Raw genomic sequence first — 56,636 nt, forward strand, 5'->3', positions numbered from 1 at the left:
AAGCCGCGCGGGGTGCCGCCCGGGGGCCGCGGCGAGTCCTCACCCCGAGACCGGTCTGGGCCCCCCACACCGTCCGGTGTGCGGGCCCCAGACCGTTCCAGGCCATGATCAACCCAGTCGGGCCACGCCGCCCCACTCGATCCACTCGTCGGTCTGCTGGACCGGCGCGAGATCGTTGTCGGGCCGCCAGGTGGACACCTCGACCAGCCCGGGCTCCAGGATCGTCAGACCGGTGAAGTACTCGGTGACCTCGCGCTCCTCGCGCACCCTGCCCCAGTGGCCGCCGGTGGCCTCGGCCATGAAGTCGGTGACGAACTTGCGGATCTCCGGCCGCTCGCTGACCAGCTGGCACACCACGAGGAAGCTGCCCGGGGCCAGCCGCCGCGCGACCCGCCTGATCAGTCCGGCGGGGTCGCTCTCGTCCGGGATGCAGTGCAGTACGGAGACGAAGAGGGCGGCGACGGGCTTGTCGAAGTCGATGAGCCGGACGGTCTCCTCATGGTCGAAGATCCCGTCGGTGTCGCGCATGTCGGCCTGGATGACGGCGGTGCGGTCGTTCTCGTCCAGCAGCGCGCGGCCGTACGCCAGCACGATGGGGTCGTTGTCGACGTAGACCACCCTGGAGGCGGGGTCGACGGCCTGGGCGACCTGGTGGACATTGTCCTGGGTGGGCAGGCCGGATCCGTGGTCGATGAACTGCCGTATGCCGTACTCGCTGGCCAGCAGCCGCACCACGCGCTGGAGGAAGCGGCGGTTGTTGACCGCCAGGACCTTGGTGCTGGGCACCTGTGTCAGCAGTTCCTCACAGGCCACACGGTCGGACTCGTAGTTGTCGCTGCCCCCCAGGTAGTAGTCGTACATCCGCGCCACGCTGGGCACCGTCGTGTCGATGGCGTCCGGGCGCCACGACTCGTTCTGCATCCCGCACTCACCCGTTGTCTGTCGAGTAGATCGATAAGAGGAGCTGTAAGACGCCCATGCTAGGGAGAGGGCGGGTCCCGGCATAGGCCGGGAAAGAGAGAACAACCCCAACCGGCCTTCTTTTGAGCCATGTTCGAATGATCGCCGGGACATACGGGATCCCGTCGGGCCGGGCGGATCCGGTCCGTGCCGCGCCCCTCCCCCGGGGGCGGTTGAACACAGGGACAGGAATAGCTTAGGCTTACCTAAGTCGATCAGTGCCGTAGCTATCTGCGTTCACACGGCCGATTTTGGGGATGATGCCCCTTTTGTCGGACTCGGGGTCGGCGACCTTGCACACCAATCTTGAGGAACGTCCATGCTCGGGTTCACTCGCGTGCGTCGCCGCGCGCTCGCCGTCGCGGCCACCGCCACCGCCGCCGTACTCACCGTCGGCGGCTGCTCGTCGTCCGACGAGGGCGACAAGAAGACGGACGGCGCGGCCGAGAAGAACGGCACCGCGGAGAAGAGCGGCGGAGCGTTCCCGGTCTCGATCAAGAGCGCGCTCGGCACCGCGAAGATCCCCGCGCAGCCCAAGCGGGTCGTCACCCTCGGCCAGGGCTCGGCCGAGACCGCGATCGCGCTCGGCCACACCCCGGTGGGCATCGAGAGCTACGCGTGGGGCGCCGACAAGACGGGCTACCTCCCGTGGATCCACGAGGCCGTGACCAAGAAGGGCGAGAAGCTCCCCAAGCAGTTCACCGGCGGGGAGGAGCTCGACGCCGAGGCCATCATGGAGCTGGACCCCGATCTGATCCTGGCCCCCTGGTCCGGCATCACGCAGAAGCAGTACGACCTGCTGGAGGACATCGCCCCGACGGTGGCGTACCCGGATCTGCCGTGGAGCACCAACTGGGACCAGCAGATCGAGATCGTCTCCAAGGCGCTCGGCAAGGCGGACCAGGCCCCGAAGCTGATCGCCGACATCGAGAAGCAGCTCAGCGAGGCCGGCGAGACCCGCCCCAAGTACAAGGACCTGAAGTTCTCGTACATCTACAACACCGGCCCCGGCACCCTCGGCGTGTTCAAGCCCGAGGAGCAGCGGGTCAAGATGGTCTCCTCCTTCGGTCTGACCGTCGACCCGGTGGTGAACGGCTTCAAGGAGACCGAGGGCACCGACTCGGCGCTCATCGGTCTGGAGAACGCCGGGAAGCTCAAGGACAGCGACCTGATCTTCACGTTCTACAGTGACGAGAAGAACCGCGAGGAGATCGAGAAGCAGCCGCTGTACGCGAGCATCCCCGCGGTCAAGAAGGGCGCCGTCGTCGTCGGCGACAGCCAGTCCTTCGTGACGGCCTCCTCGATCATCAACCCGCTCACCGTGCCGTGGACGATCGACCGGTACCTGCCGCTGATCGACAAGGCCGTCGCCGCCGCCGGCAAGTAACCGGGGAACGGGGCGCGACAGCCAGATGGCAACCGTCACACACGTACCGCCGGGCAGTGCCTCCCACCGGGGCACTGCCCGGCGGGTGTTCGCCATGATCGCCGGTCTCGCCGTGCTGGTGCTCGCGGTCGCCGCGAGCGTGGTGTTCGGCAGTTCGACCACCTCGGTCGGCGATGTGGCCGATGTGCTCTCCGGCACCGCCGACGCGGAGATCACCACCATTGTGGAGAGCCGGTACCCCCGGACCGCGCTCGGCGTGCTGGCCGGGCTCTGTCTCGCGGTCGCGGGCACGCTGATGCAGGGCGTGACCCGCAACCATCTGGCGGAACCCGGACTGCTGGGCATCAACGCGGGAGCCTCCGCGAGCATCGTCACCGCGACGGCCTTCTGGGGCGCGACCGGCAGTACGGCCGCCATGTGGTGGGCGCTGCCGGGGGCGCTGGTCGCCGGGGTCGCCGTCCAGATCATCGGGTCCTCGGGGTCGGGCAGGAGCCAGGTCAGACTGGTCCTCGCGGGCGCGGTGTTGTCCGCCGTGCTCATGGCGTACATCCAGGCGGTGACCCTCACCAAGCCGCAGGTCTTCGACAGCTACCGCTACTGGGTGGTCGGCGCGCTCGGCGGCCGGGACTTCGACGTCCTGCTGTCGATGCTGCCCTTCGCGGGCGCGGGGCTCCTTCTCGCGCTGCTGCTGGGGCACAGTCTCAACGCGCTCGCCCTCGGCGACGCGACGGCGGCCTCGCTCGGGGCGAACCCCTGGGCGGTGCGGACGGGCGGGCTCTTCGCCGCCACGCTGCTCAGCGCCGCCGCGACGGCGGCCGTCGGCCCGATCGCCTTCGTCGGTCTGGCCGTGCCGCACATCGTGCGGGCGGTCGTCGGAGCCGACTTCCGCTGGCAGATCGTGTTCTCGGCGGTGGCGGGGCCCTCGCTGATGCTCGCGGCGGATGTCGTGGGCCGGGTGGTGATGCGCCCGCAGGAGCTGATGGTCGGGATCGTGACCGCGTTCGTCGGGGCCCCCGCGCTGCTGATCGCCGTACGCAGGATGAGGGGAAACGCATGACCTCGACCCAGGCGGGCGGGCGGACCGGGCAGAGCGGGCCGAAGGGCTTCCTCGTCGTCAGGCGTGCCGTCGCCGTCCCGGTCCGGCGGGTCTCCGTGTTCACCGCGCTGGCGCTGCTGGCTCTGATCGTCGCCGGCTCCGTCGCCACGCTGTCGCTGGGGCGCCTGGGCATCCCCCTCGCCGAGCTGGGCGAGGCGCTGACCGGCGGGGCGGAGGGCAAGAACGCGTTCGTGCTGGAGCGGCTGCGCGGCCCCCGGCTGGTGGTGGCCATGGGCACCGGATGCGCGCTCGGGCTCTCGGGGGCGCTGTTCCAGTCCGCCACCCGCAATCCGCTGGGCAGCCCGGATGTGATCGGCCTCGGCGCGGGGGCGGGCGCGGGAGCCGCGTTCGCCGCGCTGATGCTCCCGGGCACGGTGAGCGTGCCACTCGGCGCGCTGATCGGCGGGGTGCTCGCGATGGCGCTCGTCTATGTCTCCACCGGCACCGGGTTTCGCAACCCGGCCCGGCTGGTGGTCGCCGGAATCGGTGTGGCGGCGATCTGCGCCGCGGTGACGCAGTACGTGGTGTACGCGATGAAGCGGGACAGCGCCGCCGAGCTGACCGCCTATGTCAACGGCAGTCTGGACTCGCGGTCCTGGGAGGACGCGACCACCATCGGGCTGGTGCTGCTGGCCGTCGTGCCGTTCACCGCGCTGGTCGCCCGGCGGCTGAGCGTCGGCGAGATGGGGGACGACATCTCCCAGGGGCTCGGCGCGGACCCGAGGAGCACCAAGACGTACGCCGTCGTCCTCGCCATCGTGCTGTCGGCGGGGGCCGTGAGCGTGGCGGGGCCGATCGCGTTCATCGCGCTCACCGCGCCGCAGATCGCCAAGCGGATCACCCGGGCGTCCGGGCCGCATCTGCTGCTGGCCTCGCTGACCGGCGCGCTGCTCATGGTGGCGGCCGATCTCTGTGCGCAGCAGCTGCCGCTCTTCGAGGATCTGCCCGTCGGCATCTACACGATGGCGATCGGCGGCGCCTATCTCGGCTATCTGCTGACCCGGGAGCGGCGCAAGGGAGCGCTCTGAGCCGTGGGGCCGTTCAGCGGAGGATGTCATGTCCTTCGTTGAACGGCCCCTCGGTGCTTCCCGGCGCGTCCGGCGAGAAAATCGTGTGGACAGCGTCGAACGGGCCCGGTTAGCCTGCGCCCATGTCCAGCCCCGAAGCCTCCAGACTGGGGCCACCGGCCGTCCGGTGGCTTCCCGCGCTGTCGCGCTGACCTCCCACGCCCGCTGATGTCTCCGGGCGTGCTGACGAGTGCCGCCGACTCCACGACGGGTGCCGCCCCACGGCTCACCGCTGCCCCGTCCTTCTTCGTAGTGGCTGTGGAGTCTCGCTGTGCCTTTTGTTCTGTATCTCCTCGGACTGGCGGTATTCGCCCAGGGGATGTCCGAGTTCATGCTGTCCGGTCTGGTCCCGGACATCGCCCGTGATCTGGGGGTGTCCATCCCCGCCGCGGCCTCGCTGACCTCGGCGTTCGCCGTGGGGATGATCGTCGGCGCGCCTTTGATGGCGGTGGCCGGCCTGCGTTGGCCCCGGCGGCGCTCGCTGCTCGTCTTCCTCGTCACCTTTCTGCTCGCCCATGTGGCCGGGGCGCTGACCTCTCATTACGGGGTGCTGCTGGCCACCCGGGTGGTGGCCGCGCTCGCCAACGCCGGGTTCCTGGCGGTGGCGCTGACCACCGCGACGGCGCTGGTCCCCGCGAACGCGAAGGGCCGGGCCACCTCGATCCTGCTCGGCGGCATCACCGTGGCGTGTGTCGCGGGAGTGCCCGCAGGGGCGCTGCTCGGGCAGTTGTGGGGGTGGCGTTCGGCGTTCTGGGCGGTGGCGCTGCTCTCCGCGCCCGCCGTCCTCGCGATCCTGAAGTGGGTTCCGGAGGGTACGGACCCGAGCACAGCCCCCGGGGTACGCGGGCAGGCGCGGGCGCTGCTCGCCCCGCGCCCGGCGGTGTTCCTGCTGCTGTGCGCGCTGGTGAACGGGGCGACCTTCTGTGCCTTCACCTATCTCGCTCCGCTGCTCACCGAGGTCACCGGGGCCGGCCGGGCGCTGGTCCCGGCCGTGCTGGCGCTCTTCGGTCTGGGCTCGTTCATCGGGGTGACGGTGAGCGGCAGGTTCGCCGACACCCGGCCGGTGCCGCTGCTGGTGACCGGCGGGGCGGCGCTGCTCGTCGGCTGGTCGGTGTTCGCCCTGTCGGCGGGGAGCCCGGTGGCGACGGCCGTGCTGGTGCTGATGCTGGGCGCGCTGTCGTTCGCGGTCGGCTCCACGCTGGTGTCGCAGGTTTTCTACTCGGCGGCCGGGGCTCCGACGCTGGCCGGGGCGGCCGCCACCGCCGCGTTCAACGTCGGTGCGGCGCTGGGGCCGTGGCTCGGCGGGGTGGCGGCCGGGGCGGGGCCGGGGTATCGGGGGCCGCTGTGGGTGAGCGCGCTGCTGATCGCCCTCGCGGTGGCGGTGGCTTCGGTCGCGGCCCTGGGGCGTGTCTTCGGCGCGCCGCCGCCGGTGCGCCGGGTTCGAGGGTGATGGCTCATCTCCCTTTGTCCGCAGGCGAGTTCGGTTCGGGCGCCGGATCGCGGGACGGGTGCGGAGGGTGCGCGCTAGCCTGGCTGGTATGTCCGAATCCGAGGTGTACGAGCTTCTCGACCACAGCCGGAGAGGCTGGGAATCGGACGGTCCTCGTCCGGTTCGTACCTATGTATGGGAGCCGGCCGGGCGGCCCCCGAAACCTCCGGTGGCGCTGCTGTCGCACGGCACCGGGGGCAGCGCGCTCGATCTCGGCTGGCTCGCCGAGGCGCTGGCCGGGGCGGGCTTCCTGGTGGCGGCCGTGGATCACCACGGCAATACGTCCATGGGCCGTTCGCTGCCCGAGGGGTTCGCCTTCGTCTGGGAGCGCCCGCGCGATCTCTCCTTCGTACTGGGGTGGCTGGAGCGGGAGCGCCCGGTCGGCGCGGCGGGGGTGGCGGGCTTCTCCCTCGGCGGGTACAGCGCCGCCGCCCTGGTGGGCGCGCGGCTGTCGCCGGAGAAGGTACGCGCCGTGCTCGACGGGGTGGTACCGGCTCCGCCGCTGCCGGAGTTCCCCGGGCTCATCGACGCCCTGCACTCCCGGGTGCCGGGTGACGAGCTCCGGCGGCGGATCGAGGAGGCCGGTGCCACGGTCGCCGACCCCCGGATCCTCGCGGCGTTCCTCATCTCCCCCGCGATCGGGCTGCTGGTGGACGAGAGCAGTCTCACGGCGGTCGACCGTCCGGTCGCCATCCGCTGGGGCGGCGCCGACGACAACTCCCCGGGCTCGGAGAACGCCCTGCGGTACGGGAGGGGGATACCGGGGGCCGAGGTCAGCTGCCTCGGCGAGACCGTCGGACACTACGAGTTCGCCGACGACATCGCCGGGGCCGGGCCCGTGCGGGCCCAGGTGGCCGCCGACGCGGTCGCCTTCCTCAACCGCAATCTGAAGCTCTGAACACGGAGGGCTCCCGGGCCGGTTCAGCCCGGGAGCCCGGGCGCGAGGAGTGCGCCCAGCGCCGCCCGCGGGTCCGCCGCCTCGCGGAACAGCGCCCCGGTCATGCCGAGGCGTACGGCCGCCTTGATGTTCTCCGGCAGATCGTCCACGACCGGACAGCGTTCCGCGCGGGCACCGGCCCGGTCCGCCGCGATCTCGTAGAGCCTGTCGATGTCGCAGAGCACGGCGCCGAAGGGACGGTCCTGGCCGCCGGCGCGGTTCGTGGTCACCCCTCATGAGTACCATCGCGCCTTCGGCGCTGTGCGGCGGCCTTCTCAAGCGCGGGTCCGGGACGGGCGGCGGCCCGGTGTCAGCGGTCGAGCATCGGGATCAAGTGCTCCTCCTCGTGGGAGAGATGGCGTTCCAGCTCGTCGCAGAGGCGTTCCACCTCGGCGAGCACGGTCGGCGCGTCGCTCTCCGGACCGGCGGAGAGGGTCTGCCGCAACTCCTCGACCAGGGCGGCGATGGCCAGGTGTTCTTCCGTCAGCCGGTCGATGACCGGGGTGAGTTCGGGGTGGCGCTCGGCCACCGCCGGGAAGAGCATCCGGTCCTCGCCGGTGTGGTGGTTGTGCAGTCCCTGGCAGACGGTGAGGCAGTTGACGCGCAACTGGGCGCCCAGGGCGCCTGGGCCGGAGGCGGCGATCTCCGTGCGGATCAGGGCGAGTTCGCGGCGGAATCCGTCGTGGATCAGTTTGATCGCCTCGCCGACCGAGGGTGTGCCTGCCACCTGGGGCGGTCCGGGGATCTCCCGGAGGGCGACCACGGGGATGACGCGTGAGGTCTTCTCCTGGTACTCGGCCCAGCCGGGCTCGGCCTCGGCCGCGCGGGCGAAGGCGCGGTCGCGTTCCTCGCCGCGCAGGACGAGGGCCTCAGCCTGGTAGGTGAAGACGCCGCTCTCGACGGTGACCCGGGGGTTGGCCACCAGATTGTGGTACCAGGCGGGGTTTCGCGGTGAGCCCCCGGCGGAGGCGATGACGAGGACGCGTTCGCCGCCGTCGGGGAGATAGCCGACGGGGGTGGTGTGCGGGGCGCCCGTCCGCGCCCCGGTGGTGGTCAGCAGCAGCAGGCGGGCTCCTTCGAAGGGGCCGCCGACCTGTCCTGCGTTGGCGCGGAATTCTTCGATGACCGACTGGTTGAAATCGTTGGGCATTCTCTTCTTTCGGTTACGGTCGGCGGGCATGCCGAGGAGCCGCGTGTCGGGGGCGTGGCACGGCCCGGCGGGGGCGCGCACCGGCCTCGATGCGGTACGGGTGGTACGGAAGGGGGTTACGGGAAAGCGCCTGGGGTCGACGGAGCGACACCCCGGCCCGATGGGGCCGTGGCGGGGCGCGACGGGAGCGAAGCACGTCGCGAAAGGTGAGGAGATACAGAGGGGGCGGGGCTCTCACCCGCCTCGGATTCACTCCGAGGCCGGGAACCCAACTCGATTCTGGCCCAAGGCCGACCCGGCAGTCACAGTGCGGAATCCTATCCACGCGAACAGCCGTACGGCAATCCCCATTTTCGGGCGGTGCGCTCGGGTCAGGGGGCTTCGAGGACGAGGGCGAGCCCCTGGCCGACGCCGATGCACAGGGCCGCGACTCCCGTGCCGGAGCCCGCGGCGGCGAGCTGGTGGGCGACGGCTCCGGTGATCCGGGCCCCGGACGCGCCGAGGGGGTGGCCGAGGGCGATCGCGCCGCCCCGGGGGTTGACGAGGGCGGGATCGAGGTCCGGCCACTCGCCCAGGCAGGCGAGCGCCTGGGCCGCGAACGCCTCGTTCAGTTCGAGGGTGCGCACCTCACGGAAGCCGCGCCCGGCCTTCTTCAGGGCCCGCCGGACCGCTTCCACCGGGCCCGCGCCGAAGAGCTGGGGCTCGATGCCGGTGACGGCGGTCGCCCTGACGCGGGCGAGCGGCGGGCGGCCGGTGGCGCGGAGTCCGTCCTCGTCGGTGAGGAGGAGTGCGGCCGCGCCGTCGCTGAGCGGTGAGGAGTTGCCCGCGGTGACGGTGCCGTCGGTGCGGAAGGCGGGCTTGAGGGCGGCGAGCGCCTCGGCGGAGGTGGTGTCGCGGATGGATTCGTCGCGGTCGAGCGCGATGCCGTCGAGGGGGGCCACCTCGGGGTCGTACTGTCCGTCCGCCCAGGCGCGGGCGGCCTTGCGGTGGCTGTCGAGGGCGAAGGCGTCCTGGGCCTCGCGGCCGATGCCGTACCGGTCGGCGACCAGTTCCGCCCCTTCGCCGAGCGCGACCGTCCACTCCTTCGGCATCCGGGGGTTGGTCATCCGCCAGCCGAGGGTGGTGGAGTACATCTGCTGGTGGCCCGCGGGGAGGGCGCGTTCGGGCTTGGGCACCACCCAGGGCGCGCGGCTCATGGACTCGACGCCGCCCGCGACGGCGACGGAGGCGTCGCCGACGGCGATGGCCCGGGCGGCCTGGACGACCGCCTCCATCCCGGAGCCGCAGAGGCGGTTGACGGTCGCGCCGGGGACGCTCACCGGGATCCCGGCGAGCAGCAGGGCCATGCGGGCCACATTGCGGTTCTCCTCCCCCGCGCCGTTGGCGTTGCCGAGCAGGACGTCGTCGATACGGGCCGGATCGAGTTCCGGCGTACGGCGGAGGAGGGCGGTGAGGACATGGGCCGCGAGGTCGTCGGGGCGTACGCCGGAGAGCGCACCGCCGTATCTGCCGACCGGGGTGCGCACGGCGTCCACGACATAGACGTCTCGGAGGCGGTCGGGCATGTCTCTCAGCTCCTCGCTGGGGCGGCGGCGCGGACTGCCGTCCGGTCGCGGGTCCGTGCCGTCGGGTCCAGGTCCCCGCCCGTGGGGACAGTCGTTCACACGGGGGGGTCGAGGGGGCGGTTTGGGGGGCCGGCGGGGCGACCGGGGAGCCCCGTCGGGGGGGGGGGCGCCCGGGGCTGCGGGAGCTTCGGAGATGTGCAGAGGCGACACAATCACGCAACATTTAATCTAACCAGAGATGATTGACCGACAGACATCTTTTCCGTACCGTCGTGCCCCATGTTGCACTTCGATTCACCGCCACGGGGGCGGAGTGCGATCCGTGTACTGGCCCCCGGCCGCCCTTCGTTGCTCATCGCCGGCCTGACGGCGCTACTTCAGGAGGACCCGGAGTTCACCATCGTCAACGGCCTTCCGACCAGCGGCGCCCCGGACGGCCCCGGCCCTCCTGATGTGGTCCTGATCGAGGATCTGCCCGGCGTCACCGTCGCCGAGGCGGTCGCCCCCGCCCTGCGGTTCCCCGGGGAGACCCGTGCCGCCCGGGCCGTCGTCGTCCTGAAGGCCAGCGGCACCGACCGGGTCTTCGGCTATCTCCGCTCCGGCGTCCGCTCCTTCGTCCGCGTCGACGCGGCGCCCGAGGTCCTGCCGGCCGCGGTCCGGGCCACCGCGCGGGGCGAGGCGTTCCTGAGCGACGACACGGCCCGCCGGATCATCGATGTCGCGCTGCCCCACGGACCCGAGGACGTGTCCCCGCGCACAGCCGCCGCAGTCACCGCCACCACCACAGCCCTGGCGATCGCGCTCACCGCTGCGGCGGAGCCGAGGACCGGGGCGGCACTCCGGCGACCCCGGTGCGCGGGGGGACCTTCACCTACGCCGCCGCCGTCGGCACCTCCTGCCTGGATCCGCACACCAGCCCGGGGGACATCACCGCCGTCGTCCAGCGCAATGTGTTCGACTCACTGGTCCACCTCGACGACCGGGGCCGCTTCCACCCCTGGCTCGCCACCTCCTGGAAGATCTCCGACGACGCCCGCAGCTACACCTTCGAACTCCGCGACGACGTCACCTTCCACGACGGCACCCCGTTCGACGCCGCGGCCGTCAAAGCCAATCTGGAGCACATCAGGGCCCCGGCCACCAAGTCGCTGTACGCCGCCGCCCTGCTCGGCCCGTACCGGGACAGCGAGATCCTCGGCGAGCACCGCATCCGGATCGACTTCGCCGAGCCCAGCGTCCCCTTCCTCCAGGCGGCGAGCACCCCGTATCTGGGCATCGCCTCGCCCGTCTCCCTCAGCCGCGACAAGGACCGGCTCTGCGCCGGGGGGAAGTACTCCGTGGGCAGCGGCCCGTTCCGCTCGGAGCGGTACGTCAAGAACGACCGGGCGGAGTTCGTCCGCAACGCCGACTACCGGTGGTCCCCCAAGGGCGCGGCCCACCAGGGGCCGCCGCTGGTGGACCGGCTCGTCGTCCGCTTCCTGCCCGAGGACTCCGTCCGCGCGGGCGCGCTGACCAGCGGTCAGGTGGACGCGGCGGCCGTGCCGATCACCTCCGCTCGGGCGGTGCGGCGCGACTCCTCGCTGAAGCTGACCAAGCGGCAGGCCCCGGGGGCCGCGTACGCCCTGTATCTCAACACCGGCCGGGGTCCGCTGCGCGACGAGCGGGTACGCCGGGCGCTCCAGCGGTCCGTCGACGTCGACGCCCTGATCCGCGGCGTCTACCGGGGTGAGTACGAGCGTGCCTGGAGCCCGCTCAGCCCGGCCACCCCCGGCGGGTACGACGACTCCATCGAGGGCGCGATACGCCACGACCCGCAGGGGGCGGCCGCCCTTCTGGACCGGGCCGGCTGGACCGGGCGGGACGGCGAGGGCTACCGCACCAAGGACGGGCGGCGGCTCAGCCTGCGCTGGCCCTACATCGGGGCCCTGATCCGCGACCAGCGCGACGTCCTCGCCGAGGCCGTCCAGGCCGAACTGAGGAAGAACGGCATCGATCTGGTGCGTGAGGCGGTCGAGACCGGCGCGTACTTCGAGCGGTACGGCAAGGGCGACTACGACGTGTGGGACAACGCCTGGGTCCGCGCCGACCCGGCGATCCTCGCCGGCTTCTACCTCTCCGCCCAGCGGCCCGCCGAGGGCGGCCAGAACGTCTCCGGCGCGAACGACCCCCAGGTCGACGCCTGGCTGCGGGCGGGCGCGGCCGAGAAGCGCCCGCAGGCCCGGGAGACCTCGTACGCCAAGGTGGAGCGCTGGGCCGTCGACCACGGCACCGTGCTGCCGCTGTACGTTCCCGTCACCGCGATCGGCACCGGCGAGAAGGCCCGCGGACTGACCTTCGACGCCAACGCCTGGCCGCAGTTCGCGGGCGTGTGGAAGACCGAGCGGTGAGCCGCCCGCTGCCGCCCGCGGCCCGCTGGCTGCTGCACCGCGCCGCCGGGGCCGTACTGGTCCTGTGGGGCGCGGCGAGCCTCGCCTTCCTGGTGCTCCATCTCGTCCCCGGCGACCCGGTGACCACCCTGCTCGGCGCGTCGGCGACGGACTCCACCGCGCTGCGCGCGGAGATCCGGCGGGAGTACCGTCTCGACGACCCGGCGGCCGCCCAGTACGCCGCCTTCCTGGCCCGGCTCGCCACCGGCGAGCTGGGCGACTCCTACCAGCAGCGGCAGCCCGTCTCGGTGATCATCGGCGAACAGCTCGGCCACACCGCCGAACTGGCGCTCGGCGCGCTGGTGCTGCTGGTGGCCGGGGCGCTGCTGACCGCCACCCTCACCGCCGGGCGGGGCCGCCGGGTACGCGGCCTCGCCTCGGGGGCCGAGCTGATCGCCGTCTCCACGCCCGCCTTCTGGCTCGGCATCGTGCTGCTGACCGTCTTCTCCTTCCGGCTGAATGTGTTCCCGGTGGCCGGAGCGGGCGACTGGCGGTCGCTGGCGCTGCCCGTCGTGACCCTCGCGGTGCCGTTCGGCTCACTGCTCGCGCAGGTGCTCCGGGAAGGGATGGAGAGCGCGCTGCACCAGCCGTTCGCACTGACCGCCCGCTCCCGGGGACTGCGCCCGGCCGCCCTGCGGCTGCGCCACGCGCTGCGGCACGCCGCCGTGCCCGCCGTCACCCTCAGCGGCTGGCTGGCCGGCGGACTGCTGAGCGGGACAGTGCTGGTGGAGACCGTCTTCGCCAGGCCGGGCCTCGGCCGGGTGGCGCTGGACGCCGTGTCCGGCCGGGACATCCCGGTGGTCGTCGGCCTGGTGCTGCTCTCCGCCGCCGTCTATCTCGTCGTCAACGCGCTGGCCGATCTGATCTGCCTGTGGGCCGATCCCCGGCTGAGGAGCCCCGTATGAGCGCCCTTCCGGCCGGCGGGACCCGTACGGTACGCGGACGGACGGCGGACGGACCGGGGACCGGACTGCCGCTGGCGGTGGCCGTCCTGCTCGCCTGCGCCGCCCCCGGGCTGCTGGCGCACGCCTCCCCCACGGCGGCCGATCCGCTCGCCGCGCTGCTGCCGCCGGGCCCCGACCACTGGTTCGGCACCGACCAGCTGGGCCGCGACGTCTACGCGCGGGTGGTGCACGGCGCGCGCCACTCGCTGCTGCTGGGGCTCGTCGCGACCGCGCTCGGCGTCCTCGCGGGGCTGTTGGTCGGGCTCCCGTCGGCGCTGCTGGGACGGGTCGCCGACCAGGTGGCCATGCGCGGCACGGACATCGCGCTGGCCCTGCCCGAGCTGCTGCTCGCGCTGCTGGTGATGCACGAGGGCCGGGCCGTCGAATCGGGCCCGGTCGCCGAGGTGCTGGGCGCGCCCCGGCACCCGTACACCCGCCGGCTGCTGGCCTCGGTGCCGCGGCTGCCGGTACCACCACCGTCGACGGCGGCGGGGAGAGGCCCCGCCGCCCCGGGAAGAGGAGATCCATGCCCCCGCTCGACCTGAGCGCCGACGAGGTGCTCACCACCACCGTGCCGTGCGCAAACGACTCGATCTGACCCGCCCGGTGGAGCGCGGGCTGCTGGAGGAGTGTCTGGAGCTGGCCACCCAGGCTCCCACCGGGCGCAACCGGCAGCGCTGGGACTTCGTGCTGGTGACCGATCCGGGCAAGCGCGCCGCGCTCGCCGAGCTGTACCGGCTCGGGCTGGCGCGGCCCCGCCAGCGCGTGGTGCGCGACGGGATCGACCAGGGTGATCCGGTGGGCGGGGCGCGGATCGCGGACAGCGCGCGGTATCTCTTCGACCATCTGCACGAGGTGCCGGTGCTGCTGATCCCCTGCATCGGGGTCCAGGGCCGGCACGAGAACGACTCGCACGTCGGACAGGCCAACACCTGGGGCTCGGTGCTGCCCGCCGTGTGGCAGTTCATGCTCGCCGCCCGGTCCCGGGGGCTCGGCACCGCGTGGACCACTCCCCATCTGCACTATGAGCGCGAGGCGGCGGAGCTGCTGGGGATCCCCTACGAGACGGTCCTCCAGACGGCGCTGATCCCGGTGGCCCACACGATCGGCACGGACTTCCGGCCCGGTCCCCGGGTGGCGGCGGAGCGGATCGCCCACTGGGACTCCTGGTAGCGGCGTCCGCCCGGGGTGGGGAGGGGCGGGGAGCTTGCCCGTACTTCGATGATGTGCAAATCTACGAACCAGCTGAGAGGAGAGCCGGTCGTATGCGCACGCTCACCCACCCCGGACGGTCCGACATCGAACTCACCGCCGTCTTCCACGCGCTGAGCGATCCGACCCGGCTCGCGATCGTCCGCGGACTGGTGGGGATCGAGGAGCGGTCCTGCGGAGCCCTCGGCATCCCCCTCTCCAAGTCGACGCTCTCCCACCATCTGAAGGTGCTCCGGGACGCGGGCGTCACCCACACCCGGATCGAGGGGACCCACCGCTACATGTCGCTGCGCCGCGAGGATCTCGACGCCCGTTTCCCCGGGCTGCTCGATGTGGCGCTGGCCGACGATCCCGCCCGTACCGGCGGCTGAACAGCGGCGGGCCGGCGGCGGTTCACAGCACCACCCGGACTCCGTACTCGGTCAGCCAGTCGTTGAGCTGGAGGGCGCGCGGCAGGATCGGCGGCGGGGTGAAGTCGCCGTTGACCCACTGCCCGCCCCGCACCATGGCGCGCAGGGCGTCCGCGTCGAGGAGTTCCATCGCGGGCGCGCCGGGGTCGCTGATCATGTCGGAGACCGCGTCGCGCACGGACCGCAGATACTCGGGGCTCTGGCCGACGGGGAAGCCGCTCTTCGGGCGGTGGACGACCGCCGCGGGCAGTACATCCTCGACCGCGGCGCGGAGCAGCCCCTTCTCCCGGCCGCCGAGGCTCTTGAGCCGCCAGGGGACGTTCCACACATACTCGATCAGCCGGTGGTCGCAGCAGGGGACGCGGACCTCCAGCCCGTGGACCATGCTCATCCGGTCCTTGCGGTCGAGGAGGAAGGGGAGGAAGCGGGTGTGCTGGAGGTAGTAGACCTCGCGCATCCTGCGGTCGGTCCCGCTCTCGCCGTCGAGGCGGGGCACCTCGCGGAGTGCCTCCCGGTAGCGCCGTTCGAGCCGCTCATGGAGGTCGAGACGGCCGCGCAGCCCGGGCGAGAGCACGGCATTGCGGTCGCGTACCCCCGCCGACCAGGGGAATCCCCCGGAGGGCCGGTCCGCCTCCCGGGCGAACCACGGATAGCCGCCGAAGGCGTCGTCGGCGCCCTCCCCGGAGAGCGCCACGGTCAGATGCCTGCGTACCTCCCGGAAGAGCAGCTGGAGCGATACGTCCAGGTCGCCCACGCCCGGATAGTCCCTGGCCCGCAGGGCGACGCCGGACTCGGCGAGCAGGGCGGCGGGCTCGACCAGCACCTCCTGGTGCTTGGTGCCGACGTGGTCGACGACGGCGCGTACATAGGGAGCGTCGCGGGAGACGTGCAGGGCGTCGGCGGCGAAGTCGTCCTCGCCGCCCGCGAAGTCGACGGAGTAGGTGGCGAGCGGGCCGCGTCCCCCGGCGGTCAGGACGGCCGCCCCGAGCGCGGTGATGACGCTGGAGTCGATGCCCCCGGAGAGCAGGGCACCCAGCGGCACATCGGCGAGGGTCTGTTCGGCGACGATCCGCTCCAGCAGGGAGCGGACGGTGGCGACGGTGGTGTCGGGATCGTCCTGATGGGGTGCGCTGACCAGCCGCCAGTAGCGGTACGAGGTGCTCTTGCCGCGGCCGAAGCTGAGCAGATGGCCCGGGCGGACCTCGCGGAGGGTGCGGTAGACGGCGTCGCCGGGGCGTTTGGCGGCGACGGTGAAGACGTCGGTGAGTCCCTCGGCGTCGACCTCGGGCTCGACCAGGCCGCTGGCGAAGAGCGCCTTGGGTTCGGAGCCGAAGACGACTCCGCTGTCGTGTTCGGCGTAGTAGAGGGGTTTGACGCCGAGCGGGTCGCGGCCGAGGTGGAGGGTCTGCCGCTCGATGTCCCACAGGGCGTACGCGAACATCCCGGCGAAGCGCGTGACGGCCTCGGGGCCCCACTGGCGGTGGGCGGCGAGGAGGACCTCGGTGTCGGACGCGGTACGGAAGCGGTGCCCTCTGGAACGGAGTTCGGCGCGCAGCTCCCGGTGGTTGTGGATCTCCCCGCTGAAGGAGACGACCAGGAGCGGGCGTCCGTCGTCCTCGCCGAGCGCGGTCATCGGCTGGGCTCCGCCCCCGGGGTCGGTGACGGCGAGCCTGCGGTGTCCGAGGCCGATACGGGGCGCGGTCCACACACCCTCGTCGTCCGGGCCCCGGCGGGCGAGGGTCCGGGCCATCGCGGTGACGGTGGCGGTGGCGGTCTCGTGGGTCAGATCGCGTTCCCAGTCGAGCCACCCTGCTATGCCGCACATTCGGGCGTTCTCCTCAGCTGTCGGTGGTGGAGGGGGCGTAGGCGGCGAGGGTCTCCTCGACGACGCCCCGGATGGGGGCGGGCAGCCGGTCCCAGTTGCGTTCGTCGCCGAGGTCGAGCACCCGGGAGAGTTTCCAGCCGAGGTACTGGCCGAGCGAGGCGAGCGGCGGGAGCTTCTCCACCGGGCGCAGCGCCAGTTCACGGCCGGGGAAGAGGGCGGCGAGGCGGGCGGTGGTCGTCTCGGTCCAGTGCCGGTCGGCCGGGCCCGTGGTGGTGACCAGGCAGAGGATCGTACGGTCGCGGATGACGAGCATGTAGTTGAGGACTAGAGGGGCGTTGAGGACTGGAGGGGCGTCGGGTGCCCGGGGAGCGTCGGGTGTCCGAGGAGCGTCGAGGTCCCCAGCGTCGGCCGGGCCGTCGGCCCAGAGCGCGGACTCCACGTCGTTCTGCCGGATGCCGCTGCCTTCCAGGGTGATGAGGTCCTGGGAGCGGCCGAGGGTCCGCAGCAGAGGGGTGGCGACTCCGCAGGGGCAGTCGACTCCGGCGATCTCGACGAGGTCGCCGGTGCGGTAGCGGAGGAGGGGACGGGCGAGGATGTCGAGGGTGGTGACGATGAGTTCGCCCCGGTCGGGGCGGCCGTCGACGGGGCGTGCTCCGGTGTCGTCGGCGATCTCCAGGGCGTAGCTCTGGGTCTGGAGGTGGAGGCCCCGGTGTTCGCAGGTGACGGCGGTGGTGCCGGTCTCGGAGGAGCCGTAGGCGGCGACATAGGCCCTGGCCCCGGTGAGGCGTTCGAGGTGGCGGACGAAGGCGGGGCCGGTCTGTTCGGCCATCAGAAGGAGGGTGTCGAAGGCGGGGGCCGGTTCGTCGTCGCGATGGGCGAACTGGATCATTTCCAGCAGCCGGGAGGGCGGGCCGACGAAGACGTTGACCTTCAGTTCGCGGATGAGTCTGAGTACACGGGTGTAGTCGCCGGTGATGTTGTCGACCCAGGGCCGGAGCGACATGACCTGAAGGTATTCGAGGACTTTCTCGAATTGGTAGGCGGCGGGGGCGAAGGGCGCGTTGATGAGGATGAGGGCGCGGTCGGCCGGGGAGAGGATACGGGCCCACAGTTCGCCTATGTTGATGGTGTTGGCGACGAGATCGTCCAGGGCCTTGGGGGCGGCGAGGACGCGTTTGCCGACTTCGGCCTCGCCCTCGCCGATGAGGGCGGCGGCGATGTAGCACAGCGGTACGAGGTCTCCGCTCGCGCCGAGGGATCCGCGTTCGGGGACGAGGGGGAGGATGTCGGCGTCCAGATGGTCCAGCAGTCGTTCGACGACCTGGGGGCGGATGCCGGAGTTGCCCCGGGCGAGGCAGTTGGCGCGGATGAGCAGGGTGGCGCGGACCACGTCGGCGGGGGCGTTGGGGCCGACGCCGTTGAGGTGGTAGCGGATCAGATGGTGCTGGAGCCGCGCGGCGCGTTCGGGGCTGATCTGCTGGGTGACGCTGTCGCCGAAGCCGGTGGTGACTCCGTAGATCGGCTTCCGTTCGGCGGTGAGGCGCTCACGCAGTCGCGCGCTGTTCCGGGCGGCGGTGGCCGCGGCGGGGTGGAGTACGGCCCGGGCCGTGGGCTCGTGCGGGGTGGGACGGGCCAGGCGCACCACGTCGCGCAGGGTCAGCGATTCCCCGTCGATTTCGACGCGGGCAGGAGCGGTCCATGTGTTCACCTTCGGGACTCCAAAGGAATGAGGACATTGCCTGTGCGCCTCAATCCTTTTCCATCGGAAGCCGATTTTCTTCTGCCGGTGGACCTGGTTGTTCCAGGTCTTGGGGCCTGGGGCGACCAGGTCCACCGGAGTGGCGGCATCCTGTCCATATTCCCGTGACGATCCCGAAACACGATATTCTCGAACGGGAGTGTTGATGGCGGGAGTTGTTCGGACGTACGCTCGCCCCGACCGGAATTGACCCGGGAAGGAAAAGCAGGTCGCTCGCGTCCGAATCCGATGAGATCCGTGATGTCCACAAGGCCCTCGACGCTTTTCTCGACGCCCTCAACAGCCGGTCCGTGACCGGCTGGGCGCGGCCGCTGCACTATCCGCATCTGCGGGTCAGTGACGGCGAGGTCACCGTCTGGGAGACCGAGGAGGAGTACGCCGAGCGCTCGGAGCCCGAGGTGGCGCGGCTGCTCGCGAGCGGCTGGGACCGCAGCGGCTGGGAGAGTGTGGAGCTGATCCAGCGTTCCGCCGATCAGGTCCACGCACAAGTGCGGTTCGCCCGTTACGACCGGGAGGGGGTGTCGCTGGGGTCGTTCGAGTCGCTGTATGTGCTGACCCGGCGGGAGGGGCGCTGGGGGGGTGCTGGCCAGGATCGCCTTCGCGGTCTGAACGCCCCCGTTTCGGCGGCCCCGGCGGTGAGGCTCACCGGCGGGGCCGCCGGCCGGTCAGCCCCCGCGGGGCGGCGGGGATGGGTCCGGCGGCCCGCCCGTGTGGTTCGCGGGGACGTACTCCCCGGGCGGCCAGGGGGGGGGGGCCGCGGCGGAGGGCGCGGGGGCCTCGGCGACCGGGGCGAGTTGGAGCCCGTCCACCAGGTGCAGATCGCGGTCGCCCAGCCGCTGGAGCACGCGCACCGCCTCCGCCGTGATGTCGCGGGTGTCCCGCAGGGTCAGCCCGGCGCTGTTGACGCTCCGCTCGCGGTCGGGCGAGGAGAGCGGGGTGATGACGGCGACGGGAGTGCCCGGGTGGCCCTCGCGGACGGTGTCGAGGAAGCCGCAGACCGCCGGGCCCCAGCTCCGGGCGGTGAACGCGCCCCGGATGTAGACGTTGATGCCCAGTTCGAGGCTGATCAGCTCCGCCGGGGCGTCCCTGATCGCCCGGGCGAGGGCCGGATCGAGATACGCCTCCCCCGCGAGGCCCAGGTTCCGCAGCCGCCAGCCCCGCTCCGCCGCGACCAGCGCGGGCCAGGTCTCGGAGGGGCCGGAGGCGAATATGCAGTGGGTGAGGGAGCTGCCGTACGCCACCCAGCGGGGGCCGGTGCGGTCCGCCGCCGTCAGCGAGCGGTGGCCGCCGAAGGAGACCGCGCCCAGCCGGGTGACGCCCAGGTGCGGAAGCCACACCTCGACCTCGGCGGGCCGGCCGGCCGCCGCCGGGGGCAGCGGGAAGGAGACCCGGTGTCCGCCGGGGCCGCCGGCCCAGCGGTGGACGAGGGCGCCGTCGGCCCTGATGTCCAGCGGCGCGCCACCGGGGTCGGTCTCCACCTCCAGGGTGATCTCGGTGGCGTCGGTGCGGACGGCGAACCGGATCCCGGCGGTGGTCCGGGCGACCCGGGTCAGGGCCGGTGACATCGCGGTGGCCAGGCGCTCCGGGGGGACGCGCAGCGGCAGCGGGCCGCCGGGGCCAGCGCTCCAGCCGCTGACGCCGTCCCAGGAGAGCCGCGGATCGTCGGGGGCGAGGCGCTCCGGAGCCGGTCCGGTCCGGGCGCCGGTGGCAGTGCCGGTGCCGGTGGCCGTGCCCGCCCTCTCGTGCGGCGGCCGGGCGCGGGTGGGACCGGTCATGCGCGCCCGCTCTCCAGCGGTGTGTCACGGTCCACCGTGCCCGGCTCGCCGTCGGCGTCCCGGGCCGGGGACTCGGCGTCCTGGTCCCGGGATTTCGCCGGACCGAGGCCCAGCGCGGCGGCCAGCGCTCCGACGAGGGAGAAGAGGCCGACGGCGAGGAAGGCGTAGTGGTACGAGTCGAGTTCACCGGCGGTGCCCGCGGAGGCCAGCACCGCGGCGGCGACCGCGACACCGAGGCCGCCGCCGAGCTGGAGCGCCGACTGGATCAGGGAGGTCGCCAGGCCCTGCTGGGCGTCGGCGACCCCGCCGACCCCCGCGATGTTGAAGCTGGGGAAGCTCAGACCGTTGCCGACGCCGTGGATGACGAGCGCGGGCAGCAGCACCGCCGCGTAGCCGCTGTTCTCCCCGGCGCGCAGGAAGAGCAGGATGCCGAGCCCCTGGAGCAGCAGCCCGAGGACGGCGGGCAGGCGCAGCCCCCAGCGGTTGATGACGCGCGGGGTGATGTTCACGGTGAGGAGGATCGCGGCGGCCATCGGCACGATCGCGAGCCCGGCCCCGAGCGCGTTGTAGCCCAGTACCTGCTGGAGGTAGAGCAGGGCGACGAACTGCCAGCCGATGGTGGCGCAGGCCCAGGTCAGCCCGACGACATTGGCCGTGGACAGGGTCCGGGAGCGGAAGATGGAGAGCTGGACCAGCGGTTCGCGGCGACGGCTCTCGATGACGACGAAGCCGATGAGCAGCAGCACGGCGGCGACCAGGGAGAGCACGGTCGCGGGCGAGCCCCAGCCCACCTCGGGGGCCCGGGTGAGCGCGAAGACCAGCAGCAGCGCGCCGCCGGTCGCGGTGAGCGCCCCGAAGGCGTCGAAGCCGGGGCGCTCACCGGTGCGGGGCCGGTCGGGGGCGACCGCGTACCGGACGGTGGCGAAGACCAGGGCGGCGATGACGAACGGGACGAGGAAGGTGAGCCGCCAGCTCAGCTCGGTGAGCACACCGGAGAGGACGAGGCCCGCCGCGTAACCGCTCGCGCCGGTCAGCGAGAAGATGCCGACCGCGCGGTTGCGCTCGGGGCCCTCCTTGAAGGTGGTGGTGATGATCGACAGGGCGGCGGGGGCGATGAACGCCGCCGCGATGCCCTTGACGACCCGGCTGACGATCAGCAGGGTCCCGTCCGAGACGAATCCGCCGGCCAGGCTGGCCGCAGCGAAGACCGCGGTGGCCCAGAAGAACATCCGGCGTCTGCCGAAGAGGTCGGCGGCCCGGCCGCCGAGGAGCAGAAAGCCTCCGTACGCCACCGCGTAGCCGGATATGAGCCACTGGAGCTCCTCGCCGCTCAGCCCCAGATCGTCCTTCAGCTCGGGCAGGGCCACGCCCATCAGCGAGACGTCCATGGAGTCCAGGAACAGCTGCGCGCAGAGCACCAGAAGGGCGAGTCCCTTACGGACGCCCGGAGTCCGCCCCGAGCGCGGGGCCGATTGTGGATCTGACATCGTTCGCCGCCATTCGATCCGTCAGACATCCGTCTGCTCACCAGTGATGTGCCCTGAAAGTAGCAGCGAAATCATCTTGCAGCAAACAATCTTGCCGTAAACATAAGACCCTCGGCCTTGCGGAGCGATCGCCCCCGACCTACGCTTCGATTGTTTTCGAACAATGAAAGTTGACCGGTTCCCACGCCCGGAGCACACCCATGCCTCTGTCCGAGAACCGGCCGCGCCTGCCCTCCCTCACCGGGCTGCGCTTCGTCGCCGTCCTCTGCGTCTTCGCCTTCCATGCCTCCCTCGAATCGCCGTTCGCCGATCGCGGCCTCGACGCGGCGTACACGGGACTGGTGGCGAACGCGGGGTGGCTGGGCGTCAGCTTCTTCTTCGTCCTGAGCGGATTCGTCCTCACCTGGTCCGCCCGCCCCGGGGACACGGCGGTCCGCTTCTGGCATCGCCGGGCGGCGAAGGTCTACCCCCTGCACCTGCTCACCTGGGCCGCCGCACTGGCCCTCCTCGCCCGGGCGGGCACTCCGGCGACCGCCCGCCAGGCCGTCCCCAATCTGCTGCTCGTCCACACCTGGGCGCCCGACCGGGCCGTCTTCTCCAGCCTCAACGACGTCAGCTGGTCGCTCTCCTGCGAGGTGTTCTTCTATCTCTCCTTCCCCCTCCTCATCGGCGCGGTGCGACGGATCCGGCCGGAGCGGCTCCGGCTCTGGACGGCCGGCACGGCCCTCGCCGTACCCGCACTGCCCCTCCTCTCCGAGCTGCTGCCGGCCGGCGAGGCGCTGCCCTTCGGCTCCGGATCCGTCGCACAGTTCTGGCTGGTCTACGTCCTCCCGGTGGGCCGGGCCCTGGAGTTCGGCCTCGGCATCCTGCTGGCCCGGACGGTCCTCACCGGCCGCGCCGCCCTCCCCGGCGGCGTCCCCGCGGCGCTCGTCCTGCTCTCCGCCGGGTACGCGCTCTCGCTGCGGCTGCCCTTCCTGTACGGGCTGACCAGCGCCACCGTCGTACCGATCGGACTGCTCGTGGCGGCGGTCGCCCGCCGGGACTCCGAGGGCCGGGGCTCCTTCCTCGCCCGCCCGGCCCTGGTCCGCCTGGGCGAGTGGTCATTCGCCTTCTATCTCGTCCACCGGCTGCTGCTCCAGCACGGCCACCGGCTGCTCGGCGAGGGCCGGACCTGGTCCGCCCCCGCCGCCGCCGGGCTGCTGGCGGCGGCCCTCGCCCTGGCCCTGCTCATCTCCTGGGCGCTGCACACCCTCGTCGAGCGGCCCGCGATGCGGCTGCTGGCGGGGTCCCGCGCCGCCGGAGCGGCCGACCGGCACCACCCCCGCCCGAGACCCCGCGGCCGGCCAGGCCGCCCCCGACACCGGAGAGGCAGCCACCCGATGACAGACCCGACCAAGACCCCACCCCCTGCCCCGGCCGAGCCCCCGGCCCAGACCCCGGCCCCGGCCCAGACCCCGGTCCTGCCCCAGTACCCCTTCCCCGTGGGCCCGTTCGCCGAGCCCCCCGAGGAGTACGCCGCGCTGCGCGCCCAGTGCCCCATAAGCCGTGTCCAGCTGCCCAGCGGGGACAGCGCGCTGATGGTCACCGGGTACGACGAGGTGGTGGCCGCGATGGCGGACCGCAGACTCTCCCGGGCCGCGCTGCGCGAGCCGGGCGCGGTGCGCACCGTGAAGGGCGAGGACTTCTCCGACAACCCGTACAACCTCCTCAACCAGGAGGGCGCGCAGCACGCCCGGCTGCGCCGGCTGATCGCCCCCGCCTTCACCCCGCGCAAGGCGGAGAAGTGGCGGGCCAGGGTGGAGGAGATCGCCCATGAGCTGATCGACCGGCTGGAGGCCGGACCGCGCCCCGCCGACCTCCACCACGACTTCGCCGCCGTACTGCCCGTCTGGGTGATCTGCGAGATGGTCGGGGCCCCCGTCGGGGACCGGGAGCGGCTGCACCGCTGGACCGAGGCCCTGGTCAGCATCACCGCCCACTCCCCCGGGGAACGGCTGACCGCCCGCGAGGAGTCGGCCGCCTATGTCGCCGGGCTCATCGCCGAGCGGCGGAAGAACCCCGGCGACGATCTGCTCAGCACCCTGATCGCCGCCCGCGACGAGGACAACGACCGGCTCGGCGAGCGCGAGCTGGTCTGGCTCGGCATCAATCTGCTGGTGGCCGGGCACGACACCACCGTCGGAGCCGTGGTGCGCTCGCTCTACCAGCTGCTGCGCCACCCCGGGCAGTGGCGGCTGCTGACCGAGGACCCGGGGCTGGTGACCGCCGCCACCGAGGAACTGCTGCGCTACGCGCCGCCGTCGGAGATCGGCTTCCTGCGGATCGCGACCGAGGAGCTGGAGATCGCAGGCACCCGGATCGCCCCCGGCGAGGGCGTGATCCCGGTGATGCACGCCGCCGGCCGTGACACCCGCCATGTCGCCCGGCCCGAGGAGCTGGACATCACCCGCTCCGACGCGGTGCATGTGGCGTTCGGCCACGGCACCCACTACTGCCCCGGCGCGGGGGTGGCCCGGATGGAGCTCCAGGTGGCGTTCGGCGTACTGGCGCGGCGGCTGCCCACGCTGCGGCTCGCCGTGCCGCCCGAGGAGGTGCGCTGGCTCGGCGGACTGCTCACCCTGCGGCCCGAGAGGCTGCCCGTCACCTGGTGACCCGGCCCTCCTCCCCCGTACCGCCCGTACCCCCCGCACCGCCCGTGCGCCGCCGCTGAGCGCGCGAAGGAGCGCCGTACCGGCCCCGACCGGGCGGTACGGCGCTCTTCCGCGTGCTCAGGCCGAGCCGTCCTTGACGCCCCAGGCCGTGAACACGGCCAGCGACAGATCGTGGAAGGCCGGGTCGGTCAGCTCCGCGTAGGCCGCCTCGAAGTCCTCGTCCGAGGCGAGGCCCGCGGCCACCACCGCCGCCCTGGACTGCTCCAGGGTCAGCCGCCACCACAGGGCCTCGTCGTCGCCGCCCGTGATCCGCTGGAGGCGGGCGTCATGGCCGATGCCGGTCAGCCCCTTGCCCTCGAACGGCACCGGGAGGGCGCGCGCCCACTCCGTGTCCGTGCCCACCGCGCTCTCCAGATTCTCCCGGAAGGCCCGCATCACCTTGCGGTACGCGGGGTGCGGGGAGTCCTTGACCGGGAAGAACGAGGGCTCCTCCACGACCAGCACCCCGCCGGGGGCGAGCCACTGGGCCATCCGGGCCAGCGCCTTCTCCGGATCGGGCAGATGGATCACCACATACCGGGCGTGGATGAAGTCGAAGGAACCCGGCGGGAAGTCCTCGGTGTAGACGTCGTGGCGCAGCACCCGCACCCCGTCGTCGGCGAGTTCGTCGAGAAAGGACGTGTCCAGATCGGTGACGGTGACCCGGGCCCCGCGCCCGGCGAGCCAGCGGGCGACCGAGCCGCCGCCCCCGCCGACCTCCAGCACCCGGTGCCCCTCCCGCAGCCCGAGGCTCTCGAAGCGGGCCCGGGTGTGGTGGTCGAGTACGGACTCCAGCAGCCTCAGCCGCTCCCGCTCGGTGGAGACGGCGTGGCTGAAGACGCCGTCCCGGTAGCGCTCCCGCTTCCACTCCCCGCGGTCGTCGGTCGCGGCGGCGTCCGCGGTGGGGGATGTGCTCATGAACCGGCCTCCCTGGCTTGGACGGTACGGACGAACGGGCGGGTGTACGGGCAGGCGGTACGGTCGCTGGCGGTCACAGGAACGCCAGCACCCGGGCGGGTCCGCCGGTGCCACCGGTGTGGCGGGGGGCTCCGACGACGACGACGGCCCCGGCGTCGGGAACGGTGTCCAGCCCCGCCAGGCACTCGATGCCGTACTTCCCCGCGGGCAGCAGAACCCGGTGCGTATAGGGGTCGGCGGGGCGCGAACCGGGGTCCAGGCTCGGCGAGTCGATGCCCACGCCCACCACCGAGCGCTCCTCGACGAGGAAGGCGGCGGCCTCCACCGAGATCCCGGGGAAGCGGTAGAGGCCGTCCTTCTCGTCGAAGTTGAGGAAGGATCCCGGGGTGTTGATACGGGCGGCCCAGCCGCTGTCCACGGCGAGCACGGCCCGGTCGGGTATCCGGCCGTTGCGGCTCTCCCAGCGGAGCAGGTCGTCCACGGTCAGCTCGGTGACATGGTCACGGGCGGCGCGCTCGCCGACCCGGACGACCGCGAGCGGCGCGATCAGCGATTCCGCCGGGATCCACTCGACGGAGAGGCCGTCGTCGTCGAAGTGGCGGGGGGCGTCGATATGAGTGCCGATGTGCTCGTTGTAGGTGAGTTCCAGGGCGTTGTACTCGTGTTCGGCGAGGTTCGCCAGCGGCTTGATCTCCATCGGGCGGACATAGAGGTCGAACACGGGCCAGTCGGGGCCGAGGACATGGGTGAGGTCACGGACCGTGCCGCCGGGGATCCGCACCGGCGCGGCACCGTGCGGCGCTGTCCCCGCCGTCTCCGCTCCCTGGGCCGGGACATCCGGACGACGCTCCGGCCGCGGCGGGCCCGAAGCGGCGATGGTCTGTGGGTTGCACATGGAGAACCTTCCGTTCCGCCGGCTTCGGGGAGCCGACGTTAGACTGAGGGAAAACGTTCTGGAGAGAGACGATCTGGACAAGCCGGGTGATCCGCCGTCCATGACCCACACGAGGAGCAGCCATGACCGTCACCCAGCCTTCCCGCCGTACCTCGCCCAGCAGGCAGCAGACGGGGTCCGGGCGGGAGCAGTATTTCTCCAAACTGGCCCAGGAACGACCGGATATCGCGCTGTGCCGGGCGACGACGCTGGTGGCGCGGGCGATCGACGAGGAGCTGTCCGGCCATCGGCTCACGGTGGCGCAGCATCTGGTGTTGAAGATGCTGAAGGATGTGGGCCCCAGCTCCCAGCAGGAGCTGAGCGAGCAGCTGCGCATCGACCGCAGTGTGATGGTGGGCTGTATCGACGGCCTGGAGGATTCGGGTCTGGTCCGGCGGGAGCGCCACCCCCGAGACCGCCGGGCGTACGCGGTGACGCTGACCGCCGAGGCGGGTCCGGCGCTGGACGAGGCGGAGAGCGGGGTACCGGCCCTGCTGGACCGGGCGTTCGAGGCGCTGACGCCCGCCGAGCGCAGGACTCTGACCCGGCTGGTGGGCAAGATCCTCGACGTGGGCTAGGGAGTGTCTTCAAAGTGGCGTCGTCCGCCCGTAGGGCGGGGCTGGCGGGGTCTGGTGCTCCCCCTGGGCCTTCGGCCCGGGAGGTGCCCCCAGATCGCAAGGCGGAGGATGGGGGCACCTCCCGGGCGAAGCCCAGGGGGAGAGTCGACGCGGTGGGGGTACTCCCCCTGGCTCCGCCGGGGGCACCCCCACCCGGGCCGCCAGGCCCAGGGGGAGTGCGTGCCTGGGGGTCCCCCCAGCGGTAGCTGGGGGAGGCACGGCAGGCAGACGGGACTTTGAAGACACGACCTAGGGAGCCGGCCACCGGCCGGCACTCAGTTCAGCGGCGCGAGGGCCCGCAGCGCGGCGAGCATCGCGTCCGGGCCCGCGCCGAATTCCGGTGCGGGCACCACCGCCAGCAGGGGTGTGGTCACTCCGGCCCCACATAGCGGGCCACGTGCTCGCGGCACCGCTCGGGGCTGCCGTGGACGAGGAGTTCGTCGACCAGCGCGTCGGGCAGCGCCTCGCACGCCGCCCAGTGGTCGCCCGCCGCCCAGGCGCGGTGGGAGGCGGCCAGCTCCTCGCCGCGCCCCAGCCAGGCGTGGAAGGCCGAGTAGGTACGGGCGTTGAGGATCGGGCCGAGGAGCGCGCGGCCCCGGGCGCGGGCGTGGCCGATGTCCCGGGTGGGGCAGACGAAGATCCTGGCGACCACCTCCTTGCCCGCGCCCTCGGGGCCCATCGCCGCCAGCACCGGGCGCAGATCCCGCACCGCGAGGAAGTTGGCGACCAGCCCGTCGGCCTCGCGCGCGGCGAGCCGGAGCATCTGGGGGCGGAGCGCGCCGACGAGGACGGGCGGCGCGGGGTCGGGGCGGACGGCGGGCCGGTACTCCTCGATCGTGAAGGAGTCGAAGACCCCCCGTACCGGCTTTCCGGCCAGCGCCCGCTTCAGGAAGCGAACGGTGTCGCGGACATGGTGGTAGGGGTGCTCGAAGGGGATGCCGTTGATCCGGGTGACGAAGGGCGGCCCCGAGGAGCCGACGCCCACGGCGACCCGTCCGGGAGCGGCCTCCGCCAGGGTCGCCACCGTCATCGCCAGCAGCGCCGGGCCCCGGGTCTGGACGGGCACCACGGCGGTCCCCAGCCGCAGGGAGGGGGACCAGGCGGCGGCGAGCGCGAGCGGGGTGAATCCGTCGCGGCCGGCCGCCTCGCCGGTCCAGACATCGGTGTAGCCGAGGTCGGGGAGCTCCTCGATGACGCGCCGGTGTTCGGACAGCGGCACGGTGCTGAGCGGGATCGTCACTCCATGGCGCCTCACGCGTCCTCCAGGAATTCGATTGTTCTATGTTCTTCGAATCAACCTCGAATCATCAAGCTAGGGCCGGGCCCGGCCGCTGTCAACGCCCCGCCCGCATCGCATGTCACGGCCATATGGGGGACATGCCGGAACATTTCGTGACTGCGGGCCGTTGACCGTAGTGCGGCTACGGAGGGGACAGTGTCCCCGGGCCCTGCCCTTGGCCCCTGAGACCTCAGGGAGCCCTCGCCGAGAGGCGACCGCCCTCCGTGTCCGCGCTTGCCGCCCCCGGCTGGTCATCCCCCCGTCCAGCCGGGGGCTTCCCTCTGTCCGAAACGCGCTCCGAAAAAGCTCTGGAGTCGGCGCGATCGCGTCTCCTGCCGGGGCACAGGGCTGGGCTACCTTGCGGCAGGCGTGTGATGTCCGCCGTGTCTGTGGCCCAAGGCCCAAGGGGGGCGGGATGAACACCTGGGCGGTTCCCGGGTACACGGAGTCCGGGGAGCTGGGGTCCGGGGCGAGCGGGCGGGTGGTGCTCGCCGTGCACGACGGGACGGGCGTCCCGGTGGCGATCAAGTATCTGAGCGAACGGCTGCGGACGAACCCCGTCTTCGTCCAGGGCTTCCGGAGCGAGGCCCGGCTGCTCGGAGAGCTGGCCTCCCCCCATGTGGTGGGTCTGTACGAGTATGTCGAGGGGCCGCGCGGCGCGGCCATCGTGATGGAGCTGATCGAGGGCATCGCCCTGCGCGCACTGCTGCGGCAGGAGGGCGCGACCGGGCCCGAGGCGGCCCTCGCCGTGCTCAAGGGCTCCCTGCTGGGGCTGGCCGACGCCCATCGGGCCGGGGTGGTGCACCGCGACTACAAGCCGGAGAACGTGCTGATCGCGGCGGACGGCTCGTCCAGACTGGCCGATTTCGGCATCGCCGCCGGACTGGGCTCCGCCCCCGAGGTCGCGGGCACCCCCTCGTACATGGCCCCGGAGCAGTGGCAGGGGGAGCCCGCCTCCCCCTCGGCCGATGTGTACGCGGCGACGGTGACCTTCTACGAGTGCCTCACCGGCCGCAAACCCTTCACCGGGGAGAACATCGCCGAGCTGGCCCTTGAGCACCTGAACGCGCCCGTGCCCGTCGAGGGCGTCCCGGAGCCGGTGCGCGCCCTGGTCCTGCGGGGACTGGCGAAGTCGCCCCGGGAGCGGGTGCGGAGCGCCGCGGTGTTCGTGGCGGAGCTGGAGCGGATCGCCCTGGCCGCCTACGGGCCGGAGTGGGAGGAGCGGGGCAGACGCCGGCTCGCCGCGCTCGCCGCCCTGCTGCCGCTGCTGTTCCCGTCGGCCGGGGGCGAGCCCGCTTCCGCCACCGACCGGGCGGGCACCGTCTTCGGCCGTACGGCGGTGGCCGTCGGGGCGTGGCGGGCGCTGGGCGGCTGGTTACGCCCCGGCGCCTGGACCGCTCTGCCGAGGAGGCTGCGGCTCGCGCTCTCCGCCTCGGGGCCCCCGCTGGCCGCGCTGATCGTCGCGGTGCTGCTGTTCAGCCTGGTGGTGGCGGCCGAGCCGGACGGCGGACTCTCCCGTACCGACGCGCGGGCCCTCACCACCACCGGCGCCCGGCCGGACGACGGGCCCGGGCCGGAGCCCACGGCGTCGCCCCCGGCATCGGCATCGGCGGGGACCGGCTCCGCGGACCCGGCCCCGTCGCGGAGCGCGGAGCGCTCCTCCGGATCCCGCACTCCCGTAACGCGCCCCTCCGCCTCCCGGACGCCAAGGCCCGGGCCCGCCGTCCCCCCGGCGGAGAGCGGCTCGCCCAAGCCCTCCTCAGCCGCCCCGTCCCCGTCCCTGTCCCCGTCCGCTCCAGGGCCCGGGCCCGGGCCCGGCACGAGTCCCACGGAGAGGCCCACCGCGAGCGCCTCGGACTCGCCCTCTCCGACACCGTCGGCCACTCCCCCGGTACGGGTGAAGTCGGTGACTGTCTCCGATCTCCGGCGGACGCGACGGGGCCCAGGGGCGACCGTCACGATCGAGGTGGTGACGGACGGGACGGGGCCGGTCAGCGTGCTCGTCAGCTGGTACACCGGTCGTATCGCGGGCGAACCGGGCACGCTGGACGGCACGGAGATCTTCGACCGGGGCGGCTCCCGGCGCTATGTCCTCACCCCCTCGCACATCTTCGAGGGCGAGGGCTGCTATCTCGCGGTGCGGGCGGCCACCGACCCGCGCGCGGCCAACGGCAGCCCCTGGCAGCAGATCCCCTGGGGGTGCTCGGACCAGTGAGGGATCCACTCGACCACGCCGCCGGACACCCGGCACCGGCCCCCGCCGCCGACGACGACGGCTACCGCGCCACCGCGCTGGGCAGCCACTGGTTCGCCGGGCCGGACTCCGGACCCGCGGCTCCGGAGAGTCCCCCCGGCCCCGCCCCCGGCCCCGCCCCCGGCCCGGTCCCCCGCCCCGGGGAGGAGGGCGAGCTGCGCCGCTTCGGCCCCGGGGTGACCGCGTCCGCCCGAAGCCGGATCGTCGCCGACCCCGCGACGGCGGCCGCCGTCGCCGCCGGCGTGTGGCACGGCCCGCCCCGCCCCGGCCGGCTCCGCCGACTGGTACGCCGGTACGCCCCGGCCGCCGTGGTGCTGGTGGTCGTGCTCGCGCTCCTGCTGTGGCAGCGCTACGGCCGGCCGATCGCCGTGGAGGCCGTGTCCGTCCGTGCCGTCGCGGCCTCGCTCGGCTGCGGCGACACGGCGGAGGTGGTGGCGGTGGTGGACACCAATGGGCGGTCCGGCACCCTGGTGTACCGCTGGGTGCGCAGCGACGGCACCTCGTCGGAGCGGCTGCGGCAGAAGCTGGCCCACGGCCAGGAACAGGCGCGGCTGCGGCTGTTGTGGTCGTTCCAGGGCCCCGGGCGGTACCGGGCCGGGGCGGAGCTGCGGGTCGTCTCCCCCTCGGAGCACCGGTCCGCCGCGCGTTTCGACTACCGCTGCGGCTGAGCCCGGAGCCCTGTCCCTTCAGCCTTCAGCCGTCCGGCCCGCCGCCTTCCGGTGGCCGGGCGGCGGCCGGGTTCAGCACCCGGTCGAGGAAGTCCCTCGTACGCTCGTGCCTCGGATCGCCCACGACCCGGGCGGCCGGCCCCTGCTCGACGACGACTCCGCCGTCCAGGAAGACCACGCGGTCGGCGACCTCGCGGGCGAAGCTCATCTCATGGGTGACCACGACCATGGTCATGCCGTCGTCGGCGAGCATGCGCAGCACGGCGAGCACCTCGCCGACGAGTTCGGGGTCGAGCGCGGAGGTCGGCTCGTCGAAGAGCATCACCTCGGGGCCCATCGCCAGCGCCCTGGCGATCGCCACCCGCTGCTGCTGTCCGCCGGAGAGCCGCGCCGGTTCGGCGTCGGCCTTGTCGAGCAGTCCGACCCGGGCGAGATTCTCGTGGGCGACGGCGAGCGCGTGCGCCTTGTTCCGGCGCAGCACCCGGCGCTGGGGCAGGGTGAGGTTCTCGGTGACGGTCAGATGGGGGAAGAGGTGGAACTGCTGGAAGACCATGCCGATGCGGCGGCGTACCGCGTCGATGTCGACATCGGGGTCGGTGACCTCGGTGCCGCCGACGAAGATCCGTCCCGCGGTGGGCGTCTCCAGCAGATTGACGCAGCGCAGCAGGGTCGACTTGCCCGAGCCCGAGGGGCCGATCACACAGACGACCTCCCCCTTGGCGATGTCCAGGTCGATGCCCGCGAGGACGTGTTCGTCGCCGAAGGACTTCCGCAGCCCCCGGATCCCGATCTCGCTCCCGCTCCCGCTCCCGGTCCCGGTCGCGGTCCCTGTCTCGGCGTGGCTTGTGGTGTCCTTCATGTTCTCGCTCCTCCACGGGCTTCGAGGCGGCGGACCAGCAGGCTCAGCGGCACGGTGACCAGGAGGTAGCAGACGCCCGCGACGAGGATCGGCGTGGAGTTGGCGGTCTGGCTGGCGAGATCCCGGCCGAATTTGGTCAGTTCCCTCTCCTCCAGGGTGACGCCGAGGAACAGCACCAGCGAGGAGTCCTTGAAGAGCAGGACGAGTTCGTTGGTCAGCGGCGGTATCACGATCCGGAAGGCCTGCGGGACGATCACCGAGATCATGGCCCTGGTGTGCGAGAAGCCGAGCGAGCGGGCGGCCTCCAGCTGTCCCTTGGGCACCGCCTGGATGCCGGCTCTGATCGTCTCCGCCATATAGGCGGCGGCGACCAGTCCGAGCCCGAGCGCGACCTTGCCGTAGGTGCCGCCGGGTATCTCCGTGCCGGGGAAGGCCAGCGGGACCGCGACCCCGACGAAGATGAAGATCAGCAGCGCGGGCAGCCCCCGGAAGAACTCGATGTAGACGGTGGCGGCCCAGCGGTAGGGGGCCACCGACGACAGTCGCATCAGGGCGACGACCGTGCCGAGGACCAGTCCGAGGAGGAATCCGGAGAGGGTGTACACGACCGTGTTGCGCAGGGCGGTGGTGATGATCTCCGGGAAGAGCCGGGCGGCGAGATCCGGCCGGGCGAACTGGTTCGCCAGCCGCTCCCAGTCGGCGAGGGCGCCGACCAGGAGCAGGGCGGCGGCGAGGACCGCGTACTGGACGCCCCGGAAGACCTTGCGGCGCTGCCGCGCGGTCGGCCGGGAGATCACGACGAGCCCTTGGGCGGCGGTCCGATCCACCGCCGGTAGAGCTTGTCGTACGTGCCGTCCGCACGGGCCTCCTCGATGGCCCGGTCGACGGCCGCGAGGAGTTTCGCGTTGCCCTTCTTGACCGAGATCCCGTACCGCTCGCCGGTGTCGATGTGCCGGCCGAGGGAGAATTCGGCGGCGTTCCGGCTGTCCTTGAGCCAGCCCTGCACGACGGGGTGGTCGAGGACGACCCCGTCGACCTGTCCGGTGCGCAGTCCGTTCAGCACGGCGTCGGCGCTCTCGAAGGCGACGGGGTCGAAGCCCTGCGCCTTGGTGTAGCTCTCGCCGGTGGTCTCGGACTGGACGCCGAGCCTGGCCTTTCGGCTCTTGGCCTCGTCGAGCGAGGCGAGTCCGCTCTTCTTGGCGGTCAGCAGGGCCTGGGTGGCGTCGAAGTAGGGGACGGAGAAGTCGACGTTCTTCTTCCGCTCCTCGGTGATGGTCATTCCGGCGGCCGCGAGGTCGCACTCGCCGGAGTTGAGGAACGCGCCGGTCTTGAAGTTCTCGAACGGGGTGTCGACGATCTTCTGCTCGACCTTGAGTCTCTTCGCCACCAGATCGACGAGGGCGACGTCGAAGCCCACGATCTCGCCGTCCCGTTCGAACTGGAACGGCGGATAGGGCAGATGGGTACAGGTGGTCAGTTTTCCCTTCTCGACGACGGGTACGCCGCCCGCCGCCTGTGCCGGGCCGCCGCCCGAGGAGCAGCCCGCCGCGAGGATCACCCCCGCCGCCGCTACGGCCGCCGCGCGGACGCGGGGCCCGCTGGTACGTCCGCTCTGTGCCATGGCCTTCCCTAACACGTGCAACCTCCTTGAAAGGGGGAATTGCGCTGGGCAGGCGGTCAGTCGAACGAGACCGTCCGTCGGAGATCGTAGGCATCGCGCCGCAGGGTGAACGGGCCTGTTCACGAGGCATTCACAAGAGGTACGGGGGACCGCTCCCGGTGCCGGGGACGTCCCGCCCGCCACCGGGCCCCGCCCGCCGTCGCATAGGGTGGGGCGGAAGGGCGTGATCGGACACAGGGGGCGGGCGGATGCGACAGCGCGTGCGTCCGCTGATCTCGGCCTCCTTGCCGCCGCTGTTGCTGGGCGTGTGGGCGGTCTTCCTGGTGCTCGCGGGGTCCGCCCCCGCCGCCGCCACCGGAGCAGTCGCTTCCGCCTCTTCCGTGGCACCGGTCGTACCCAACCGCACGGACGCTCCGTCGCGGGCCGCTTCGCTGCGGGCCGAGGTGCGGCGGGCCCCCTCCGCCACCGTCCAGGAAGTGCTCCCGGCCGACCCGGGCAGCCGTCCGCCCCTGGTGTCCGAGACACCCGGGGCCCCGGCCCCCTTCGCGTACCGGCCGCCGCCGGGCGGCCGGGAGTCGGCGGGTCCCCGGCAGGAGCGCGCGCCGCCCCGGCCCGTCCACAGCCCGAGGCACACCCGGGCACCGCCCTCCCCCACGAGCAGCTGAGGTCTCTTCGGCGTCCGCCGCCCGTCCCTGTGGCATGTCCACGGGCGCGCCGGCGCGCGATCGCCGCGTCCCTTACGTATCCGCGGCCGCCCCGACGGCGGTCCGCGTGCTGCCCGTGGAGTTGTCATGTCCTCTCGTGCCACGCTCTGGCGTGCGCTGTTCGCGCTCGTCGTCGTCGCGACATCCCTCTGGGTCACGCTGACCCAGCCGCCCCGGCTGGGGCTCGATCTGCGGGGTGGCACCCGCATCGTCCTGGAGACCCGGGACTCGCCCACCGTCCGCGCCGACTCGGCGGCCACCGACCGGACGATGGAGGTGCTGCGGCAGCGGGTCGACGCGCTCGGGGTCTCCGAACCCTCGCTGGCCCGCTCCGGTGAGCGCCGTATCGTCGTCGAACTGCCCGGGGTGCAGGATCCGCGCGAGGCCGCCGAGGCCATCGGGCGCACCGCGCAGCTCACCTTCCACGAGGTGCGGGAGGCGACGGCGGGGCCGGAGAAGGCCCCCGCGAAGGACGGCTCCCGAGTGCTGCCCGACCCCGATGTGCCGGGGAGTTTTCTGAATCTCGCGCCGCCCGCGCTGACGGGCGAGGGCGTCAAGGACGCCGAGGCGGTGCTCGACAGCCAGAGCGGCCGGGGCTGGCTCGTCGATCTGTCCTTCCGGGGCGGCGGCGAGGAGTGGGCGCGGCTCACCGGCGAGGCGGCCTGCGCCCCGGCCGGGGACCCGGCGCGACGGGTGGCGATCGTGCTGGACGACGCGATCGTCTCCGCGCCGGGCATGGAGTCCTCGGTGGCCTGCGGATCGGGTATCACCGGGGGATCGACCCAGATCACCGGCAGTTTCAGCGCGGCCGAGGCCCGCGACCTGGCCGCACTGGTCAAGGGCGGCGCGCTGCCCGTGCCGGTGACCGCCGTCGAGCAGAGCGTGGTCGGTCCGACGCTGGGCGCGGACGCGATCCGGGCCAGCGCGATGGCCGCCGTGATCGGGCTGATCTGCACCGGGCTGTTCATCATCGCCGTCTACCGGCTGGTCGGAGCGCTCGCCACCGTCGCGCTGGCGCTGTACGGGCTGATCTCGTACGCCGCGATCGTGGCGATGGGCGCGACGCTGACCCTGCCGGGGCTCGCCGGTTTCGTGCTCGCGATCGGCATCGCGGTGGACGCCAATGTCCTCGTCTTCGAACGCGCCAGGGAGGAGTATCTCCTCGGCCCGTCCCGGACCGCGCTGCGGAAGAGCGAGCGCTCCGGCGATCTGCGGCGGCCGCTGCGGATCGGCTTCGAGAAGGCGTGGAGCGCGATCACCGACTCCCATGTGACGACGCTGATCGCGGCGGGGCTGCTCTTCGTCTTCGCGATCGGTCCGGTCAAGGGCTTCGGGGTGACCCTCGCCGTCGGTGTGCTGGCCTCGCTGATCTCGGCGATGGTGATCACCCGGCTGCTCGCCGACTGGGCGGTGGCGCGCACCGCGGTCCGCCGGCGGCCGGCGCTGACCGGACTGACCGAGAAGGGGCGCGTACGGAAGTGGCTGGAGCGCCGGCCGCCCCGGCTGATGCGGCACCGGCGGCGGTGGCTCGGAGTCTGTCTGGGGCTGCTGATGCTGGCGCTCGGCGGGATCGGGGTGCGCGGTCTGGAGTTCGGTGTGGAGTTCACCGGCGGACGGCAGGTGCTGTACGCGGCCGAGCGGCCGGTGGACGCCGACGCCGCCCGGGCGGCCGTCTCGGAGGCCGGGTTCCCGCGCGCCGTGGTCCAGACGACGGGCGAGCGGGGCATCACCGTACGCACCGGTGAGCTGAGCAATCAGCAGCAGGAGGAGATCCGGTCCTCGCTCGGCGAGGTCGCCGGGAAGGTGACCGTGGAGCGGGACGAGAAGATCGGCCCGAGCCTCGGCGACGAGCTGCGCACCCATGCGCTGATCGCGCTGGCGGTGGCGGTCGCCGCGCAGCTCGTCTATCTCACCGTGCGGTTCCGCTGGACCTTCGCCGCCGCGGCGGTCGCCGCGATGGTGCAGGACGTGCTGCTGGTGGTGGGCCTCTTCGCCTGGCTCGGCAAGCCGGTCGACAGTGTGTTCCTCGCGGCGCTGCTGACGGTGGTCGGCTACTCGGTCAACGACACCGTCGTCGTCCTCGACCGGCTGCGTGAGCTGCGGCGGGTGTCCCCGCGCGGCCAGTGGCCGGAGCTGGCGGACCGGGCGATCGCCCAGACCCTGCCCCGTACGGTGAACACGGGCATGGGCGCGCTCTTCGTGCTGATCGCGCTCGCGTTCCTCGGCGGGGACTCGCTGGCGGACTTCTCCGTCGCGCTCCTGGCGGGGGTGGTGGCGGGCATCGCCTCCACCGTCTTCACCGCGATGCCCCTGGCCGTGGGCCTCCAGCACCGCTGGCCCGACCGCCCCCGCACCCGGGCGGACCGTCCGCGCGACCGCAGCGGCACGGGCGCGGTGGTCTAGGCGACGGCGGAACGGTGCCACGACGCGGCCCGGGGATGTACGCCCCGGGCCGCGTCGGGTTCCGCGTCGGGTTCCGCGTCGGGTTCCGCGTCGGGTTCCGCGTCGGGTTCCGCGTCGGCCGGTCATACCTGAACTGGTCGGCCCGAGCCCGGATCCCGATTCAGGCCAGTTCGCCCCAGGGAGCCGGCGGTCCCGAGGCGAAAAAGCGCAGAAGCCCCAGGAGCCGTCCGGCCGGAGGCGCGGTCCAGTGACGCTCCCCGGGCTTCGGCACGGGATCCGGCAGACGGCCGAGGGCCCAGACGAGGTGGAACCAGAGCACCCGCGCCTCCCAGGAGTGGGCGCTGTCCGGGGTCTCTTCGCCGGCTTCCCGCCGATAGCCGTCGAGCAGCGCCGGGACGAGGGACAGCGGGGTCTTGGCGAACTCGGTCGCGGGGTCCGCCCATTGGGCGTCGCCCCAGTCGACGATGCCGGTGAGTTCGCCCTCGCCCGGGGAGACGAGCAGATTCTGCGGGGCGATGTCGCCGTGCACCAGAACCTGCCGCGAATCGGCGGGAAGGCGCTCCGCCAGCCGGTCGAACCACCCATTGAGCCAGCGCGCGGCCCCGGCGTCGAGCCACCCTTCCGCCAGCAGTCGGCCCACCAGCGCCCAGGGGTCTCCCCCGCCGCCGTCGTCCGCGGGCAAGGTCTCCAGGCCCGCCGGCGTCTCCGGGGAGACCCGGTGCAGCTTGGCCAGTTCCCGCCCCACTTGGCGGTGGACGCGTTCCGCCTGTGCCGCGGGGAGTTCGACCTGCGCGAGATCCACCCCGGGGGCCCGGGTCATCACCATGTAGGGCACCTCGACCACCGAGCAGGTGTCGTCGAAGGCGACGATGTCCGGGGCGCGTACACCGGCGCTCCGCGCGACGGGAATGACCATGGCCTCTTTGACCAGGTCGGGCAGGAACTCCTTCGTCCGGGGAATCCTCAGCACCAGTTCGTCGCCCAGCGGATACACCCGGTTGGCGACCCCCGACGGCATCGGCCGCACCCCCTCGGCGGTGCTCCCGTGCCGGGCGGCGATGGCGGCCAGTGTCTCGTCGCTCGTCTCGTACTTCTCCGTGTCCTTCTCCATGATCGAGCATGCTGACACGGCCCGGCGCCGCCCGGCCCGAGCCCGGCCCGGGCCCGGCCCGAGCCCGGCCCGGGCCCGGCCCGGCCCGCCGTGCCGTGCGCGGCCCGTGCGGCGGCGGTCGAGGGCGCCGCACAGGGCCGGATCAGCCGTCGGCGCCGACCGGGAAGATCAGTTCGGGACGGTCCCAGGCCACCGCGGGCGGGTTCGCCGGGCAGGTTCCGGTTCGCCGCGCGCCGACGCTCAGATAGAAGTGCTCGGCCGGCGGGTGGGAGATCACCCGTACGGAGTCGAGCCCGGCGCGGCGGGCCTCGCCGAGCATGTGGCCGACGAGCCGGCGGCCGATGCCGAGGCCCTGGGCCCGGTCGGCGACGAACATCAGATCCAGCTCCGGCGGGCTCAGCACCAGGGCGTAGAAACCGAGCAGCGCCCCGTCCCCGGCCACGGCCGCGTACACCGGGTGGGCCTCGATGTAGTCGGGGCCCACCCGGTACCCGGCGACCATCGCGGCGTACGGACCCTCATAGGCGCGTGAGCCGCGCACCAGGGCGGTGAGGCGCTTGGCGTCCTTGGCCGTCGCCCGGCGGATCCGCACCGCCTCGGTCATACGTGAACTCATGGAGTGAGTATTACATCCGCTGGCCACTCCGAGGGGTGCTCCAAGGGTTCACTTCACTCACTCCACGGGGGCGAGGAACAGGCAGAAGGGGTGCCCGGCGGGGTCCAGCAGCACACGGACATCGCTCTGCGGCTGCGCGACGGCCTCGGTGGCACCGAGTGAGACCGCGTGCCGGACGGCCGGACCGAGGTCGTCGACGCGGATGTCCAGATGCAGCATCTTCTGCTGCGCCCCCGGTTCCTCGGGCCAGAGCGGCGGCTCATACTCCGGTTCGCCCTGGAGGGAGAGACCGAGAGCGCCGTCGGGGGAGCGCAGATGGACCCAGTCGGGCTCGCTGGCCTTCACCTCCCAGCCGAGGAGCCGTGCGTAGAAATCGCCGAGGGCGTGGGCGTCCTGGCAGTCGATGACCAGGCTCGCCAGAGTGAAGTGCGGGGTGGTGGTCATGGCCTCTCCTTGTCCGGTGGAATTTCCGTCGGCACGCCGGTCCTTCGGGGCGGCCGCCCCGACAGGCTGCCAGAAGCGGGTCTGGCGCGCGGCGCGGATACGCGGTGGAATGTGCGCGCGCCCCCGCGTGATCGTTCACCTTCCGGATCTGGAGGCACGATGGCGAGAAGCTCCGCGTCACACCCGACCCGTGCGGTACGGAGGCTGGGGGTGCCCGCGCTGGCGCTCTGTCTCCTCGGGGCGCTGCCCGCGCCCGCCGTCGCCCGGCCGGCCCCCGCCCCGGCGCTCAGCGTCACGGACGGAAGCACCCAGCCCGTATTCTCCCGCGCCGACGCCGTGTCCCAGCTGGTGGACGTGGAGACGGAGGCGGACAGCGACGAGGACGGCCGGCGGGACACCGTACGGATGCGGATCCTGCGGCCCAAGGAGACCGGCGACGGGCTGAAGGTGGCCACGATCATCGAGGCCAGCCCCTACTGGGGCGGCGGCAACGACGTTCCGTTCCACCCCGTGGACATCGACGAGGACGGGCTTCCGCCGCAGCACGGCGTCGGTCCGGAGACGGCGCGGCTGCCGGGGCTGGTCAGCCCGTCGGCCCCGTTCTCCGGGTACAACGACAACTACTTCCTGCCGCGCGGCTACGCGGTCGCCCAGCTCGACAGCGTGGGCACCGGCGGTTCGACCGGCTGCCCCAGCTCCGGCGGGCGCGCGGAGACGCTCGGCGCGAAGGCCGCCGTGGACTGGCTGAACGGCCGGGCCCGGGGCTGGGACCCGGACGGCCGGCCCGCCCGCGCCTCCTGGTCGACGGGCGACACGGCCATGATGGGGGTCTCGTACAACGGCACGCTGCCGACCGCCGTCGCGTCCACCGGGGTCGAGGGGCTGAAGGCGATCGTGCCGATCTCCGGCATCTCCTCCTGGTACGACTACTACCGGGCGAACGGCGGGGTGGTGGCCCCCGGCGGCTATCAGGGCGAGGACGCGGACATCCTCGCCAAGGGCGTGTACAGCCGGACCGACCGGGAGATCTGCGGGCCGGTGCTGGACCGGCTGACGGCCGAGCAGGGGCGCGGGACCGGTGACTGGAGCCGGTTCTGGGCCGAGCGGGACTATCTGAAGGACGCGCACAGGATCACGGCCGGGGTGTTCGCCGTGCACGGCGGCAACGACTGGAATGTGAAGACCCAGCACTTCGGCCAATTGTGGGAGGCGCTGAAGGAACACGACGTGCCGCGCCGGATGTGGCTGCACCAGGCCGGGCACAACAACCCGATGCCTTTGCGGATGGAGGAGTGGCTGCGGCAGCTGCACATGTGGTTCGACCACTGGCTGTACGGCCTGGAGAACGGGGCCCTGGACGCCGCGCCGGTGGAGGTCGAGCAGGCGGACTTCAGCTGGCGGCGGCAGTCCGACTGGCCGGCCCGCTCCACCCGGGAGCTGGCGCTGCGGCTGAATCCGGACGGGCTGGGGGCGCGGCCGGGGCGGGCGGTCCAGCAGTCGATGACGGACGCCGGCCGCACCGTGAGGGCGGAGACGCTGGTGGCCGACCCCGGCTCCGCGCACCCCAACCGGCTCGCCTACACCACCGGTCCGCTCACGGAGGACCTCCGGGTCAACGGCGTCCCCCGGGTCTCCGTGCGGGCCTCGCTGGACGGTTCCTCTCCCTATGTGACGGCGCTGCTGGTGGACTACGGCCGGGACACCCGGGCGGTGGCGGGCACCGTGCCCGACGGCTCCCCGCCGGTCTGTTACGGACAGGGCGTGCCCGGCGACACCGGCTGCGCCCAGCGCACCCTGCACCGCACGGAGACCGCCGACTTCAAGATCGTCTCTCGTGGCTGGGCGGACCTCCGCAACCGGCACTCCATCGAGCGGCAGAGCCCGGTGACGGAGGGGCGTGAGTACCGGCTGCGCTTCGGGATGCAGCCGCAGGAGTACGTCTTCAAGAAGGGGCACCGGCTGGGCGTGGTACTGATCTCGACCGACCACGACTTCACCCTGCGCCACCCGGCCGGCACCCGGCTGACCGTGCGGACCGGGGTGAGCGCGGTGACACTGCCGGTGGTCCGCTGACCCGCCGCCCCTCCGGCCCGGGCAGACGCGGGCCGGGCCGGGGTGTCAGGCCGCGCGCCAGTAACCGAGGGCGCTGACGCGCTCCTTGGGGAGGGCGAGCTCCTTGCGGGCGTACGAGGTGAGGGAGCGGGTCGTCGCCGTGTCGCAGGCGATCCAGAGGTACGCGCCGGCCGGGTCGTCCAGCAGGGCGGGCAGCGCCGACCTCACCTCGGCGACCAGATGGGCTCCGCCGTCCCGGCGCGGGACGCGGCGCAGTTCGTGGTGGTGCGCGTCCAGCCGCAGCGGCAGCCGCAGGTCCGAGTCGTGGCTGGTCTCGAACCAGATCGTGGCGGGCACTCCGGGCAGCGCCCCGAGAAGCGAGTTGATCGCCGGCAGGGACGCCGGGTCGCCGACGACGAAGAGCCGGGCCGGGGCCGGAGAGGGCGCGGTGAACCCGGTGCCCTGGAGGGTGGCCTGCACGGTGTCGCCCGCGCGCGCCGCCCGGGCCCAGTCGCCCGCGCGCCCGCCGTGGAGGGCGAACTCGATGCTGAAGGTGCCCGCCTCCGGGTCGGGGTCGACCAGGGTGTAGGCACGCTGATGAGGCTTGGTGCCGTTGTCGAACCAGACCCGGACCCACATCGTGGGGTGCACCCCGGTCCGGGCGAGCATCCCGCCGTCGGAGAAGTGGACGCGCAGGAAGTGTTCGGTGACCTCTTCGCTCCCGGTCACGGTGAAGACGAAGTCCTTGCCGCGCATCAGTTTGAGTACGACGCCCTCCCAGCCATGACCCACGACAAACCCCTCCCCATCGGCCCGGTTCATCCACCGAACATCCCATATAAATTTAGGCAAGCCTAACCTAAATTGGCCGGATGGGGATCACTCGGCGAGGAAGTCGCCGACCAGCTCGGCGAACTCGTCCGGCGTCGCCGTACGGGTGCCGAGCTGTTCGGCCTTCTCCCGCTTGGACCCCGCGTTCTCCCCGGCGACCAGGAGCGAGGTGCGCCGGGAGACGCTGGAGGAGGACTTCCCCCCGGCCCGCTCGATCAGCTCGTTCATCTGATTGCGCGACAGGGCCGCCAGCGCTCCCGTCATCGCCCCGGTGACCACGACGGTCATACCGGCCAACGGCCCGGCCCCGGCGGCGGGCCCGGCCCCGGCGGACGCGGACTCCGCCGCCCCGGGCCCGCCCGCCGTCACCGCCGTCACCGCCGTCACCGCCGGGGCAGGCGGGGTCGCGCCCGGCTCGCTCATCCGGACACCGGCGGCGGTCAGCTTGTCGATGAGCGGGGCCAGTTCCACGAGTTCGGCGACGACCACGCGCGCCTTCTCCGCGCCGATGCCCTCGACCTGTTGCAGCGCCTCGGCGTCGGCGGCCCGGATCAGATCCATGGTCGCGAAGTGCCGGGCTATCCGGCGGGACATCGAGCGCCCCGTGCCGCGCACCCCCAGGGCGCAGAACACCCGCGACAGCGGCCTGCCCTTCGCCGCCTCCAGCGCCGCCAGCAGATTGTCGGTGCTGGTCTCCCCCATCCGGTCCAGGCCCAGCAACTGTTCCCGGGTGAGCGTGAACAGATCGGCGAAGTCTCCCACCAGACCCGCGTCCACGAGCTGGACGACCCGGGTGACGCCCAGCCCCTCGATGTCGAGCTGGTCGCGCCCGGCCGCGTACGAGACACAGGCCACCAGCCGGCAGTCCCGCCCCCGGACACAGCGCCACCGCTGCTCGGAGCCGTCGATCTCCGAGCCGCACCGGGGGCAGGCCTTGGGGAAGACGATCGGCAGCTCGTCCCCGGTGCGCAGATGCGCCACCGGGGCCTCGACACGCGGGATGATGTCCCCGGCCTTGTGGACCATCACCCGGTCGCCGATGCGGAGATCCCGGCGGGTGATGTCACCGGGGTTGTGCAGGGTGGCGTAGGAGACGGTGGATCCGTCTATCTCCACCGGCTCCAGAACGGCGCGCGGCGCGATGATCCCGGTGCGTCCCACATTCCACTCGACGGCCAGCAGGGTGGTCATCCTCTCCACGGCGGGCAGCTTGTGGGCGACCGCCCAGCGCGGCGCCCGGGAGCCGGAGCCCGCCGCCTCCCGGTCCTCGGCGAGATCGGCCTTGACGACGATTCCGTCGATGCCGAACGGCAGCCCGGCGCGGAGCGCCGCCATCTCCTCGATCACCCCCTGGAGGTCCCCGGCCTCCAGGACGGTGCGCGGCGCCACGGCGGTGGCCTCGGCCGTGTGGACGCCCAGCTCGCCGACATGGGCCATGAGCGCGCTGTGCGGCGAGCGGGTCAGTCGCTCGGCGAGCGCGTCGCCGGAGCCCGGCAGCGGCAGCGCGCCGTACCCGAAGAAGGTCATCTCCACCCGGTACTCGCGGTCCTTGGCCCGCAGGGTGCCCGCCGCGCCGTTGCGCGGATTGGCGAAGGGCGCGCCGCCGTGGGCGGTGCGCGCGGCGTTGGCCGCGTCGAACTGCTCGCCGGTCATCAGCACCTCGCCGCGCACTTCGAGCGTGACGGGCTCGGTGAGCCGGTCCGGCAGGCCGACGATCGTGCCGATCGCGTGGGAGACGTCCTCGCCGGCCGTGCCGTCGCCCCGGGTGATCAGCCGGGTGAGCAGGCCCTGTTCATAGCGGGCGGCCACGGCGAGCCCGTCGAGCTTGGCCTCGACGCTCCAGCGCTCGACGGGCCGGCCGATCCGGCGCTCCAGGGAGGCGGTCCAGGTCAGGAGCTGCTCGGCGGAGAAGACATTGTCCAGCGAGAGCATCGGCACGGTGTGCGGCACATCGCCCGTCACCGCGCCGCCCGCCACCTTGCCGGTCGGCGAGTGGGGCGACGCCTCGCCGGGGTGGGCCGCCTCGTAGTCGGCGACACCGCGCACCAGCCGGTCGTACGCCTCGTCGTCCAGAGCGCTCTCCCCCGTCGCGTAGTACGCGGCGGCGGCCCGGGCGGCGGTCTCGACCGCCGACGCGTATGCCTGGGGGCCGACGAGCAGCACCGAGGGGGCGGGACTCGCCCCGGCGGAGGCGAGGGCGGGGGCAGGGCCGGTGGAAGAGTTCGTCATGGTTCACATGGTGCCGCCCACCACTGACAATGCCTCCAAAACCGCCTCCGGCCTGGGCTTTCACCAGAGTTCACCACAGCCGGAAGCCGGCCTGAAGCCGATCCGGGGCCGACCGGGGAGCGGGCGGGAGCGGGGCGGCGGCCGGCCGTGACCCACCGGTGTGAGCCGCGTCGCCGTCAGCGCGTCGGCCACCTTCACCGCAGGCGATTCTCCGCCATTCGGGCGTCCTTTCCCGAAAGAGCCCCCCGCGCGCGCCCTTGGCCGGTTCTCCCTCCCCCGGACGCCCGCGCCGACGGCCCCATCACCCTCCCGAAGACGCCCCGGGCAACCGGAGTCGCCCGATCCATGACGCGGCGGCGCGCCCGGCGCGGGACGGTCCTGGCGTCCAGCGGAAACGAGGAGCCCCAGCTCACCGGCGATCGACCCGGTGGCGGACCGTTTCCCCCGCCGGAGGTCGGCACGGCCTCCCCGGGGCGCGTCGGCAGGACCGTCGCGCCACGCCCGGAGCCCGCCGGATCCGGAAACCGCGTATGCCCCGCCGAGCTGGGAGAACACCGCTCCGCGCACAATGGCCTGAACCGTACTCCGTGGACCGTTCGTCCACGACATATGACCCGGGCACCACCCCGCCTAGTGTCGCCAAATCCCTTACGGGCCTTCTCGGCCTGTGCGAGAGTCGTAGCGATCCTTTCTCAAGACCGTTGCTTAAGACCGTGTCTCAGACCTGGCCGAGGCCACGCCTGTATCGGAGTACGACATGCCGTCCCATGTGTTCGCGGAACGTCCCGCATCGCAGCCGCCGGAGCGCGGTGACGTCGACGCTCTGATCAACCGAACGCGTCGGCTGCGCGGCGATGTGGACGCCGTACGCCGGGACGCCGTGGTGGACGAGGACGGCCCGCACGGCCGGTGGCAGCGTGCGCTGTGTGATCTGGCGGTGCATCAGCTCGATGACCTCGGCGCCCATCTGGGACAGCTCAGGGAAGGGCTGCCGGTCACGGGGGAAGACCCCTACGCGGACGCGCTCGCCGGGCACACCGCCGACAGCGCCCAGCGCACCGGCTCACTGCTCAACCGGGTCGGCAGTGCCGAGTGGAACCTCCTCACCGACGAGGTGAGCTGGTCGGACGAGCTGTACCGGATCCTCGGACGCGGCCGCCAGAGCGGTCCCATGACCCTGGACGAGCTGCCGTCCGTCGTCTTCGCGGAGGATCAGGCGCTGCTCACCTCGATGGTGACCGGATGTCTGGTCGACGGACGCCCGATCGACGGCGAGTTCCGCATGGTCCGCTCGGACGGCCGGGTGCGGACCGTCCATATGACCGGTGAGCCCGTGCTGGACGCCGACGGCTCGACGGCCTCCATGTGGGCGGTGTTCCGCGACGTCAGCGAATTGCGCCGCAGTGAGCGGACGGTCCGGGAGAGCCGGGAATCGCTGCACCGCAGACAGCGCGCCGAGCACACCGAGCGCCGGCTCGCGGTGGAGCTTCAGGAGACGGCGCTCCAGCCCTGGCGCGGTTCACCGCGCTCCCCCGGGGACACGCCCGGCGGGCTGGATGTGGCGGCCCACTCCTTCCCCTCCGCGAGCGGCACGGTGATCGGCGGTGACTGGTACGACGCGTTCCCCCTGCCCTCGGGGGCCTCGCTGCTCGGCGTCGGCGATCTCACCGGACACGGCGTGAGCACCACATCAGCGATGGCGATGCTGCTGGGGGCGGTGCGCGGGCTGGGGCTCGCGGGCATCGCGCCGGGCCCCCTGATGGGACATCTCAACCAGCTCCTGGAGACTTCGGCCCAGCCCGCCCTGGGCAGCGCGGTGTGCTGCCGCTTCGACCCGGCGAGCCGCACCCTGACCTGGGCCCAGGCGGGCCACCCCGCCCCGCTGCTGTTCCGCAACGGGACGGGGCGCGCCCTGGCGACGCCTGACGGCGTGCTGCTCGGCGCGGCCTCGGGGGCCTCGTACGAACAGACGGACATCCGGCTGCTCCCCGGCGATCTGCTGGTGCTGCACACCGACGGTCTGACCCGTGCCGACGCCGTGGGCGACTGCGATCCGGGCCGGCTGCTCGCCCTGGCCCCGAGGCTCGCCCGGGCGCAGGACGCCCAGGAGTGCGTACGGGTGATCGTGGAGAGCCTCGGCACCAAGGGTCGCGAAGGCGGAGCCTGTGTGATGGCCGTGAGGGTCGGTCTGTAGCCGGTACACGGTGATGGGCACGGCCAGAGAGAGGCCGTCCCCGGTGATGGCAGTGCGAGGGAAAGGGAGCCGGGCTAGGCCATGGCTCCTCTCGGCTTGCGCAGGGGGCTGTTGGGCAGGGCGAGAAGGATCTCCTGGCGGAGGTCGTCGATTCTGCCGTGTCCCGCGTAGTGCCCGGTCAGCCGGTACATCTCACGAAGTCTGTCCCAGGTGCGATGCGAGGAGGTCTCCCCCATGGAGACCAGCGCGAGCCGGGCGTAGCGGTCGGCCTGCTCGGGGTCGTCTCCGATGAAACAGGCGGAGGCCATGGAGATGTAGTCGAAGATCTTGGACCGCTGTCGTCCGCCCTCGCGCAGTTCCAGGGCCATTCTGGCGTGGCCCTGGGCGATGTTGGCGGCGGCCGGTTCGTGTTCGGCGAGGGTGCGGTATGCCAGTGCCTCCATGCCGTGGAGATCGGCCTCGTCGAACATCTGCATCCAACTGGGCGGCGGCACATCGCTCTTGTCGGAGACGAAGAGCTCCTCGGCCTCTCCGAGGGTGCGGCGCATGGCTTTGCCCTGGCCCATGGAGGCCTGTGCCCATGCCTCGATGGTGTGAAGCATCGCCCGGGTGCGCGGCAGGGTCTCGTCGCCCGATCCCGACTTGGCGAGCTTCATCAGATCGAGTGCGTCGTCGGGCCGTCCCAGATGGACCATCTGACGGGCCGCGCGGGAGAGCGCCTCGCCGGCGCGGGGCCGGTCGCCGCCCTCGCGGGCCGCGTGGGCGGCGATGACGAAGTACTTCTGGGCGGTGGGTTCGAGGCCGACGTCGTGGGACATCCAGCCGGCGAGTACGGCGAGGTTGGCGGCGACGCCCCACAGCCGCCGCTGAAGATGGTCGGGGTGGCGGTAGGCGAGCATGCCGCCCACTTCATTGAGCTGGCCCACCACGGCCTTCCGCTGGAGCCCGCCGCCCCGGGAGGCGTCCCAGGCGCGGAAGACGTCGACGGACCGTTCCAGCGCGTCGATCTCCTCGGATCCGATGGGGGCCGCCTCATAGCGGTCGTACCCCACGGGGTCGGCGTGCGATGGGTTCTCGGTGTGGGGAGCGCCCTGAGCGGGGTCGGTCTGCAGCCAGTCGTGCATGGCGCTGCTGAGCGTTGTTCCCGCGGCGAGCGCGGCGCCCGCGCCCACCAAGCCGCGTCGGTTGAGCATGAGGTCCATTCCCGTGAATTCGGTGAGGACCGCTGCCGTCCGGTCGGGCGCCCACGGCAGGTCGTCAGGGTTCTCCGCGCCCTGCCCTTCCTTCCGCCTGCCCGCTCGCCCGTTCCGTACGAACCCGAGGTCCTCAATGGTCACGACACGACCGAGGCGCTCGGTGAACAGGGCTGCCAGCACCCGGGGCACGGGGTCGCGCGGGGTCTCCCCCATGTCGATCCAGCGCCGCACCCGCGAGGTGTCGGTCGCCAGCTGGGGGTGGCCCATGGCCGCCGCCTGCCGGTTCACGAGTCTCGCGAGTTCGCCCTTGGACCAGCCGGTGAGGCCGAACAGGTCGTACAGGCGGGTGTTGGGTACTCCGGTCACGTCAAGCCCCCAGGTTCTCGGCTGAGTTGACAGTAGCTCTCCGGCGGGGGTGTTCAGCTGGGTGGCGGCCATTCGCCAGGGTTCGCCAGGGTTCGCCAGATGGTGTGCCACCCGCGCGCTGGTGTGACGTAGGAACGCGCCACCCCGGCCCGGCACCGGTCGCATTCCCCAGGGTGCGGACGGAGCCGGGGCGGGCGGCGCACGCAATCTGTCGGCGCGCGAAGGGATCTGTCACCCTCATGCACACAGCATCGTCCTCCGTGTCCGCCCCCTACCGACCGCGGCGACCGGCCTCGCCGGCCGGCGCCGGACCGTATCTCGACCCGGTGCACGCGGGCCGGGCGCGGCGGCCCGCGCCGGCGGCCGGCCATCCGCTGAGCGGGAGGATCGATCTGTCCGGCCCGCAGGGAGCGCAGTTGCGCATGGCGGTGGCGGCGGTGCACCGGATCTGCCCGGAGTTCGCTCCGGTGCAGGTGCTGCGCCGCAGCGGGCGGTCCGTGCTGATCGTCGGCACGACGGGGAGGGCGACCGCGGTGGCCAAGTGCCTGCTGGACCGCTCATCCGTCTGGATCGAGCGGTTCCGCCATGAAATAGCCGCTTACCGGGCCTTCGTTCGGCACCGTCCGCCGGTGCGGGCCCCCCGGCTGATCGCGGCGGACCCGGAGAACGGGACGCTGGTGATCGAGCGGATGGCGGGCCGTCCCGCGGCCCTCAGCCGGCACCCCGCCGAAGCGCCGCCGCGCGCCGACCTGCGGGCGGTTCTCGGCGCGATCGGCCTGCTCAACGCCTGGCGTCCGCCGGCCGAGCTGTTCGACCGCCCGCTGGACTACGCCTCCCGGATCTCGCGCTATCACGAGCTGGGTCTTTTCACCGACCGGGACCTGGGGGACCTTCAGAAGCTGCTGCACGGGCTGGCGCACTCGGGCGGCAGACAGGGGCTCAGCCAGTTCTCCCACGGTGACGCGCTGCTCTCCAATGTGCTGCTGTCGCCGACCGGGCCGGTCCTGGTCGACTGGGAGCACGCGGGCTGGTATCTGCCGGGCTACGACCTGGCGACGCTCTGGGCGGTCCTCGGGGACTCGCCCGCCGCGCGCCGTCACATCAGCCAGACCGCGCAGCAGGCGGGATCCCAGGCCCGGGACGCCTTCCTGGTCAATCTGATGCTGGTGCTGACCCGTGAGATCCGCACCTATGAGACGGCCGTGCAGCGGACGATGCGGGAGGCCGCCCCGGCCGGGGGCCCGGCCGCCACGGCGACGCCGGGCGGACTCTCGGCCGGTGAGGAGCAGCGGCTGCTGCTGCGCCGGCTCCACGACGACTGCGCCCGCGCCCGGCGGGCGGTGCGTGCCGCCGTCGGCACGCGCTGACCGTCACCCGAAGGGGGGAAGCGTGCCGCGCGCCCGATGGCCGCACGGGCGCGCGGCACGCCGCGCGCTCCCCCTCCGCCCGGGAAATCCGCAGGACAGCGGGGTGTAGGGCTGTCCACACTACGGACATGACTGATGACGATCGGACTTCGCCCGCCTCCGGTTTTCTGGAGAAACCCGAACTGAGCGGGGATCTGGTGCTGCTCAGGCCCATCACGGCCGACGATGTGCCCGCGTTGATTCCGATGTTCCGGGATCCGGAGTGCGCGCGGCTGACGGGCGGACACCGCGACTCGGCGATGGAGGAGGACCGGATACGGGCCTGGTACGGGGGTGTGGGCGACCGGGACGGCCGGTTGGATCTCGCGGTGGTGGAGCGCGCGACGGGCAGGGTCGTCGGGGAGGCCGTGCTCAATGAGTGGGACGAGGAGAACGAGAGCTGCAACTTCCGGATCTCCTGTGTGTCCGGCGTCCTCGGGCGCGGTCTGGGTACGGAGGCGACGCGGCTGCTCGTCGGTCACGGCTTCGAGGCGCTGGGGCTGCACCGGATCTCGCTGGAGGTGTACGCGTTCAATCCGCGTGCCCGCCGGGTCTACGAGAAGGTGGGCTTCACCGCCGAAGGAGTGCTGCGTGACGCCCTGTTGTGGGAGGGCGAGCGGGTGGACTCCGTGGTGATGTCGATCCTCGCACCGGATTGGGCCCGGCATCGGGGAAGGCCTGTCGAAGGCGACCGGTCCGGCCCAACCATCCAGCTTGTATGACTAATTGATGTTGTGCGTGCGCCGTTCGGGGGACGGGTAAAGCTTTTTGCACAGCAGCCGACTTGACTCGAAAGGCATCTCACGCAATGGCTCAGCCCTTCGTCCTGCCCGACTTCTACATGCCGTACCCGGCACGCCTCAGCCCGCATGTCGACACGGCACGCACGCACACCCGGGAGTGGGCGCGCGGCATGGGCATGCTGGAGGGGTCGGGTGTCTGGGAGGAGAGCGACCTTGAGGCGCATGACTACGCGTTGCTGTGCGGATACACCCACCCCGACTGCGACGCCGACGCGCTGTCGCTGGTGACCGACTGGTATGTGTGGGTCTTCTTCTTCGACGACCACTTCCTGGAGATCTTCAAGCGCACCCTGGACCGGAAGGGCGGAAAGGCCTATCTGGACCGGCTGCCCGCCTTCATGCCGCTGGACCCGGAGAGCCACGTGCCGGAGCCGACCAACCCGGTGGAGGCGGGGCTGGCCGATCTGTGGCGGCGGACCGTGCCGTCCATGTCGCCGGCCTGGCGGGCCCGCTTCTCGGAGTCGACCCGCAATCTCCTCAACGAGTCCCTGTGGGAACTGTCCAACATCAACGAGGGCCGGATCTCCAACCCCGTCGAGTACATCGAGATGCGCCGCAAGGTGGGCGGCGCGCCCTGGTCCGCGGGGCTGGTGGAGTACGCGGCGGGGGCCGAGATCCCCGATTCGGTGGCCGCCTCCCGCCCGCTGCGGGTGCTCACGGACGCCTTCGCCGACGCCGTGCATCTGCGCAACGACCTCTTCTCGTACCAGCGGGAGGTCGAGGACGAGGGCGAACTCAGCAATGGCGTCCTGGTCCTGGAGCACTTCCTCGGCTGTACGACCCAGGAGGCCGCCGAGTCCGTCAACGACCTGCTGACCTCTCGGCTGCACCAGTTCGAGAACACCGCGCTCACCGAGGTCCCGGGGCTCTGTGTGGAGAAGGGGCTGACCCCGGACGAGTGCGCGGCGATCGCGCTCTATGTGAAGGGGCTCCAGGACTGGCAGTCGGGCGGCCACGAGTGGCATCTGCGCTCCAGCCGCTACATGAACGAGGGCCTGGCGGCCCGGGAAGCGCTGCCCGGCGGGGTCCTCGGCACCTCCGCGCTCGACATCAGGACGCTCTTCGGCCGGTCGGCGACCGCCCGGCTGCGCACCCTGACCCATGTTCCGCATCAGCGGGTCGGCCCCTCGCTGCTGCCGGAGTTCGATCTGCCGTTCCCGCTGACGCTCAGCCCGCACCACCGGGACGCCCGGGAGAAGTCCATCGCCTGGGCGGACCGCATGGGGCTGCTGGGGGACATCTGGGACGGGCCGATGCTGCGCGGCTTCGACCTCGCGCTCTGCTCGGCCGGCCTGGACCCGGACGCCACGCCGGAGGAGCTGGAGCTCAGCGCGGAGTGGCTGACCTGGGGCACCTACGCCGACGACTACTACCCCGTGGTGTTCGGCCGACCCCGCAATCTGCTGGGGGCGAAGCTCTGCAACGACCGGCTCAGGGAGTGCATGCCGGTCGAGGACCCGGCCCTGGCCGCCGCGGCGGCGGTGAGCCCGCTGGAGCGCGCGCTCGCCGATCTGTGGACGCGCACCACCGGGCCGATGGAGCAGGGCGCCCGGCGGGAGCTGCGTTCCTCGATCGAGGTGATGATCGAGAGCTGGCTGTGGGAGCTGCACAATCAGGCGCAGCACCGGGTCCCCGACCCGGTGGACTATCTCGAAATGCGGCGGACCACCTTCGGTTCGGAGCTGACGATGCTGCTCTCCAAACTGCGCCACGCGGGGCGGATCCCGCGGGAGCTGCTGCTGCACGGCACGGTGCGGGGTCTGGAGCTGGCCGCCCAGGACTACGCCGTTCTCCTCAATGACCTCTTCTCGTACCAGAAGGAGATCGAGGGCGAGGGCGAGGTGCACAACGCGGTGCTGGTGGTGCAGACATTCTTCGGCTGCGACTATCCCGCCGGTGTCAGGATCGTGGACGATCTGATGCGGGAGCGGCTGAAGCAGTTCCTCCATGTCAAGGAGCATGAACTGCCGGTGCTGTACGAGGACTTCGGCCTCAACGAGGACCGGCGGGCGGCGCTCGACAGCTACATCCGGGAGATCGAGGACTGGCTGGCGGGCATCTTGAACTGGCACCGCGGAGTGCGGCGTTACCGCCCGGAGGATGTGCGTACGGGCGCGGGCACGGCCCGGCTGGGACAGCCGAGCGGGCTGGGCACGGCGGCGGTGCGGGTGGCGACGATGCTCGCTCGCTGATCCGGCTTGATCCGAACGAGAGGCCCTGGGCCCGGACGGGGACGCCGTTCCGGGCCGGGTGGCACTCAGCCCTGCTGGAAGAGTTCCGCGGGCAGGGGCTTGAGCAGCGCGTAGAGATCGTCGGTGATGGGACGGTCCCAGCTGGCGATGGTGACCAGCACATTGTCGCTGCGGTCGAACTGGACGCAGGAGATCCGGCTCTCGGAGAGCTTCAGTCGGCGCACGATGAGCAGATTGTCACCCTGCATCACCGGGACGTCCTCGGTGCTGACGACCTCGACGTGCTCGTCGTTCTCCAGGGCGAGCAGCAGTTGGGCCGCCTCGAAGGGGATCTCTCCCTCGTCCAGCTCACGGGCGGGGGAGCCCTCGGGGAGGTTTCCGATGATCATCGCGGGGCCGCGGCCGCCGAAGAGGTCGTACCGCAGGAAGACGCCCTGACAGGTGCCGTCGGGCGCGGGCAGGAGTCCCGCGCCGAGATTTCCGGGCCAGTCCCCCGGGTCCATGGCCAGGACGTCGAAGTCCGGGCCCGCGGGTGTGGCGGCGCTGCGGCGGCGGAGGAAGGACATACCGCCATGGTACGTGTCCGGGGGCACCCGGCCGACCGGGGCCCGGGGCCGCTCGGGGCAGGTCGCCGCCGGGCGGCCGTCGGGCGGGGCGGCCCTCAGGTGAGGTCGAACTCTCCGCCGCGGGCGTTCAGCACGAAGGCGCGCCACTCGGCCGGGGAGAAGATCAGCGAGGGGCTCTCCGGCCGGGCTCCGTTGCGCATGGCGATGAAGCCCTCCACAAAGGCGATCTGGACGTCTCCCGCTCCTTGGCTGCCCGACTGCCAGTCGGCGTTGCTGAGGTCGAGTTCGGGCTTCTCCCAGCCCGAAAACAACTGCGTGGTGGTGGTGCTCTCGGCCACGTCCGTGCTCCTCCCGCGTCGGCTCGGGCCACAGCCTAGCGATCGGCCCCCGTCCGGCACAGGCCGCCGACCGGCCGGGGCGGCCCTCGATTCCGTCCGGACCCTCATTCCGCTTCAGGTTCCGCTTCTGGTTCTGGTTCGAGCGATGGCTCAGATCCGGCTCCGGGGCTCAGCCGGCCGGCGGATCCGTTCCGACCAGCCACATGGCGAAGAACTGCGAGCCGCCGCCGTAGGCGTGGCCGAGCGCCCTGCGCGCGCCGTCGATCTGGTGCTCGCCCGCCCGCCCGCGCACCTGGAGGGCGGCCTCCGCGAAGCGGATCATGCCGGAGGCCCCGATGGGGTTGGTGGAGAGCACCCCGCCCGAGGGGTTGACGGGCAGATCGCCGTCCATCCCGGTGACCCCGGCCTCGGTAAGCCGCCACCCCCGGCCCTCGGCGGCGAAGCCCAGATTCTCCAGCCACATCGGCTCGTACCAGGAGAACGGCACATACAGCTCCAGCACGTCGATCTGCCGGCGCGGATCGGTGATCCCGGCCTGCCGGTAGACATCGGCCGCGCACTCCTTCCCGGCCCTCGGCGAGACGAAGTCCTTGCCCGGGAAGAGCGTGGGTTCGCTGCGCATCGCCCCGCCGTGCACCCAGGCGGGCGGGGTGGGCGAGCGGGCCGCGCCCGCCCGGCCGGTGAGGACCATCGCGCACGCGCCGTCCGAGGACGGGCAGGTCTCCGAGTAGCGGACGGGGTCCCAGAGCATCGGGGAGGCCTGGACCTTCTCCAGGGTGATGCCGTGCTCATGGAGATGGGCGTACGGATTCCGGAGGGCGTTCCGCCGGTCCTTGTGGGCGACGAGGGAGCCAATCGTCTCGGGAGCGCCGGAGCGCCGCATATAGGCGCGTATGTGGGGGGCGAAGAAGCCGCCCGCGCCCGCGAGCAGGGGCTGCTGGAAGGGGACCGGTAGGGAGAGGCCCCACATGGCGTTCGATTCGGACTGTTTCTCGAAGGCGAGGGCGAGCACCGTGGTGTGGACCCTCGCCTTCACGAGCTGGGCGGCGACCAGCGCGGTGGAGCCGCCGACCGAGCCGGCGGTGTGCACGCGCAGCATCGGTTTGCCGACCGCTCCGAGGGCGTCGGCGAGATACAGCTCCGGCATCATCACGCCCTCGAAGAAGTCGGGGGCCTTGCCGATGACGACCGCGTCGATATCGGCCCAGCCCAGCCCGGCGTCCGCCAGGGCTCGCAGGGCGGCTTCGCGAACGAGTCCGGCGATGGAGACATCGCGCCGGGCGGCCGCGTGCCGGGTCTGGCCGACGCCGACGACGGCCACGGGCTCATGGGGCATCGCTCTCCTCCTCCCGTTCCAGGTCCCGTTCGAGGACGGCGACCAGGTTCTGCTGGAGGCAGGGCCCGGAGGTGGCGTGGGCGAGGGCCCGGCGGGACTCTCCCCGGTGGATCCGGTCGGCGGCCTCGCCGATGCGGACGAGTCCGGTGGCCATCACCGGGTCGGCGGCGAGCGCGCCGCCGGACGGGTTGATCCGCACCTCGGGGCCGAGGCCGAGGGCCCGGCGGAGCACGACTTCCTGGGAGGTGAAGGGGGCGTGGAGCTCGGCGGTGTCGACGGGCCGTTCGAAGGCTCCGGCGCGGCGGGCGGCGAGCCGGGTGGACGGGGAGTCGGTCAGATCGCGGACGCCGAGGCCGTGGGCCTCGATCCGGTGGTCCATGCCCCGGATCCAGGCCGGGCGCTCGCACAGGTCCGGGGCCCGGTGCCGGGCGGCGAGGAGCACGGCCGCCGCGCCGTCGCGGACCGCCGGGCAGTCGCCGGTGCGCAGCGGCCGTACGACGTACTCGCCGCGCGGCGAAGGCCCCGGCGGTCCGGCGGTCCCCGTCCGCCCGGCCCTGCCGCGTGCGGCGATCGCGGCGAGTCCGTCCTCGTCGGTGTGTCCGGCGTCGATCAGGGCCCGCGCCTGGAGGGCGGCGAGCGCCACCCGGTCGGGCCAGAGCGGTGCGGTGCAGTACGGGTCGAGCTGGCGGCTGAGGATGTCGCGGACCTCGCCGGCGGACGGCTTTCCGTACGCGTACACGAGCGCGGTGTCCGCCTCGCCGGTGAGGATCTTCACCCAGGCCTCGTACAGCGCCCACGCGCCGTCGGTCTCGACATGGGACTCGGAGATCGGCGGCCAGGCCCCCACGCCGTCCAGGGCCATGGTGAAGGAGAAGGCGCGCCCGGCGAGATAGTCGGACGAGCCCGAGCAGGTGAAGTCGGTGTCGGCGGCGCTCAGCCCGGTCCGCTCCCGGACCTCGCGCAGGAGCGGCATCACCATCTCCGCCTCGGTGATTCCCTCGTCGTACGGCCGGTCCTCGCTCCGTGCGAAGGCGACGATCGCCACGTCCCCGGCGTGCCGTCGGCGCGTCACAGCAGTTCCCGGTAGCTGTCGTAGGGGGCGTCGGGTTCGCCCGCGGGCCGGTAGTGGTCGGGGTGGGCGCCGCCGGGGAGCCAGACCGGCTCGACCCTCAGTCCCATGCGGACCCTGTCGTACGGGATGCCGTCGATCCGGCCGTGGAGGGCGAGGTCGGCGCCGTCGAGGGCGATGTGGGCGTAGACGTACGGCACCTCGACGTCGAGGTTCGCGGCCTTGATGTTGACGACGCAGTACGTGGTGACGGTGCCGCGCGGGCCGACCTCGACCTGTTCGGCGGTGGCGACGCCGCAGACGGGGCAGACGCCCCGGGGCGGTACGTACACCTTGCGGCAGCTCGGGCAGCGCTCGCCGGTGATCCTGTGGTCGGCGAGCGCGGTGAGGTGGGCGTGCTGGGCGCGGCCGGCGGTGTGAACGTAGTCGAGCCGGGCGGGGGCGGTGATCTCGGCGACGGGGTCGGCGAAGACTCCGTCGTGGGCGGTGGCCGGGCGGCCCGGGGCGCTGTCGAAGGGCTCGAAGCAGGCGATGTCGGTAATGGCTCCGGTGCGGTCGCGGGCCCAGCGGATCCGGACGCGCAGTCCGGTGCGCACCGCTTCGGGCCCGGGGGCGTCGAGGGCGTGCAGAAGCGCGGTGTCGGCCCCGTCCAGGCGTACGAGCACCCAGGAGAAGGGGGTGGCGAGCGGCTGGCCCCGGCGGGGGGCCGGGTTCCAGGCCCAGGTGGTGACGGTGCCGGTGGGGCCGACCTCGGCCAGTTCGCGGAGCTCGTCGGCAGTGACGGGGTCGTACTCGACGGGCGGCACCAGCACCCGGCCGTCGGTGGCGCGGACGCCGAGGACGGTGCGTTCGCGCAGGCCGGTGAGGAAGGCGCGCAGTACGGGGCCGAGGGAGCGGGTGAAGGGGAACTCCACCCTCAGCGGGGCGCGCGGCGGTTCGGGCATTCGCTCTCTCCTCGGTCAGGCGCGCCGGTAGCGGGGTTCGCGCTTCTCGGCGAAGGCGCGGAGGCCTTCGCGGGCGTCCTCGGTGGCGAGGATCGGCCATCCTCTGGCGAGTTCGGCGGCGAGCCCCTCGGTCTCGGTGAGTTCGGCGCTGTCGTACACCGAGGCCTTGACGGCCTCGACGGCGAGCGGGCCGCAGGCGTTGACGCGCGCGGCGATGGCGAGCGCCCGTTCCAGGGCCGTGCCGTCGGGGACGACGTGGCCGACGAGACCGATCCGCAGGGCTTCGTCGGCGCTGTAGGGGCGGCCGGTGAGGAGCATCTCCAGGGCGTGGGTGCGGGGGATCTGGCGGGGGAGCCGGACGGTGGATCCGCCGATGGGGAAGAGTCCCCGGCCTACCTCGAAGAGGCCGAAGACGGCGCTGGTGCCCGCGACGCGGATGTCAGTGCCCTGGAGCAGCTCGGTGCCGCCCGCGACACAGGGGCCCTCGACGGCGGCGATCACCGGTTT

At 72.5% G+C, this 56,636-nt stretch carries 48 protein-coding genes and 1 pseudogene (1 of these 49 running past the window's edge); 22 read left to right on the forward strand and 27 right to left on the reverse strand.

The annotated features are described in order from the left end of the window. Positions 1-108: 108 nt before the first annotated feature. Positions 109-921 (reverse strand): SAM-dependent methyltransferase, encoded by an 813-nt coding sequence (locus IE247_RS11545; protein WP_190122927.1) that lies wholly within the window; start codon positions 919-921, stop codon positions 109-111. A 358-nt stretch (positions 922-1,279) separates the two neighbouring features. Between IE247_RS11545 and IE247_RS11550 the strand changes: the two genes are divergently transcribed. From IE247_RS11550 to IE247_RS11570, 5 genes are all read left to right on the forward strand, one after another. After that, complete coding sequence (locus tag IE247_RS11550) at positions 1,280-2,347, forward strand: iron-siderophore ABC transporter substrate-binding protein (RefSeq protein ID WP_190122928.1); 1,068 nt, start codon at positions 1,280-1,282, stop codon at positions 2,345-2,347. Positions 2,348-2,372: 25 nt separating this feature from the next. Continuing rightward, positions 2,373-3,404 (forward strand): FecCD family ABC transporter permease, encoded by a 1,032-nt coding sequence (locus IE247_RS11555; RefSeq protein WP_190122929.1) that lies wholly within the window; start codon positions 2,373-2,375, stop codon positions 3,402-3,404. Further along, positions 3,401-4,471, forward strand: coding sequence for a FecCD family ABC transporter permease (locus IE247_RS11560; protein WP_190122930.1), 1,071 nt, complete (start codon positions 3,401-3,403; stop codon positions 4,469-4,471). Before IE247_RS11555 ends, IE247_RS11560 begins: the two co-directional genes overlap by 4 nt. 310 nt (positions 4,472-4,781) lie before the next feature. Next, a complete protein-coding gene (locus IE247_RS11565) occupies positions 4,782-5,960 on the forward strand; it encodes a Cmx/CmrA family chloramphenicol efflux MFS transporter (RefSeq protein ID WP_190122931.1) in 1,179 nt (392 codons plus the stop codon). 88 nt (positions 5,961-6,048) lie between these two features. Further along, entirely contained in the window at positions 6,049-6,897 is an 849-nt protein-coding gene (locus IE247_RS11570; RefSeq protein WP_229869059.1) for an alpha/beta hydrolase family protein, read from the forward strand. A gap of 23 nt (positions 6,898-6,920) precedes the next feature. Here IE247_RS11570 and IE247_RS11575 read toward each other — a convergent pair whose 3' ends face one another. The 4 genes from IE247_RS11575 to IE247_RS11590 all read right to left on the reverse strand — a co-directional run bounded on the left by IE247_RS11575 (position 6,921) and on the right by IE247_RS11590 (position 10,383). After that, a complete protein-coding gene (locus IE247_RS11575) occupies positions 6,921-7,166 on the reverse strand; it encodes an HAD family hydrolase (RefSeq protein WP_190122932.1) in 246 nt (81 codons plus the stop codon). An 80-nt stretch (positions 7,167-7,246) separates the two neighbouring features. Continuing rightward, a complete protein-coding gene (locus IE247_RS11580) occupies positions 7,247-8,086 on the reverse strand; it encodes a nitroreductase/quinone reductase family protein (protein ID WP_190122933.1) in 840 nt (279 codons plus the stop codon). 371 nt (positions 8,087-8,457) lie between these two features. Next, entirely contained in the window at positions 8,458-9,651 is a 1,194-nt protein-coding gene (locus IE247_RS11585) for a thiolase family protein (protein ID WP_190122934.1), read from the reverse strand. 372 nt (positions 9,652-10,023) lie between these two features. Next, entirely contained in the window at positions 10,024-10,383 is a 360-nt protein-coding gene (locus IE247_RS11590; RefSeq protein ID WP_190122935.1) for a hypothetical protein, read from the reverse strand. Between the two features lie 119 nt (positions 10,384-10,502). Between IE247_RS11590 and IE247_RS11595 the strand changes: the two genes are divergently transcribed. The 5 genes from IE247_RS11595 (at position 10,503) to IE247_RS11615 (ending at position 14,604) form a co-directional block, all read left to right on the forward strand. Next, a complete protein-coding gene (locus IE247_RS11595; protein ID WP_190122936.1) occupies positions 10,503-12,038 on the forward strand; it encodes an ABC transporter substrate-binding protein in 1,536 nt (511 codons plus the stop codon). Beyond that, the gene (locus IE247_RS11600) at positions 12,035-12,982 is read left to right on the forward strand and encodes an ABC transporter permease (protein WP_229869060.1); all 948 of its coding nucleotides are present in this window, start codon (positions 12,035-12,037) and stop codon (positions 12,980-12,982) included. The genes IE247_RS11595 and IE247_RS11600 overlap by 4 nt, the downstream gene beginning before the upstream one ends. After that, a complete protein-coding gene (locus IE247_RS11605) occupies positions 12,979-13,566 on the forward strand; it encodes an ABC transporter ATP-binding protein (protein ID WP_190122937.1) in 588 nt (195 codons plus the stop codon). The genes IE247_RS11600 and IE247_RS11605 overlap by 4 nt, the downstream gene beginning before the upstream one ends. 31 nt (positions 13,567-13,597) lie before the next feature. Next, the gene (locus tag IE247_RS11610) at positions 13,598-14,194 is read left to right on the forward strand and encodes a nitroreductase family protein (RefSeq protein WP_373305541.1); all 597 of its coding nucleotides are present in this window, start codon (positions 13,598-13,600) and stop codon (positions 14,192-14,194) included. Between the two features lie 92 nt (positions 14,195-14,286). Beyond that, entirely contained in the window at positions 14,287-14,604 is a 318-nt protein-coding gene (locus tag IE247_RS11615) for an ArsR/SmtB family transcription factor (protein ID WP_190122938.1), read from the forward strand. Positions 14,605-14,626: 22 nt separating this feature from the next. Here IE247_RS11615 and asnB read toward each other — a convergent pair whose 3' ends face one another. Beyond that, positions 14,627-16,468 carry an asparagine synthase (glutamine-hydrolyzing) gene (gene asnB / locus IE247_RS11620; RefSeq protein ID WP_190122939.1) on the reverse strand — a complete coding sequence of 614 codons (1,842 nt, stop codon included), beginning with the start codon at positions 16,466-16,468 and terminating at the stop codon, positions 14,627-14,629. A gap of 13 nt (positions 16,469-16,481) precedes the next feature. After that, the gene (locus IE247_RS11625) at positions 16,482-18,176 is read right to left on the reverse strand and encodes an aromatic amino acid lyase (RefSeq protein ID WP_229869061.1); all 1,695 of its coding nucleotides are present in this window, start codon (positions 18,174-18,176) and stop codon (positions 16,482-16,484) included. Between the two features lie 206 nt (positions 18,177-18,382). Between IE247_RS11625 and IE247_RS35145 the strand changes: the two are divergent. Beyond that, positions 18,383-18,790, forward strand: a pseudogene (locus IE247_RS35145) (DUF6841 family protein); the annotation flags it as partial. Between the two features lie 102 nt (positions 18,791-18,892). Here the strand turns inward: IE247_RS35145 and IE247_RS11630 are convergent. Then, positions 18,893-20,002 (reverse strand): SGNH/GDSL hydrolase family protein, encoded by a 1,110-nt coding sequence (locus IE247_RS11630; protein WP_190122940.1) that lies wholly within the window; start codon positions 20,000-20,002, stop codon positions 18,893-18,895. Then, a complete protein-coding gene (locus IE247_RS11635) occupies positions 19,999-21,489 on the reverse strand; it encodes an MFS transporter (protein ID WP_190122941.1) in 1,491 nt (496 codons plus the stop codon). The genes IE247_RS11630 and IE247_RS11635 overlap by 4 nt, the downstream gene beginning before the upstream one ends. A 200-nt stretch (positions 21,490-21,689) precedes the next feature. Between IE247_RS11635 and IE247_RS34225 the strand changes: the two genes are divergently transcribed. Next, complete coding sequence (locus tag IE247_RS34225; protein WP_229869062.1) at positions 21,690-24,140, forward strand: cytochrome P450; 2,451 nt, start codon at positions 21,690-21,692, stop codon at positions 24,138-24,140. A gap of 117 nt (positions 24,141-24,257) precedes the next feature. Here the strand turns inward: IE247_RS34225 and IE247_RS11650 are convergent, their stop codons facing one another. Both IE247_RS11650 and IE247_RS11655 read right to left on the reverse strand, forming a co-directional pair. Further along, on the reverse strand, positions 24,258-25,097 hold the full coding sequence (locus IE247_RS11650; RefSeq protein ID WP_190122943.1) for a class I SAM-dependent methyltransferase: 840 nt from the start codon (positions 25,095-25,097) through the stop codon (positions 24,258-24,260). Between the two features lie 73 nt (positions 25,098-25,170). Beyond that, positions 25,171-25,992: a cyclase family protein gene (locus IE247_RS11655; protein ID WP_190122944.1), complete on the reverse strand. Its 822-nt coding sequence runs from the start codon at positions 25,990-25,992 to the stop codon at positions 25,171-25,173. A 122-nt stretch (positions 25,993-26,114) separates the two neighbouring features. Between IE247_RS11655 and IE247_RS11660 the strand changes: the two genes are divergently transcribed. Continuing rightward, on the forward strand, positions 26,115-26,609 hold the full coding sequence (locus IE247_RS11660; RefSeq protein ID WP_190122945.1) for a MarR family winged helix-turn-helix transcriptional regulator: 495 nt from the start codon (positions 26,115-26,117) through the stop codon (positions 26,607-26,609). Between the two features lie 409 nt (positions 26,610-27,018). Here the strand turns inward: IE247_RS11660 and IE247_RS11665 are convergent, their stop codons facing one another. Further along, on the reverse strand, positions 27,019-27,903 hold the full coding sequence (locus IE247_RS11665) for an LLM class F420-dependent oxidoreductase (RefSeq protein ID WP_229869063.1): 885 nt from the start codon (positions 27,901-27,903) through the stop codon (positions 27,019-27,021). Between the two features lie 439 nt (positions 27,904-28,342). On the opposite strand from IE247_RS11665, the gene IE247_RS11670 reads away from it, so the two are divergent. Both IE247_RS11670 and IE247_RS11675 read left to right on the forward strand, forming a co-directional pair. Continuing rightward, positions 28,343-30,142 carry a serine/threonine-protein kinase gene (locus tag IE247_RS11670; RefSeq protein ID WP_190122946.1) on the forward strand — a complete coding sequence of 600 codons (1,800 nt, stop codon included), beginning with the start codon at positions 28,343-28,345 and terminating at the stop codon, positions 30,140-30,142. Continuing rightward, the gene (locus IE247_RS11675) at positions 30,139-30,849 is read left to right on the forward strand and encodes a hypothetical protein (protein ID WP_190122947.1); all 711 of its coding nucleotides are present in this window, start codon (positions 30,139-30,141) and stop codon (positions 30,847-30,849) included. Before IE247_RS11670 ends, IE247_RS11675 begins: the two co-directional genes overlap by 4 nt. A 25-nt stretch (positions 30,850-30,874) precedes the next feature. Here the strand turns inward: IE247_RS11675 and IE247_RS11680 are convergent, their stop codons facing one another. The 3 genes from IE247_RS11680 to IE247_RS11690 are packed head-to-tail and all read right to left on the reverse strand — an operon-like array spanning position 30,875 to position 33,329. After that, on the reverse strand, positions 30,875-31,708 hold the full coding sequence (locus tag IE247_RS11680) for an amino acid ABC transporter ATP-binding protein (protein ID WP_190122948.1): 834 nt from the start codon (positions 31,706-31,708) through the stop codon (positions 30,875-30,877). Next, positions 31,705-32,535 (reverse strand): amino acid ABC transporter permease, encoded by an 831-nt coding sequence (locus IE247_RS11685; protein WP_190122949.1) that lies wholly within the window; start codon positions 32,533-32,535, stop codon positions 31,705-31,707. The genes IE247_RS11680 and IE247_RS11685 overlap by 4 nt, the downstream gene beginning before the upstream one ends. After that, entirely contained in the window at positions 32,502-33,329 is an 828-nt protein-coding gene (locus IE247_RS11690) for an ABC transporter substrate-binding protein (RefSeq protein WP_190122950.1), read from the reverse strand. The genes IE247_RS11685 and IE247_RS11690 overlap by 34 nt, the downstream gene beginning before the upstream one ends. A gap of 248 nt (positions 33,330-33,577) precedes the next feature. On the opposite strand from IE247_RS11690, the gene IE247_RS11695 reads away from it, so the two are divergent. After that, positions 33,578-33,994 (forward strand): hypothetical protein, encoded by a 417-nt coding sequence (locus tag IE247_RS11695; protein ID WP_190122951.1) that lies wholly within the window; start codon positions 33,578-33,580, stop codon positions 33,992-33,994. 126 nt (positions 33,995-34,120) lie between these two features. Then, positions 34,121-36,436 (forward strand): protein translocase subunit SecD, encoded by a 2,316-nt coding sequence (gene secD / locus IE247_RS11700; protein WP_190122952.1) that lies wholly within the window; start codon positions 34,121-34,123, stop codon positions 36,434-36,436. A gap of 160 nt (positions 36,437-36,596) precedes the next feature. Here the strand turns inward: secD and IE247_RS11705 are convergent, their stop codons facing one another. The 3 genes from IE247_RS11705 to IE247_RS11715 form a co-directional block, all read right to left on the reverse strand. Then, entirely contained in the window at positions 36,597-37,547 is a 951-nt protein-coding gene (locus IE247_RS11705; protein ID WP_190122953.1) for a phosphotransferase family protein, read from the reverse strand. Positions 37,548-37,689: 142 nt separating this feature from the next. Further along, on the reverse strand, positions 37,690-38,163 hold the full coding sequence (locus IE247_RS11710; RefSeq protein WP_190122954.1) for a GNAT family N-acetyltransferase: 474 nt from the start codon (positions 38,161-38,163) through the stop codon (positions 37,690-37,692). A gap of 57 nt (positions 38,164-38,220) precedes the next feature. Next, the gene (locus IE247_RS11715; RefSeq protein WP_190122955.1) at positions 38,221-38,607 is read right to left on the reverse strand and encodes a VOC family protein; all 387 of its coding nucleotides are present in this window, start codon (positions 38,605-38,607) and stop codon (positions 38,221-38,223) included. Between the two features lie 159 nt (positions 38,608-38,766). On the opposite strand from IE247_RS11715, the gene IE247_RS11720 reads away from it, so the two are divergent. Further along, the gene (locus tag IE247_RS11720; protein WP_190122956.1) at positions 38,767-40,680 is read left to right on the forward strand and encodes a Xaa-Pro dipeptidyl-peptidase; all 1,914 of its coding nucleotides are present in this window, start codon (positions 38,767-38,769) and stop codon (positions 40,678-40,680) included. Positions 40,681-40,725: 45 nt separating this feature from the next. Here the strand turns inward: IE247_RS11720 and IE247_RS11725 are convergent, their stop codons facing one another. Further along, positions 40,726-41,451 (reverse strand): siderophore-interacting protein, encoded by a 726-nt coding sequence (locus IE247_RS11725; protein ID WP_190123125.1) that lies wholly within the window; start codon positions 41,449-41,451, stop codon positions 40,726-40,728. Between the two features lie 87 nt (positions 41,452-41,538). Continuing rightward, positions 41,539-43,719, reverse strand: coding sequence for an NAD-dependent DNA ligase LigA (ligA, locus tag IE247_RS11730; protein WP_190122957.1), 2,181 nt, complete (start codon positions 43,717-43,719; stop codon positions 41,539-41,541). A gap of 757 nt (positions 43,720-44,476) precedes the next feature. Between ligA and IE247_RS11735 the strand changes: the two genes are divergently transcribed. Then, entirely contained in the window at positions 44,477-45,913 is a 1,437-nt protein-coding gene (locus tag IE247_RS11735; protein ID WP_190122958.1) for a PP2C family protein-serine/threonine phosphatase, read from the forward strand. Between the two features lie 74 nt (positions 45,914-45,987). On the opposite strand, the gene IE247_RS11740 is transcribed toward IE247_RS11735, so the two are convergent. Beyond that, complete coding sequence (locus tag IE247_RS11740; protein WP_190122959.1) at positions 45,988-47,475, reverse strand: DNA-binding protein NsdB; 1,488 nt, start codon at positions 47,473-47,475, stop codon at positions 45,988-45,990. A 239-nt stretch (positions 47,476-47,714) separates the two neighbouring features. Here IE247_RS11740 and IE247_RS11745 point away from each other — a divergent pair, with 239 nt between their 5' ends. The 3 genes from IE247_RS11745 to IE247_RS11755 all read left to right on the forward strand — a co-directional run bounded on the left by IE247_RS11745 (position 47,715) and on the right by IE247_RS11755 (position 51,876). Further along, complete coding sequence (locus IE247_RS11745; RefSeq protein ID WP_190122960.1) at positions 47,715-48,842, forward strand: aminoglycoside phosphotransferase family protein; 1,128 nt, start codon at positions 47,715-47,717, stop codon at positions 48,840-48,842. A gap of 128 nt (positions 48,843-48,970) precedes the next feature. After that, positions 48,971-49,603: a GNAT family N-acetyltransferase gene (locus tag IE247_RS11750; protein ID WP_190122961.1), complete on the forward strand. Its 633-nt coding sequence runs from the start codon at positions 48,971-48,973 to the stop codon at positions 49,601-49,603. An 86-nt stretch (positions 49,604-49,689) separates the two neighbouring features. Beyond that, the gene (locus tag IE247_RS11755) at positions 49,690-51,876 is read left to right on the forward strand and encodes a terpene synthase family protein (RefSeq protein WP_190122962.1); all 2,187 of its coding nucleotides are present in this window, start codon (positions 49,690-49,692) and stop codon (positions 51,874-51,876) included. Between the two features lie 65 nt (positions 51,877-51,941). On the opposite strand, the gene IE247_RS11760 is transcribed toward IE247_RS11755, so the two are convergent. The 6 genes from IE247_RS11760 to IE247_RS11785 form a co-directional block, all read right to left on the reverse strand. Then, positions 51,942-52,442 carry a hypothetical protein gene (locus IE247_RS11760; RefSeq protein ID WP_190122963.1) on the reverse strand — a complete coding sequence of 167 codons (501 nt, stop codon included), beginning with the start codon at positions 52,440-52,442 and terminating at the stop codon, positions 51,942-51,944. 95 nt (positions 52,443-52,537) lie between these two features. Then, positions 52,538-52,780 (reverse strand): DUF397 domain-containing protein, encoded by a 243-nt coding sequence (locus IE247_RS11765; RefSeq protein ID WP_190122964.1) that lies wholly within the window; start codon positions 52,778-52,780, stop codon positions 52,538-52,540. Between the two features lie 169 nt (positions 52,781-52,949). Further along, positions 52,950-54,116, reverse strand: coding sequence for a thiolase family protein (locus IE247_RS11770; RefSeq protein WP_190122965.1), 1,167 nt, complete (start codon positions 54,114-54,116; stop codon positions 52,950-52,952). Then, positions 54,106-55,188, reverse strand: a complete 1,083-nt coding sequence (locus tag IE247_RS11775; protein ID WP_190122966.1) for a thiolase family protein — start codon at positions 55,186-55,188, stop codon at positions 54,106-54,108. The genes IE247_RS11770 and IE247_RS11775 overlap by 11 nt, the downstream gene beginning before the upstream one ends. After that, entirely contained in the window at positions 55,185-56,129 is a 945-nt protein-coding gene (locus IE247_RS11780) for a Zn-ribbon domain-containing OB-fold protein (RefSeq protein ID WP_190122967.1), read from the reverse strand. The genes IE247_RS11775 and IE247_RS11780 overlap by 4 nt, the downstream gene beginning before the upstream one ends. A gap of 15 nt (positions 56,130-56,144) precedes the next feature. Next, positions 56,145-56,636 carry the 3' portion of a crotonase/enoyl-CoA hydratase family protein gene (locus IE247_RS11785; RefSeq protein ID WP_190122968.1) on the reverse strand. 366 nt of this gene lie beyond the right edge of the window, so 492 of the gene's 858 nt are visible here — the last part of the coding sequence; its start codon lies beyond the right edge, outside the window; its stop codon occupies positions 56,145-56,147.

Source organism: Streptomyces inusitatus, from assembly GCF_014651115.1.
In the GTDB taxonomy this organism is placed as follows: Bacteria; Actinomycetota; Actinomycetes; order Streptomycetales; family Streptomycetaceae; genus Streptomyces; species Streptomyces amakusaensis.

Bases quoted from the DNA above. Each gene is read 5' to 3' on its own strand.
- IE247_RS11755 (WP_190122962.1), top strand. From the start codon at position 49,690: ATGGCTCAGCCCTTCGTCCTGCCCGACTTCTACATGCCGTACCCGGCA.
- IE247_RS11570 (WP_229869059.1), top strand. From the start codon at position 6,049: ATGTCCGAATCCGAGGTGTACGAGCTTCTCGACCACAGCCGGAGAGGC.
- IE247_RS11720 (WP_190122956.1), top strand. From the start codon at position 38,767: ATGGCGAGAAGCTCCGCGTCACACCCGACCCGTGCGGTACGGAGGCTG.
- IE247_RS11710 (WP_190122954.1), bottom strand. From the start codon at position 38,163: ATGAGTTCACGTATGACCGAGGCGGTGCGGATCCGCCGGGCGACGGCC.
- IE247_RS11690 (WP_190122950.1), bottom strand. From the start codon at position 33,329: ATGGCACAGAGCGGACGTACCAGCGGGCCCCGCGTCCGCGCGGCGGCC.
- IE247_RS11735 (WP_190122958.1), top strand. From the start codon at position 44,477: ATGCCGTCCCATGTGTTCGCGGAACGTCCCGCATCGCAGCCGCCGGAG.
- IE247_RS11545 (WP_190122927.1), bottom strand. From the start codon at position 921: ATGCAGAACGAGTCGTGGCGCCCGGACGCCATCGACACGACGGTGCCC.
- IE247_RS11555 (WP_190122929.1), top strand. From the start codon at position 2,373: ATGGCAACCGTCACACACGTACCGCCGGGCAGTGCCTCCCACCGGGGC.
- IE247_RS11715 (WP_190122955.1), bottom strand. From the start codon at position 38,607: ATGACCACCACCCCGCACTTCACTCTGGCGAGCCTGGTCATCGACTGC.
- IE247_RS11655 (WP_190122944.1), bottom strand. From the start codon at position 25,992: ATGTGCAACCCACAGACCATCGCCGCTTCGGGCCCGCCGCGGCCGGAG.
- IE247_RS11670 (WP_190122946.1), top strand. From the start codon at position 28,343: ATGAACACCTGGGCGGTTCCCGGGTACACGGAGTCCGGGGAGCTGGGG.
- IE247_RS11760 (WP_190122963.1), bottom strand. From the start codon at position 52,442: ATGTCCTTCCTCCGCCGCCGCAGCGCCGCCACACCCGCGGGCCCGGAC.
- IE247_RS34225 (WP_229869062.1), top strand. From the start codon at position 21,690: ATGCCTCTGTCCGAGAACCGGCCGCGCCTGCCCTCCCTCACCGGGCTG.
- IE247_RS11635 (WP_190122941.1), bottom strand. From the start codon at position 21,489: ATGTCAGATCCACAATCGGCCCCGCGCTCGGGGCGGACTCCGGGCGTC.
- IE247_RS11630 (WP_190122940.1), bottom strand. From the start codon at position 20,002: ATGACCGGTCCCACCCGCGCCCGGCCGCCGCACGAGAGGGCGGGCACG.
- IE247_RS11580 (WP_190122933.1), bottom strand. From the start codon at position 8,086: ATGCCCAACGATTTCAACCAGTCGGTCATCGAAGAATTCCGCGCCAAC.
- IE247_RS11680 (WP_190122948.1), bottom strand. From the start codon at position 31,708: ATGAAGGACACCACAAGCCACGCCGAGACAGGGACCGCGACCGGGACC.
- IE247_RS11550 (WP_190122928.1), top strand. From the start codon at position 1,280: ATGCTCGGGTTCACTCGCGTGCGTCGCCGCGCGCTCGCCGTCGCGGCC.
- IE247_RS11770 (WP_190122965.1), bottom strand. From the start codon at position 54,116: ATGCCCCATGAGCCCGTGGCCGTCGTCGGCGTCGGCCAGACCCGGCAC.
- IE247_RS11695 (WP_190122951.1), top strand. From the start codon at position 33,578: ATGCGACAGCGCGTGCGTCCGCTGATCTCGGCCTCCTTGCCGCCGCTG.
- secD (WP_190122952.1), top strand. From the start codon at position 34,121: ATGTCCTCTCGTGCCACGCTCTGGCGTGCGCTGTTCGCGCTCGTCGTC.
- IE247_RS11605 (WP_190122937.1), top strand. From the start codon at position 12,979: ATGAGCGCCCTTCCGGCCGGCGGGACCCGTACGGTACGCGGACGGACG.
- IE247_RS11705 (WP_190122953.1), bottom strand. From the start codon at position 37,547: ATGGAGAAGGACACGGAGAAGTACGAGACGAGCGACGAGACACTGGCC.
- IE247_RS11745 (WP_190122960.1), top strand. From the start codon at position 47,715: ATGCACACAGCATCGTCCTCCGTGTCCGCCCCCTACCGACCGCGGCGA.
- IE247_RS11585 (WP_190122934.1), bottom strand. From the start codon at position 9,651: ATGCCCGACCGCCTCCGAGACGTCTATGTCGTGGACGCCGTGCGCACC.
- IE247_RS11650 (WP_190122943.1), bottom strand. From the start codon at position 25,097: ATGAGCACATCCCCCACCGCGGACGCCGCCGCGACCGACGACCGCGGG.
- asnB (WP_190122939.1), bottom strand. From the start codon at position 16,468: ATGTGCGGCATAGCAGGGTGGCTCGACTGGGAACGCGATCTGACCCAC.
- IE247_RS11750 (WP_190122961.1), top strand. From the start codon at position 48,971: ATGACTGATGACGATCGGACTTCGCCCGCCTCCGGTTTTCTGGAGAAA.
- IE247_RS11780 (WP_190122967.1), bottom strand. From the start codon at position 56,129: ATGCCCGAACCGCCGCGCGCCCCGCTGAGGGTGGAGTTCCCCTTCACC.
- IE247_RS11615 (WP_190122938.1), top strand. From the start codon at position 14,287: ATGCGCACGCTCACCCACCCCGGACGGTCCGACATCGAACTCACCGCC.
- IE247_RS11660 (WP_190122945.1), top strand. From the start codon at position 26,115: ATGACCGTCACCCAGCCTTCCCGCCGTACCTCGCCCAGCAGGCAGCAG.
- IE247_RS11560 (WP_190122930.1), top strand. From the start codon at position 3,401: ATGACCTCGACCCAGGCGGGCGGGCGGACCGGGCAGAGCGGGCCGAAG.
- ligA (WP_190122957.1), bottom strand. From the start codon at position 43,719: ATGACGAACTCTTCCACCGGCCCTGCCCCCGCCCTCGCCTCCGCCGGG.